Source organism: Marinobacter sp. Arc7-DN-1 (genome assembly GCF_003441595.1).
Taxonomy (GTDB): Bacteria; Pseudomonadota; Gammaproteobacteria; order Pseudomonadales; family Oleiphilaceae; genus Marinobacter; species Marinobacter metalliresistant.
The window spans coordinates 2,988,852-3,045,433 of sequence record NZ_CP031848.1; the positions used below are offsets into that span (position 1 = coordinate 2,988,852).

General features: G+C 59.1%; 56 protein-coding genes and 3 pseudogenes (2 of these 59 cut by a window edge). 28 read left to right on the forward strand and 31 right to left on the reverse strand.

Annotated features, from left to right (window positions below):
* The 4 genes in view from D0851_RS14020 to D0851_RS14035 are tightly spaced (at most 15 nt apart) and all read left to right on the forward strand, a layout consistent with a single transcriptional unit that may run on beyond the window.
* Positions 1–445, forward strand: the 3' portion of a protein-coding gene (locus D0851_RS14020) for an efflux RND transporter permease subunit (RefSeq protein WP_117619198.1). It extends 2,723 nt beyond the left edge of the window; only the last 445 of its 3,168 coding nucleotides appear in the window; the start codon falls outside the window, past its left edge; it ends in the stop codon at positions 443–445.
* 15 nt (positions 446–460) lie between these two features.
* A complete protein-coding gene (locus D0851_RS14025) occupies positions 461–1,144 on the forward strand; it encodes an ABC transporter ATP-binding protein (protein WP_117619199.1) in 684 nt (227 codons plus the stop codon).
* A 7-nt stretch (positions 1,145–1,151) separates the two neighbouring features.
* Positions 1,152–3,422 (forward strand): FtsX-like permease family protein, encoded by a 2,271-nt coding sequence (locus D0851_RS14030; RefSeq protein ID WP_117619200.1) that lies wholly within the window; start codon positions 1,152–1,154, stop codon positions 3,420–3,422.
* The gene (locus D0851_RS14035) at positions 3,419–4,498 is read left to right on the forward strand and encodes a lipocalin-like domain-containing protein (protein ID WP_117619201.1); all 1,080 of its coding nucleotides are present in this window, start codon (positions 3,419–3,421) and stop codon (positions 4,496–4,498) included. Before D0851_RS14030 ends, D0851_RS14035 begins: the two co-directional genes overlap by 4 nt.
* A 99-nt stretch (positions 4,499–4,597) precedes the next feature.
* Here the strand turns inward: D0851_RS14035 and D0851_RS14040 are convergent, their stop codons facing one another.
* From D0851_RS14040 to D0851_RS14110, 15 genes and pseudogenes are all read right to left on the reverse strand, one after another.
* A complete protein-coding gene (locus tag D0851_RS14040; protein ID WP_117619202.1) occupies positions 4,598–5,806 on the reverse strand; it encodes an ammonium transporter in 1,209 nt (402 codons plus the stop codon).
* A 234-nt stretch (positions 5,807–6,040) separates the two neighbouring features.
* Entirely contained in the window at positions 6,041–6,958 is a 918-nt protein-coding gene (locus tag D0851_RS14045; protein ID WP_117619203.1) for a flagellar motor protein MotB, read from the reverse strand.
* A gap of 2 nt (positions 6,959–6,960) precedes the next feature.
* Entirely contained in the window at positions 6,961–7,731 is a 771-nt protein-coding gene (pomA, locus tag D0851_RS14050) for a flagellar motor protein PomA (protein WP_117619204.1), read from the reverse strand.
* Positions 7,732–7,801: 70 nt separating this feature from the next.
* Positions 7,802–8,221, reverse strand: coding sequence for a YkvA family protein (locus D0851_RS14055; protein WP_117619205.1), 420 nt, complete (start codon positions 8,219–8,221; stop codon positions 7,802–7,804).
* 73 nt (positions 8,222–8,294) lie between these two features.
* Entirely contained in the window at positions 8,295–9,956 is a 1,662-nt protein-coding gene (locus tag D0851_RS14060; protein WP_117619206.1) for a phytoene desaturase family protein, read from the reverse strand.
* Positions 9,947–10,444: a DUF6231 family protein gene (locus tag D0851_RS14065; protein WP_227539308.1), complete on the reverse strand. Its 498-nt coding sequence runs from the start codon at positions 10,442–10,444 to the stop codon at positions 9,947–9,949. The genes D0851_RS14060 and D0851_RS14065 overlap by 10 nt, the downstream gene beginning before the upstream one ends.
* Before the next feature lie 138 nt (positions 10,445–10,582).
* Positions 10,583–10,651 (reverse strand): annotated as a pseudogene (locus tag D0851_RS20855) (hypothetical protein); the annotation flags it as partial.
* Positions 10,652–10,805: 154 nt separating this feature from the next.
* The gene (locus D0851_RS14075) at positions 10,806–11,522 is read right to left on the reverse strand and encodes an ABC transporter ATP-binding protein (RefSeq protein WP_117619207.1); all 717 of its coding nucleotides are present in this window, start codon (positions 11,520–11,522) and stop codon (positions 10,806–10,808) included.
* Complete coding sequence (locus D0851_RS14080) at positions 11,519–12,262, reverse strand: ABC transporter ATP-binding protein (RefSeq protein WP_117619208.1); 744 nt, start codon at positions 12,260–12,262, stop codon at positions 11,519–11,521. The genes D0851_RS14075 and D0851_RS14080 overlap by 4 nt, the downstream gene beginning before the upstream one ends.
* Before the next feature lie 13 nt (positions 12,263–12,275).
* The gene (locus D0851_RS14085; RefSeq protein ID WP_117619209.1) at positions 12,276–13,253 is read right to left on the reverse strand and encodes a branched-chain amino acid ABC transporter permease; all 978 of its coding nucleotides are present in this window, start codon (positions 13,251–13,253) and stop codon (positions 12,276–12,278) included.
* Positions 13,243–14,115, reverse strand: a complete 873-nt coding sequence (locus D0851_RS14090; RefSeq protein WP_117619210.1) for a branched-chain amino acid ABC transporter permease — start codon at positions 14,113–14,115, stop codon at positions 13,243–13,245. Before D0851_RS14090 ends, D0851_RS14085 begins: the two co-directional genes overlap by 11 nt.
* An 87-nt stretch (positions 14,116–14,202) precedes the next feature.
* Positions 14,203–15,462 (reverse strand): amino acid ABC transporter substrate-binding protein, encoded by a 1,260-nt coding sequence (locus D0851_RS14095; RefSeq protein WP_117619211.1) that lies wholly within the window; start codon positions 15,460–15,462, stop codon positions 14,203–14,205.
* A 282-nt stretch (positions 15,463–15,744) separates the two neighbouring features.
* On the reverse strand, positions 15,745–16,494 hold the full coding sequence (locus D0851_RS14100; RefSeq protein WP_117619212.1) for an SDR family oxidoreductase: 750 nt from the start codon (positions 16,492–16,494) through the stop codon (positions 15,745–15,747).
* Positions 16,495–16,525: 31 nt separating this feature from the next.
* Entirely contained in the window at positions 16,526–17,647 is a 1,122-nt protein-coding gene (locus D0851_RS14105; protein WP_117619213.1) for an alkene reductase, read from the reverse strand.
* A gap of 84 nt (positions 17,648–17,731) precedes the next feature.
* Complete coding sequence (locus D0851_RS14110; RefSeq protein WP_117619214.1) at positions 17,732–18,319, reverse strand: TetR/AcrR family transcriptional regulator; 588 nt, start codon at positions 18,317–18,319, stop codon at positions 17,732–17,734.
* Positions 18,320–18,410: 91 nt separating this feature from the next.
* On the opposite strand from D0851_RS14110, the gene D0851_RS14115 reads away from it, so the two are divergent.
* A complete protein-coding gene (locus tag D0851_RS14115) occupies positions 18,411–19,523 on the forward strand; it encodes an S-(hydroxymethyl)glutathione dehydrogenase/class III alcohol dehydrogenase (protein WP_117619215.1) in 1,113 nt (370 codons plus the stop codon).
* A gap of 40 nt (positions 19,524–19,563) precedes the next feature.
* Here the strand turns inward: D0851_RS14115 and D0851_RS14120 are convergent, their stop codons facing one another.
* Both D0851_RS14120 and D0851_RS14125 read right to left on the reverse strand, forming a co-directional pair.
* Positions 19,564–20,610, reverse strand: coding sequence for a peptidoglycan -binding protein (locus D0851_RS14120; protein ID WP_117619216.1), 1,047 nt, complete (start codon positions 20,608–20,610; stop codon positions 19,564–19,566).
* On the reverse strand, positions 20,607–21,335 hold the full coding sequence (locus tag D0851_RS14125) for a MotA/TolQ/ExbB proton channel family protein (RefSeq protein ID WP_117619217.1): 729 nt from the start codon (positions 21,333–21,335) through the stop codon (positions 20,607–20,609). The genes D0851_RS14120 and D0851_RS14125 overlap by 4 nt, the downstream gene beginning before the upstream one ends.
* A 94-nt stretch (positions 21,336–21,429) precedes the next feature.
* Here D0851_RS14125 and D0851_RS14130 point away from each other — a divergent pair, with 94 nt between their 5' ends.
* Complete coding sequence (locus tag D0851_RS14130) at positions 21,430–21,882, forward strand: acyl-CoA thioesterase (protein ID WP_117619218.1); 453 nt, start codon at positions 21,430–21,432, stop codon at positions 21,880–21,882.
* Between the two features lie 77 nt (positions 21,883–21,959).
* Here the strand turns inward: D0851_RS14130 and D0851_RS14135 are convergent, their stop codons facing one another.
* Positions 21,960–22,643 carry a type 1 glutamine amidotransferase domain-containing protein gene (locus D0851_RS14135; protein ID WP_117619219.1) on the reverse strand — a complete coding sequence of 228 codons (684 nt, stop codon included), beginning with the start codon at positions 22,641–22,643 and terminating at the stop codon, positions 21,960–21,962.
* Positions 22,644–22,837: 194 nt separating this feature from the next.
* On the opposite strand from D0851_RS14135, the gene D0851_RS14140 reads away from it, so the two are divergent.
* On the forward strand, positions 22,838–23,590 hold the full coding sequence (locus D0851_RS14140; protein ID WP_117619220.1) for a substrate-binding periplasmic protein: 753 nt from the start codon (positions 22,838–22,840) through the stop codon (positions 23,588–23,590).
* 361 nt (positions 23,591–23,951) lie between these two features.
* On the forward strand, positions 23,952–24,377 hold the full coding sequence (locus D0851_RS14150) for a hotdog fold thioesterase (protein WP_117619222.1): 426 nt from the start codon (positions 23,952–23,954) through the stop codon (positions 24,375–24,377).
* Between the two features lie 19 nt (positions 24,378–24,396).
* Here D0851_RS14150 and D0851_RS14155 read toward each other — a convergent pair whose 3' ends face one another.
* Positions 24,397–25,731 (reverse strand): HD-GYP domain-containing protein, encoded by a 1,335-nt coding sequence (locus D0851_RS14155; RefSeq protein ID WP_117619223.1) that lies wholly within the window; start codon positions 25,729–25,731, stop codon positions 24,397–24,399.
* 162 nt (positions 25,732–25,893) lie between these two features.
* Between D0851_RS14155 and D0851_RS14160 the strand changes: the two genes are divergently transcribed.
* Entirely contained in the window at positions 25,894–26,571 is a 678-nt protein-coding gene (locus D0851_RS14160) for a hypothetical protein (RefSeq protein ID WP_117619224.1), read from the forward strand.
* A gap of 4 nt (positions 26,572–26,575) precedes the next feature.
* Here D0851_RS14160 and D0851_RS14165 read toward each other — a convergent pair whose 3' ends face one another.
* Positions 26,576–27,307, reverse strand: a complete 732-nt coding sequence (locus tag D0851_RS14165) for a sulfite exporter TauE/SafE family protein (protein ID WP_117619225.1) — start codon at positions 27,305–27,307, stop codon at positions 26,576–26,578.
* A 95-nt stretch (positions 27,308–27,402) separates the two neighbouring features.
* On the opposite strand from D0851_RS14165, the gene D0851_RS21100 reads away from it, so the two are divergent.
* Positions 27,403–27,474, forward strand: a complete 72-nt coding sequence (locus tag D0851_RS21100) for an SEC-C metal-binding domain-containing protein (protein WP_117620416.1) — start codon at positions 27,403–27,405, stop codon at positions 27,472–27,474.
* Positions 27,475–27,481: 7 nt separating this feature from the next.
* On the opposite strand, the gene D0851_RS14175 is transcribed toward D0851_RS21100, so the two are convergent.
* Positions 27,482–27,862, reverse strand: coding sequence for a rhodanese-like domain-containing protein (locus tag D0851_RS14175; RefSeq protein ID WP_117619226.1), 381 nt, complete (start codon positions 27,860–27,862; stop codon positions 27,482–27,484).
* Between the two features lie 191 nt (positions 27,863–28,053).
* On the opposite strand from D0851_RS14175, the gene D0851_RS14180 reads away from it, so the two are divergent.
* Together D0851_RS14180 and D0851_RS14185 are read left to right on the forward strand one after the other, a co-directional pair.
* Positions 28,054–28,263 (forward strand): DUF3565 domain-containing protein, encoded by a 210-nt coding sequence (locus tag D0851_RS14180; protein WP_117619227.1) that lies wholly within the window; start codon positions 28,054–28,056, stop codon positions 28,261–28,263.
* A gap of 49 nt (positions 28,264–28,312) precedes the next feature.
* Positions 28,313–29,326, forward strand: coding sequence for a DUF2235 domain-containing protein (locus D0851_RS14185; protein ID WP_117619228.1), 1,014 nt, complete (start codon positions 28,313–28,315; stop codon positions 29,324–29,326).
* A 73-nt stretch (positions 29,327–29,399) separates the two neighbouring features.
* Here the strand turns inward: D0851_RS14185 and D0851_RS14190 are convergent, their stop codons facing one another.
* Positions 29,400–30,752 (reverse strand): CHAD domain-containing protein, encoded by a 1,353-nt coding sequence (locus D0851_RS14190; protein WP_117619229.1) that lies wholly within the window; start codon positions 30,750–30,752, stop codon positions 29,400–29,402.
* A 223-nt stretch (positions 30,753–30,975) separates the two neighbouring features.
* Here D0851_RS14190 and D0851_RS14195 point away from each other — a divergent pair, with 223 nt between their 5' ends.
* The 4 genes and pseudogenes from D0851_RS14195 to D0851_RS20865 form a co-directional block, all read left to right on the forward strand.
* Entirely contained in the window at positions 30,976–32,652 is a 1,677-nt protein-coding gene (locus D0851_RS14195; RefSeq protein ID WP_117619230.1) for a methyl-accepting chemotaxis protein, read from the forward strand.
* Between the two features lie 123 nt (positions 32,653–32,775).
* The gene (locus D0851_RS14200) at positions 32,776–33,846 is read left to right on the forward strand and encodes a TRAP transporter substrate-binding protein (protein ID WP_205422208.1); all 1,071 of its coding nucleotides are present in this window, start codon (positions 32,776–32,778) and stop codon (positions 33,844–33,846) included.
* A gap of 87 nt (positions 33,847–33,933) precedes the next feature.
* Positions 33,934–34,239, forward strand: a pseudogene (locus tag D0851_RS20860) (antibiotic biosynthesis monooxygenase family protein); the annotation flags it as partial.
* 39 nt (positions 34,240–34,278) lie between these two features.
* Positions 34,279–34,614, forward strand: a pseudogene (locus D0851_RS20865) (thiol-disulfide oxidoreductase DCC family protein); the annotation flags it as partial.
* Between the two features lie 93 nt (positions 34,615–34,707).
* Here D0851_RS20865 and D0851_RS14210 read toward each other — a convergent pair.
* The 6 genes from D0851_RS14210 to D0851_RS14235 form a co-directional block, all read right to left on the reverse strand.
* Positions 34,708–35,151 carry a universal stress protein gene (locus tag D0851_RS14210; protein WP_117619232.1) on the reverse strand — a complete coding sequence of 148 codons (444 nt, stop codon included), beginning with the start codon at positions 35,149–35,151 and terminating at the stop codon, positions 34,708–34,710.
* A 35-nt stretch (positions 35,152–35,186) separates the two neighbouring features.
* A complete protein-coding gene (locus tag D0851_RS14215) occupies positions 35,187–36,470 on the reverse strand; it encodes a TRAP transporter large permease (RefSeq protein WP_117619233.1) in 1,284 nt (427 codons plus the stop codon).
* 40 nt (positions 36,471–36,510) lie between these two features.
* Positions 36,511–37,104 (reverse strand): TRAP transporter small permease, encoded by a 594-nt coding sequence (locus tag D0851_RS14220; protein WP_117619234.1) that lies wholly within the window; start codon positions 37,102–37,104, stop codon positions 36,511–36,513.
* A gap of 109 nt (positions 37,105–37,213) precedes the next feature.
* Complete coding sequence (gene dctP / locus D0851_RS14225) at positions 37,214–38,242, reverse strand: TRAP transporter substrate-binding protein DctP (protein WP_117619235.1); 1,029 nt, start codon at positions 38,240–38,242, stop codon at positions 37,214–37,216.
* A gap of 141 nt (positions 38,243–38,383) precedes the next feature.
* Positions 38,384–38,923: a YqiA/YcfP family alpha/beta fold hydrolase gene (locus tag D0851_RS14230; protein ID WP_117619236.1), complete on the reverse strand. Its 540-nt coding sequence runs from the start codon at positions 38,921–38,923 to the stop codon at positions 38,384–38,386.
* Positions 38,924–39,089: 166 nt separating this feature from the next.
* Positions 39,090–39,866 carry a crotonase/enoyl-CoA hydratase family protein gene (locus D0851_RS14235; protein ID WP_117619237.1) on the reverse strand — a complete coding sequence of 259 codons (777 nt, stop codon included), beginning with the start codon at positions 39,864–39,866 and terminating at the stop codon, positions 39,090–39,092.
* 64 nt (positions 39,867–39,930) lie between these two features.
* On the opposite strand from D0851_RS14235, the gene D0851_RS14240 reads away from it, so the two are divergent.
* Both D0851_RS14240 and D0851_RS14245 read left to right on the forward strand, forming a co-directional pair.
* Positions 39,931–40,686, forward strand: a complete 756-nt coding sequence (locus tag D0851_RS14240; RefSeq protein WP_117619238.1) for a putative 4-mercaptohistidine N1-methyltransferase — start codon at positions 39,931–39,933, stop codon at positions 40,684–40,686.
* A 65-nt stretch (positions 40,687–40,751) separates the two neighbouring features.
* Entirely contained in the window at positions 40,752–41,492 is a 741-nt protein-coding gene (locus D0851_RS14245; RefSeq protein WP_117619239.1) for a ParA family protein, read from the forward strand.
* 2 nt (positions 41,493–41,494) lie between these two features.
* Here D0851_RS14245 and D0851_RS14250 read toward each other — a convergent pair whose 3' ends face one another.
* Positions 41,495–42,271, reverse strand: coding sequence for an FCD domain-containing protein (locus tag D0851_RS14250; RefSeq protein WP_117619240.1), 777 nt, complete (start codon positions 42,269–42,271; stop codon positions 41,495–41,497).
* 227 nt (positions 42,272–42,498) lie between these two features.
* On the opposite strand from D0851_RS14250, the gene D0851_RS14255 reads away from it, so the two are divergent.
* From D0851_RS14255 to D0851_RS14270, 4 genes are read left to right on the forward strand one after another with little or no spacing between them, the layout of a single operon-like run.
* Positions 42,499–43,338, forward strand: a complete 840-nt coding sequence (locus D0851_RS14255) for a (Fe-S)-binding protein (RefSeq protein ID WP_117619241.1) — start codon at positions 42,499–42,501, stop codon at positions 43,336–43,338.
* On the forward strand, positions 43,335–44,786 hold the full coding sequence (locus D0851_RS14260) for a LutB/LldF family L-lactate oxidation iron-sulfur protein (protein WP_117619242.1): 1,452 nt from the start codon (positions 43,335–43,337) through the stop codon (positions 44,784–44,786). Before D0851_RS14255 ends, D0851_RS14260 begins: the two co-directional genes overlap by 4 nt.
* Positions 44,783–45,454, forward strand: a complete 672-nt coding sequence (locus D0851_RS14265; protein WP_117619243.1) for a LutC/YkgG family protein — start codon at positions 44,783–44,785, stop codon at positions 45,452–45,454. The genes D0851_RS14260 and D0851_RS14265 overlap by 4 nt, the downstream gene beginning before the upstream one ends.
* Positions 45,451–48,267 carry an FAD-binding and (Fe-S)-binding domain-containing protein gene (locus D0851_RS14270; protein WP_117619244.1) on the forward strand — a complete coding sequence of 939 codons (2,817 nt, stop codon included), beginning with the start codon at positions 45,451–45,453 and terminating at the stop codon, positions 48,265–48,267. The genes D0851_RS14265 and D0851_RS14270 overlap by 4 nt, the downstream gene beginning before the upstream one ends.
* A gap of 3 nt (positions 48,268–48,270) precedes the next feature.
* Here the strand turns inward: D0851_RS14270 and nfsA are convergent, their stop codons facing one another.
* Positions 48,271–49,008 (reverse strand): oxygen-insensitive NADPH nitroreductase, encoded by a 738-nt coding sequence (nfsA, locus tag D0851_RS14275; RefSeq protein ID WP_117619245.1) that lies wholly within the window; start codon positions 49,006–49,008, stop codon positions 48,271–48,273.
* A 102-nt stretch (positions 49,009–49,110) separates the two neighbouring features.
* Positions 49,111–49,905, reverse strand: a complete 795-nt coding sequence (locus D0851_RS14280) for an enoyl-CoA hydratase-related protein (protein WP_117619246.1) — start codon at positions 49,903–49,905, stop codon at positions 49,111–49,113.
* 251 nt (positions 49,906–50,156) lie between these two features.
* Between D0851_RS14280 and D0851_RS14285 the strand changes: the two genes are divergently transcribed.
* The 6 genes from D0851_RS14285 to D0851_RS14310 all read left to right on the forward strand — a co-directional run.
* The gene (locus tag D0851_RS14285) at positions 50,157–50,972 is read left to right on the forward strand and encodes an ABC transporter ATP-binding protein (protein ID WP_117619247.1); all 816 of its coding nucleotides are present in this window, start codon (positions 50,157–50,159) and stop codon (positions 50,970–50,972) included.
* Positions 50,972–51,850: a branched-chain amino acid ABC transporter permease gene (locus tag D0851_RS14290; protein WP_117619248.1), complete on the forward strand. Its 879-nt coding sequence runs from the start codon at positions 50,972–50,974 to the stop codon at positions 51,848–51,850. Before D0851_RS14285 ends, D0851_RS14290 begins: the two co-directional genes overlap by 1 nt.
* Position 51,851: 1 nt before the next feature.
* A complete protein-coding gene (locus D0851_RS14295; RefSeq protein ID WP_117619249.1) occupies positions 51,852–52,895 on the forward strand; it encodes a branched-chain amino acid ABC transporter permease in 1,044 nt (347 codons plus the stop codon).
* An 83-nt stretch (positions 52,896–52,978) separates the two neighbouring features.
* Complete coding sequence (locus D0851_RS14300) at positions 52,979–54,187, forward strand: ABC transporter substrate-binding protein (RefSeq protein WP_117619250.1); 1,209 nt, start codon at positions 52,979–52,981, stop codon at positions 54,185–54,187.
* Between the two features lie 8 nt (positions 54,188–54,195).
* A complete protein-coding gene (locus tag D0851_RS14305) occupies positions 54,196–55,005 on the forward strand; it encodes an ABC transporter ATP-binding protein (protein ID WP_117619251.1) in 810 nt (269 codons plus the stop codon).
* Positions 55,002–56,582 carry the 5' portion of an AMP-dependent synthetase/ligase gene (locus D0851_RS14310; protein WP_117619252.1) on the forward strand. The gene runs 222 nt beyond the window's last position, so only the first 1,581 of its 1,803 coding nucleotides appear in the window; it begins with the start codon at positions 55,002–55,004; its stop codon lies beyond the right edge, outside the window. Before D0851_RS14305 ends, D0851_RS14310 begins: the two co-directional genes overlap by 4 nt.

Consider the following 56,582-nt stretch of genomic DNA (forward strand, 5'->3'; position numbering starts at 1 on the left):
CATTATTCCGTTTGCCCTGGTGGGGGCGTTGCTCGGCCACTGGCTGATGGGACTGCAACTGACCATATTGTCGCTGTTTGGTTTGTTCGGCCTGTCCGGTATTGTGGTCAATAACGCCATTATCCTCGTAGCTTTCTACAACCAGCAGCGGAAAAAAGGGCTCGGCATTACCGATGCGCTCAACGAAGCGGTGGTTCAGCGGGTGCGAGCTGTGATGCTGACATCTCTGACGACCATCGGCGGACTTTTGCCCTTGCTGTTCGAGACGTCCCTGCAGGCACAGTTTCTGATTCCCATGGCCACGTCTATCGCTTTTGGGCTGGGGTTATCAACATTGCTGGTGTTGCTGGTGGTTCCGGCGCTGCTGTCATGGCTGGAGCAGTTCCGGGAATGGCGGGCGAGTCGCCACGGTACGGCTGCCGAACCCCTGGGCGCTCCGGAATAATCTGAATGGGTAGCTATGGTGGATTCTTTACTTACAGCCCGCGGCCTGAACAAGCAGTTCCGCAGTGCCAATCAACCGGTTGCCGTGCTCAGTAATCTCGCACTGCATCTGGAACGGGGTGAATCTCTGGCGCTGACAGGCCGCTCCGGTTCCGGCAAGACTACCTTGCTCAATATCCTTTGCGGCCTCGAAAAGCCGGACGCCGGCCGGTTGCAGGTGCTGGGTGAAGTCTTCGACAGCCGGGCCCCTGAAGCCGGCAGCCAGGCGGAAGCCCGCTGGGCAAGCCTTCGTCGGCAGCGGATCGGTGTGGTATTCCAGGACGCGAACCTGATGCCCGCCCTGTCTTTGCTGGACAATGTTCGCCTGCGCGCCCGGCTGGCCGGGCAGAGTGAGGCTGACTGCCAGGACTGGCTCGAACGCCTGGATATTGGCGAACTCGCCGAACGCTATCCGGATCAGGTGTCTGGCGGCCAGCGCCAGCGCGCCGCCCTGGCCATGGTGTTTGCCATGAAGCCGGCCCTGATCCTTGCCGATGAACCTACGGGCAGCCTCGACCGCCACACGGCTGAAGATGTTACCCGGCAGCTCTTTGATCTTCAGGCCCGCCACGGCTGTGGCCTGATCCTTGCCACCCACGATACCGAATTAGCCACCCGTTGCAGCCACCGCCTGGACCTTGGGCACCAGCCCGGAACCTGAACCCGCCATGACCCTTTTGGCCGCCTTATTCAGCCACTACCGCCGCCACCCCATGCAGCTGCTGGCGCTGGCCGCCCTGATTGTGCTGGCCACCATGCTCTGGACCGGTGTTCATCACCTGACCAGCCAGGCCCGGGCCAGTCTGGACCGGAGTGAGTTGGCGGTGGCCGAGCGCCGGCAGGTGACACGGGCGGATGGTAAGCCGGTTTCGGTGCAGGATTTTGTTGAACTCAGGCGGGCGGGTCTGTGCGTCATGCCCTGGCTTGAGGTGGCAACGCCGGAAACCGGGCGGGTTGTGGGTCTGGACCCGCTGGCGGCCGGGTGCTTTGAGAGCTCCCCCGGGGAAGACCGGCCCTGGCGCGGTGAACTGGATGGCGCACCGTTTGTGGATATCCGTGAAGCCGCCGGGTTGGCGAAACAGCATTGGAGCGAGTTGTCGTTACTGGTGTCCGGGGCCGACAGCGATGCAGGTTTGCCATCCGGTTACCGGGTTGAACCTTTCACGGTAGGGCCGGATTCCGGAGAACTGGGAGAGAGCTTCCTCCTGAATATGGATGCGTTAGGCGTACTTGTGTTGCTGATCACCGCGCTGTTGCTACGCAGCGTCTATCTCCTCGGACTAGCCCAACGACGCGAGAGCTTCGCCCTGCTTCATCGTTTCGGGGTCCCCGGAGGCCGCATCAACCGCCTGCTAATGCTCGAGATAATGCTGCTGGCGCTGGTATGTATTGTGCCCGGGGTCTGGCTCGGCCGGTGGCTGGCGACCGGCCTTGGCACCGGATTCGGTCAGGCGCTGGAAGGGCTTTTCGATAGGCCGCTGTACGCCGGGCAGAAGGGTGGCTGGCTGGTGCCGGTGGTCACCATGCTGGTGGTCGTTCTGGTGGCGTGCCTGGCGGATTTTCTCCGGCCATTGGCCCGTGGGCTGTCCATGGGCAGCCGCTGGCAAGGCGGTTTCCTGATGCTGTGTTTGCTCGCGGGTATTGGCCTGTCTGTCTGGGCGCCCGCCCTTGTCTGGCTGTTCGTGGCGGTGGCCGTGGTATTCGTGGCCTCCGGCATTCTGGCCCCATTGCTGATTGCCCGGCTGGCGGACTGGCGTGCCAGCCGGGAGGCTGACCCGCTATCGCGCTGGCGCCACCGGGAACTGTCGGTACTGGCCCGGCGCCTGGCCTTACCTCTGGTGGCTCTGCAATTCGCCATGGCCATGGTGTTGGCGGTGCAGGCCCTGGTCACGACCTTTGAAAGCACCTTTGATCGCTGGCTGGCCCAGCGCCTGGAGGCGGACTTCTACATCGAGGTACCGGAAGGAGTGGATGCGGGCCTGGCTGTGGACTGGCTGGCGGAACAGCCGAAACTCGTATCGTCCGGGGTGTGGCATCGTGTGGTTCGGGGCCAGGCCACGGTTATGGAGCCTGGCGGTGAACCGGGCCCGGTCGTGGATGTGTTCGCGCTGGGACCGATTGGCCCCCTGGTTACCGGGTGGCAACTCTTTGAATCCACCGGCGCGCCCTGGCAAAAGCTGGCAGCGGGACAGGGGCTGATGGTGAATGAACAGCTGGCCCGCCGGCGGGGACTGGCGGTTGGCGATCTCCTGTCGCTCAAACTCGGCAATCAGGTTGGCGATTTCCCGATTCTGGCGGTTTACCCGGATTATGGCCGGCCTGCCGGCGAGGTTCTGATTAATGTGTCCATGCTTCCCACGGATTTCGAAGCGGGTTTCCAGAGTTTGTCGGTATCGCCGGGAAACCTGCCGATCGATACGATTGCCAGTGGCCTGAAGCAGGTCTGGGCTGTGGAGCAACTGACTGTCAGGGACAACCGGGCGATCGAAGCCCTGGCCTCCGCGATTTTCGACCAGACCTTCCTGCTGACCCGGGCGATGACGATACTGACCCTGATACTGGCCACCATTGCGCTGATGATGATGGGCTGGGTGTTTTTTTCCACCCGGGCCTGGTACTTCCGGCTGCTGGTGGTCTGGGGACTTTCGCCCCGTCAGGCCGCGGTTCAGCTGACCCGGCTGTCGCTTTCCCTGACCAGTGCGATCGCGTTGCTGGCACTGCCTCTGGGTATCTGGCTGACCTGGGTTCTGGTGCATCGCATCAACCCGCTGGCCTTTGGCTGGTCCCTGCCCATGGCAGTGTATCCGCGGTTCTGGTTGGAGCTTGGCGTGCTGAGCCTGCTGGTGGGCCTCGGCATTGCCTTGCTGATGCGCCGGCAGCTCACGAGCCCAGTCCTGGCACCGGAGAGTGCCAGTGCCCTGTCGGGGGGTGAGCGATGACAAAGAGCGCTTGGCTGGTGTTCATGCTTTTCCTGAGCGGCTGTTCGGATCGACCGGAAACAACCGGCTTTGCTGGGCTGGTCGGGGACCGGGATTCGCAAACGCAAGTGCCGTATCTGCAACCCGGTCCCGGTAACCGGCTTAGCTTCCCGGCCGACTTCGGAGCCCACCCCCAGTACCGGGTTGAATGGTGGTATCTGACCGCCAATCTGGAAACCGCCGGGGGCGACCCTCTGGGTCTGCAATGGACCCAGTTCCGTCAGGCCATCAAGCCCAGGCCGGTGGATGCCGAACCGCCTCCCGCCAGCGAATGGCCTCTGGAGGCCGCCTGGATGGCCCATGGCGCGGTCAGTTTCAAGGGCCGACACCATTTTGCGGAGAAACTGGCCCGCGGCGATGTTGGCCATGCCGGCGCGACTGCGGAGCCACTGGCGGTGTGGCTGGATGACTGGCAACTCAGCGGCCCGTCCGGTGACGGCCCCTGGCGGTTGCAGGTGTCAGCGGATGGCTGGTCCTACGATCTGTTTCTGAGCATCAACCGTGGCCCCGTCGCCCATGGCAATCAGGGCTTCAGCGCCAAATCCGCCAGTGGCGAGGGTTCCATGTACTTCAGCCTGGTGGACCTGCAGATTGAAGGCACGGTTACCCTGGCCGGTGAGACACTGGAAGTCTCGGGCCAGGGCTGGTTTGACCGGGAATGGAGCAGCCAGTTTCTCAAGGCCGGGCAGCAGGGCTGGGACTGGTTCGCCCTGCACCTGGATTCGGGCGACAGGCTGATGGCCTTTCAACTGAGGGAGGACGACGGTGCCTTCCGGTCCGGCACCTGGATTCCGGCAGGGGAAGGGCCCGTGGCGCTCACGCCGGACCAGATCCGTATGGCACCCATTGCCGGCCAGGGCGGATATCCGCGCCGGTGGCGCCTGGAGGTTCCCGGCTACGGGGTTCACCTGGAAGTGTCCGCGCCGGCCGGAGACTACCGTAACGACGGGCTCTATCGATACTGGGAGAGCCCGGTCACGGTCTCGGGCAGTCACTCCGGTGTGGGCTACATGGAACTGACGGGGTATGGCAAATAGCGCTCGCCCGGTTTTTCAAACACGTGCATCTTGCGAAAGGTAGCGATCTGATCAAAGCCGGCATGAAAACCTGCCGCAAAAGACGGGCCACCGACAAGACTATTCGATAGCCGTTGCGCCAATGCGGTGAATGCTCAGGTCCGCACCGTTGAACTCTTCTTCTTCGGTCAGCCGCAGGCCGGAGATCGCATTAATAACACTATAGACGACCAGACCGCCGACAAAGCCGACAATGACACCGGCCACCGAGCCGATGATCTGGGACGTCAGGCTGATGCCGCCGAGGCCACCCAGGGCCTCCTGGCCGAAGATGCCGCAGGCGATGGCGCCCCAGACACCGCAGACGCCGTGCAGGGGCCAGACGCCCAGCACATCGTCCAGGCGTTCAATCCTGGCCTGGGCCCATTCAAACAGGTACACAAAGATGGCACCGGCCACGCCCCCGGTGATCAGTGCCCCGACCGGGTGCATCAGGTCTGAACCGGCACACACGGCCACCAGTCCGGCCAGCGGTCCGTTGTGAATAAAGCCCGGGTCTCTCCGGCCCAGCAGCATTGACACCAGGATGCCGCCAACCATGGCCATCAGGCTGTTGATCGCCACCAGGCCACTGATGCCATCGAGGGTCTGGGCGGACATGACGTTGAAGCCAAACCAGCCAATCGTGAGGATCCAGGCGCCGAGGGCCAGGAACGGAATGTTGGAAGGGGCAAACGCCACGACCTTGCCGTGGCGATACCGGCCTTTACGGGCGCCGAGTATCAGTACCGCCGCCAGCGCAATCCAGCCGCCGACCGCATGCACCACAACGGAGCCGGCAAAGTCGTGGAAGGGTGCACCAAACTGGTTCTCAAGCCAGCTCTGGAAACCGTAGTTGCCATTCCAGACCAGCCCTTCGAAGAAGGGGTAGACGAACGCCACGATCAGGCCCGAAGCGATCAGCATGGGGTAGAACTTTGCCCGCTCGGCAATGCCGCCGGATACGATGGCGGGAATGGCCGCGGCAAAGGTCATCAGGAAGAAAAACTTCACCAGATCATAGCCGTTGGCGGCGGTGAGCTCGGCGGCACCACTCATGAAATGAGTGCCGTAGGCGATGTAATAGCCGATGAAGAAGTAGGCCACGGCGGAGATGCCGAAGTCGGTCATGATCTTGACCAGCGCGTTTACCTGGTTCTTGTGGCGGACGGTACCGACTTCCAGAAAGGCAAAGCCGGCGTGCATGGCCAGCACCATAACGGCACCGATCAGGATGAACAGTGTGTTGGCGCTTTCAGTCAGGGTGTTTACTGCACTCGTGATGTCCACGGGTTTTCGCTCCTGATGTTGGGTATCGGGCCTCTTCCGGGCCGTTGTGCATGGAAAGGGCATGGAATTGTGCATTGATGAGGTGCAGGATAAGCAAGAGCTGTTCCAAAACAATGCATTTCGAGAGTGGGACGGGGGTTGCGGCAATATTGAAAGCGGCTGGCGGGGTATGGTTGGCGCTTACCGCACTATAGTTGTGCGTTTTCAGGGTGAATGCACCAATCTGGCGTGTTTTTACCAGCTAATTTCGCCGGAAGAGGGGGTGCCGGACTCGATCCCAATGATCGTTTCCTGATCCACGGATTCGGACTCAATAAGCTCCCGCAGGCGAATTTCCTGTTCCTGCATGGGCTCGGAAAGATCAATGATGATCTCCACCCGGCGGTTTTTTGCGCGGTTCCCGGGGGAAGTGTTCGACACTCTCGGCTCGGTATCCGCCAGCCCGGTTACCGCAAGCCTGGTGGGCTGCACGTAATCCCGGGCCAGCAATACATTGGCGACAGCCGCCGCCCGGGCCGCGGACAGGTCCCAGTTGCTGTAGAAGCGTTCTGTGCGGATGGGCACGTTGTCGGTATGGCCTTCAATGGTCAGGTTGCCGGGAATCGTGGCCAGAACTTTCGCCATTTCCAGCAGGAGGCCCTCGAACTCCCAGGTCAGCTGTGCGGAGCCTGATGGAAACGAGCCTTTTTCCTCGACGCGGATCACGATGCGCCGCTGGTCCTGGCTGACGTTGATGCGTCCGTCGGCGATGGCCGGCTCCAGCACCTGTGCAAGATCGCCCATGGTTTCCTTTATCTGGTCCTGGATCGCGGCCTCCACGGCCAGGTCTGCGGGGCTTTTCAGGGTCTGCAGCTCCGGCTGTTCATCCGTGGTGGTTTGCTTTACTTCATTTACTACCGTGGGCTCCGGAGGGGCGGGCGAGAAGGTGTCAAAAACGGGGCTGGTGCCCTTGGGTATTTCCAGCACCGGTACCTCGCGCTGGACCCCGAAGGCCTTGGAAAGTTCGCCGGCAATCTGCTTGAACTTCTGGGCGTCGATTTCCGAGAACGAAAGCAGCAGAACAAAGAAACACATCAGCAGGGACATCAGGTCTGCAAAGGTGACTACCCAGGCGGGGATGCCCGGTTTTTCCTCTTCCGGCAGCTCATCCATGCCTATGTGCCCTCGGCTTCGACCAGTTTCTCACGCTCCTTCGGTGGCAGGTAGCTTGACAGCATCTGTTCGATAATCCGCGGATTGGTGCCTTCCTGAATGGCCACAAGAGCGTCTGTGTAAAGCGACTGCATCCGGGCTTCTTCTGTCATTCGCAGAGACAGCTTGTCTGCGATGGGCGTAGCGATCATGGTGGCGATCATGGCGCCATAGAGTGTGGTCAGAAGCGCAACGGCCATGGCGGGGCCGATGGATTTCGGGTCTTCCATGTTGGAAAGCATCTGAACCAGACCGATGAGGGTGCCGATCATGCCCATGGCCGGAGCGACGTCCGCCATGGCGGTAAAAACCTTGGCGCCGGAGCGGTTGTGCTCCAGTGTCATCAGGCGTTCCTTGCTCAGCAGCTGCTTGATGGTATTGCCGTCCTGGCCGTCAACCAGCATCTGGATGCCCTGCCCCAGAAACGGGCTACTTACTTCCCGGCCCTCAAGGCCGAGTACGCCCTCTTTTCTGGCGACATTGGCGATATCCACCAGTTCTTCAATGCTGGCCTGGGTTTCCGGTAACTTGAACTTGAATGCCCTGGCAGCGGCCTTGAAGGCGCCGAAAAACTGGGCAATGCTGAACTTGGCAAGTACCACCAGCAACGTGCCGCCAACAACGATCAAGAGTGACGCAGGATTGATAAAAACCAAAGGCGATACGCCGAGAATCACTGCGGAGGCGATAAGTATTATGGCGCCAGCAAGACCAATAAGAGTGGCGAAATCCACGGGAACTCCAGATTTGATTGACGTGCCGACAGAACTGGGGGGGTGAGGTTACCTTCAGTTCAGAGTTTAATCAATTCGTCTGAGGGACACTTTTCACCTCTTCCTGCTGCTCTTTCCAGGCCGCGTAACGGTGCAGGTCGGATTCCACCAGCTTCAGACACAGGGCGACCACGCCGGCATCGTCGAGAAAACCGAAACCCAGAATCAGATCCGGGATAACATCCAGCGGGTTCATGACATACAGCAGCGCTCCCGCCACCGCTGCGATTGTCTTCCAGGGAACGCTGCGGTAATTGCCGTACCAGTAGTCCCGGATCATCGAGAACATCAGCTGGATATCCGCACTGAAACGCTTCAGTTTGCCGCTGCCTTTCACTTTTTCCTCAATGGCGCGTTGCCGGTCCAGCAGTTTTTCAAGGTCTTCCCGATGGACCTTGCTGGCTTCCGCGTTTAACTGTTTCTCTGCGTTTTTCTGGCTGAACAGGGCCATGAACAGGTTCCCTTTATTACCTGAGATGTTGGGCAGCCATGATCGCGCAACCCCGGAGGCATTGCCAATGGCATTAACCCACGAAGATTCGCTTCGCCAGTCCGGTACCGCGCCAGCCCTGAATGGCCAGGGTGGTGACCAGGCCACCGATCATGGCGCCCACCACCCCGCAGGTGAGGATGTCCTGGCCGGTAAGGTAAAGGCCGGGAATGTCGGTTTTGGGTTTCAGCCAGTCCTGTTCAAACCGTTCCGGGTTGTGATCCAGGCCATACAGTTCGCCCCGGCCATAACGGCAGAACCAGGCGGTGGAAAGCGGGGTGGAGGTTTCCACGTAATCCACCTTGCCCCGCAACTGCGGCAGCTTTTCGTACATCACCTCCAGTAACTGGTCGGTGATCTTCTGCTTCAGGGCTTCATAGTCCTCGCCACGCTTGCCCCAGGGGGTGTCCTGCCAGGGCTCGAAAATCTCCCAGGTGGTGGGGGCGACTATCTCGATGGTGGAGGTGCCCGGCCAGCGGTTCTGGTAATCCGGATCCTTGGCGGCCGGGAAGGAGATGTACACCACCGGGAAATCCGCGTGCTCGGGGTCGTCAAGGAACTGCTGCACGTTGCCATCGTGATCGGCACCCGGGTATATCCAGAAATTGGTGCGGGGCAGCCCGAGCTGATCCGGCGTGCCTTTCAGACCAATGTACAGGCCAATGTGAGGCATGGACGGGGTGATGTGCTGGCGTTTGCCCTGATAGCCGGTTCTTTCGGCTACAGCGGCCGGCAGCAGCTTCTCGAAGGTATTGATGACACCGGCATTACTGATCACCAGGGGCGCGCGGATCTCTTCGCCATCGGCCATGCGTACACCCGTCGCCTTGCCTTTTTCGACCAGGATCTCGGTAACATCGGCGTAGGTGAATGCCTCTCCGCCGGACTCCTGAATCACCGGAATAATGGTTTTGGCGATTTCCGAGGCGCCGCCGACAGGGTAAAAACCGCCATACAGGTAGTGTTTGGCAATCAGCGCATGGACCATAAAGCTGGACTGTTTCGGCGTAACCCCGCAATCGCCCCACTGGCCGGTGATGGCGCCAATCAGTTCCTGGTTGTCAGTCAGCTCGCTCAGTACGTCCCAGGTGGTCTTGTTAAAGCACTCCGGCAGTGCCACATCCAGGCCCTTGCGAACAATGGGGCCGAGAATGCCGGGGGTCAGTTTGGAGAGGGTGTACCACTGCATGCCGTCGGCTACCTTGTCCAGCAGCTTCAGGTACTGGTCGATGGCGCTCTGTTCATCGGGGAAAGCGCTGAGCAGCGAGTGCCGCAAGCCTTCCTTGCCGGCGCGCAGGTTGACCACCTTGTCGCCCAGAAAGAACCGGTCGTAGTTCTCGTCCATGGGGGCCCATTCCAGCTTGCCGTTGGTGATGTAGTCGAACAGCCGGCGGCCGAGGGTATGGGGTAAGCCCATGTCACCAATATAGTGCACACCCACATCCCACTCGTAACCGTTGCGGGCATAGCTGTGGGTATAGCCACCGGCGGTGTAATGCTGTTCCAGCACCAGAACCTTCTTGCCGGCCTTCGCCAGACACGCTGCCGTGGTCAGGCCGCCAATGCCGGAGCCGATCACGATGGCATCGTAGGGACCTTTCAGACGGTTGGCCCGGTACCGGGTGCCGATTCGGATGGTGCTGGGTTTGAGTTTTCCTGAAGACGGGCTGTTCACCACCTCGTTTTTTACCACCATGCTTTGCCCCACATTTCCGGATTGGCCCAGTTCTCTGGATTGTTCCAGGTCCGTTTATGGTTGTAAGTATCCAGGTTGTAGGTGTACAGCGTGAGTACGCCGTTCTCACTTTCCAGCTCGGCATGGCGCCGGAAGCCCAGGCCGATGAAATCGGTAAAGGCCCAGTCCGGCGCTTCGCCCACCAGCACGGCTATCTGATGGGTGCTGTAGTTCCTGAGCTGGCCCAGCAGCAGCGCCCCTTCGCCGTGGGGCAGATGTTCCAGGGTGTCGCTGATCAGTGCGAGATCCGCAACACGGTCCATTGGCAGGCTGGCGTTGGGGTCACTGGTGTCCAGGGTGTGCAGGTGAATGTCTTCCCGATGCTGTTGCCAGAACCGGGATACCTCTGTGGCCAGAGCTCCGCAGCTTAGCAGTGTGCCCGGCGCAGTGGTGTCGATAATGCGGGCCAGGGTGTCCCGCGCTGTGCTGGTATTTCCGGAATTTGTCATAGCTGCCACGCCTGTCACAACAGAGGCCAGTCTGCTGCATCCACTGTGTAATCCCGCGGGCTGTTCCGCTTGTCCGCCCCAGTGATCCACGAAGGTGCCCGTGGGATCGTGCTGTTGCGTCGGCTTATCGGGGTTGAACTGCCTCAGACCTCTGGGGCCGGCTCCTACGCCGACGAGGTATTGCCGGCTACCGTAGTTGCTCCCCACATCATAGTCGATCAGCTGCTCTTCACGCCATGCCGCGCCGTAACGCCAGTCCTTGAAGCGATGAGCATGGAAAGTGCCGGAGGTGTTGAAAACCAGATCGTAAAGGTATTGGAGAAGGCGGTAGAGGGTCGAAAACAGGTTGCCGTGGCTTGTCTCAGTTGCCGCCCATATAGATCGACATCAAATGATTGTCATCCTTGATGTCCTCCTTTGTACCTGCAAATTTACGCTTCCCACCCGCAAAGATATAAACACTGTCGGCGACGGGTAAGGCTTCACGAATATTCTGTTCCACCATGATGACGCCGACCCCTCGCTCTTTCAGGCTGACAACCCGCTCCATGGTTTCGTGGACCAGCGCCGGCGAGAGTCCGGCCGATGGCTCGTCAAGCATCACAAACGCCGGGTCTGTTACCAGAGCCCGGGCGATGGCCACCATCATCTGTTCTCCCCCCGACAGTGAGCCCGCCGGGGTATTCCTGCGGCGCTGCAGGTTCGGGTAATCCGCAATCAATGATTCAATGCGGTCTTCAATGACACGCTTGTTGTCCAGCGCATAGCCACCCATTCTGAGATTTTCCATGACGGTAAATCGCGGAAATACCCCCCCGCCCTGGGGCATCATCACAATGCCTTTGCGCACCATGTTGTGTACCGGTAATCCGGTGAGCTCGGTATTGCCGAGAGTTATCCGCCCGGACCATGCAGGTAGGAGGCCGGCAATAGCCTTTATAACAGTGGACTTCCCGCTGCCATTGGGTCCGAAAATGCAGGTTATCTGCCCCGGCCGGGCAGAAACGGTAATGTCATGCACGATTTCCTGTTTGCCGTAACCGGTAATCAGATTGTCGACTCTCAACTCGTTGCTCATGTGCGCCCCAGGTAGGCTTTCTGGACATTGGTGTCGCTGGCAATGGTTTCAAAATCGCCTTCCGCGACGATTTTGCCCTGATCCATCACCACTAGCCGGTCGCAGATTTCTTTCACCATTTCCATGTCATGTTCAATGACCAAAAAAGTGATGCCGGTTTTTCGTAATCGCTGTATGGCGCCCAGAATGATCTGGCGTATGTTCGGGTGCACGCCTGCAGTGACCTCATCGAGCAAAATCACTTTCGGGTCGCGCATGCAGACCCGGCCGAACTCCACCAGTTTCTGCTGACCGCCGGAAAGCTCTGAGGCCAGGTTGTTGACCACGTGGCTGATCTCCAGCATTTCCAGAGTATCTTCCATCCTGTCACGGGCATTTTGCCAGTCTCCTTCGACGGCGGCTGCCAGTAAGTTGTCCCTGACCGTCATATTGATAAACAGGGAAGGAATCTGAAAGGTCCGGCTTATGCCGGTACGGGCGATTTTCCAGGTGGGCCAGCCAGTAACGTCGATTCCCAGCAGACGTATCTTCCCGGTATCTGGCTTCTGGCCTCCTGCCGCGAGACTGAACAGCGTCGACTTACCGCTGCCATTAGGGCCAATCACCCCAACCACTTCACCAGCACCGGCTGACAGTGAGACGTCGTCGACTGCGGTAATCCCACCAAAGTGCTTGGCAACCGACTCTATGGCCAGCGGTGGGTGCCCTGGTGACTCGGCTTTACGGGAAGCAGGTGACATCAGAGGCCTTCTCCTAAAGTTTGCTGAGAATGCTGGAAATAAGTTCCTTGCCGCGCTGGCGACCCACGACAAGGCTAATCAACCCGTTGGGCAGGAACAGAACCACCAGCGCGATAATAACGCCGAGTATGGGGAGGTATATGACGGTGTCCCCGAACGTCGACCAGATGTAACGATTGGTGATCCAGAGTAATACCGCGCCCAGGGCAGGGCCCCAGACGGTTCCAAGCCCGCCGAGAAGTACCATAACGACCATCTGGTCGGTAATCTCCGGTCCCATGACGGAGTGGGGGTCGATATAGGTTGTCCAGTATGCGTAGATGCTTCCGAAAAGTGCGGTGATGGCTGCCGAGAGCGCAAAGGACTGGACTTTGACCAGGTTTGTTCGGATGCCCAGCGATTCGGCGGCCGGTTCGTCATCCCGCAAGGCCTTGATCCTGAACCCGAAGCGTGAATGTTCGATTAACAGCCAGGTGCCGACGAAGCTGGCCGTCGCTGCGATCAGCATGGTGTAGTAGAAGAAAAATTCATTAAGGTAGGCAGGCAGGGAGAGCCCGGCTGTGCCACCGGTAACGTCCAGAACCGTGACCAGTTGCAGCAGCATTTCGGCGAACGCCCAGGTTGCAATGGCAAAATAGGCGCCCCTGAGCCGCATGGTCGGCCCGCCAATGGCCACAGCGACGGCGATTGCCAGAATAATCGCCGGCAGCAGGGTGACAAAGAACGAGGCGCCAACATCAGACTGCATCAGGATGGCGGTGGTGTAGGCACCGATTCCGAAGAAGGCCGAGTGTCCGAAACTGATATACCCGGCGTAACCACCCACAATGTTCCAGGCACAGGCCAGGCCCGCCCACATCAGTGCGCCGGTGGCAATTCTGAGCGTGTAAGAGTCGATAAAGGCGGGCAATACCGCCAGGGCGACCACAATGGCGCCGATCAGAACCGCCCGGACGATGAATTTTGGGGTCAGAACAGGTTTAGATGCCACGTCCCAGAACTCCTTTCGGTGCAACCAGAAGGGCGAGGTACAGGGTTCCGAAAACAATCAGTAAGGAATATCGGGCGCCAATATAGGTGGCGACATAGGCCTCAAGCAGACCAAGAGCGAGGCCGGCGACCAGAACGCCACCAACCGATCCGAGCCCGGCGAGCACTGCGACAAAAAATGCAAAGAGCGTATAGCGGATGCCTACGGTCGGGTTGACGGAATAGATGGTTGCGATCAGTACCCCGGCGGAGGCAGTCAAACCGGTGTATATGCCGTACACCCAGGCGGAAACCCGCTTCACATCTACGCCCATCAGTCCGGCATGGTCACGGTTTTGAGCCAGGGCCCTTACGGCCATGCCAAAACGACTCCGGTAGAGCAGAATAAACAGTCCCAGGCTGAACAGCAGCGCCATGAGAAAGGCGGACAATCGCATCAGGGGAATGGTGACTGGACCCAGGCTCAGGAACTGACCCGACAATACGGATTCGACGCTGCGGCTGTTGTAGGACCAAAGCCAAAGGGCGCCCCCACGCATGAACAGGAATATGCCGAAAGTAAAGGCCAGTGCCATCAGGTCTGGTCGGGCATACCGGCTGGTTCTGACACGGTATATCAAAGGGCCCAGCCCACGGCCGATCAGCAGGAAAAGTGCAAAAACCAGGAAAATACTGATAAAGGGGTCAATGCCGGCCAGGGTTACCAGCCAGTAGGCGGTGTAACCCCCAAGCATCGCCCAGCCCCCGACAGCGAAGTCGATTACATGGAGCACGCCGAAGGTGAGCTGGAATCCGATCGTCAGGCAAATCAGGATCCCGCCGATCAGGATGCCATTTACAAGTGTTTGCAGGAAAAGGTCCAAGTCGGTACTCCTTATCCACGCGTTGTTACCGTCGCCGGCAGCTTTTCCGTCAGGAGAGCTATCGGCGATTATACATCCGGCTCGACGTCAGGAAGTGCCGGGGATTGGGTAGACAAGCTCTCCCTTGGCCGCCTTTTCCGGAGCCACCGGCACGACATCGCCATTCTTGATCTGGATGACAACCGGTACGGGCCTGGTATTGTTGTGGTAGTGACTGCCTTCCTTGGCAAATCCCACCGGGCCGTAGAAGGTTTCAATGTCGGTATCTTCAATCGCCTTGGCGAGCTCCGCACGGGTTCCCTGATCCCAGGGCGGCGCTTTCCCGAGCCGGCGTGCAGCGTCCTGGAGCACAAGGCCACTGGCTGAACAGGCCGCTTCGGTGTAATCAGGCCGCGTGCCCCACCTTGAAAAGGACAGGTCTGAGTAGTCACTTGCGGTTCCAAACAGTTCGTCCTTGTACGGTAATCCGGCGGTCCACACGGAAACACCGAGAATGCCGTTTGACCCGCTTCCAGTTTCGTTGATAAACGCTGCGGAGGTTACACCGTAGTGCATGATGAGGGCCTTTGGCTTATAATTCAGTGCCTTGGCTGTATTTACGAAATTAATAAAGACGCTTTCATGCCCACCGACAGCCACGATATCCGGGTTGCTCGATTTGAGCTTGGATACAATAGCCGACAGATCGGATTCGGCAGGAAACAGCTCATAACTCAGAAGATCCAGCCCAGACTCCTCGACACCCTTGCGGAAACCCTCCGCTGTTTCCTTGGAAAATGGTTCATCAACTCCGATAACCGCAGCGGTTTTTGCCCGATCACCGAGTGTGTCGGCCAGCACCACCATAGACTTGTCTGTCGTGAGATCCACGGCCGGAATCATCCCGAAATTGAACGCCGGTTTTGCCAGCCAGACATTCGGTGATTCGGCGGATCCAGAAATCATCGGCACCCTGTATTTTTGACTGATGGGTTGCACTGCGAGGGTGACGCCAGAGGTATAGGGGCCGAACAGGACATCGACCTTGTCCTGGATGATCAGTCTTTCTGCGGCATCTGCACCAGAGGCCGGTCTCGACTGGGCATCACCATAAAACATCTCCACGGGATACCGTTTTCCCGCAATCTCGATGCCTCCAAGCTTGTTGATTTCCTCGGCCCACAGATCGTAACCCCGGCGGGTCAGGTTACCACCAAAACGATTTGCGCCGGATAATGAGGTGACGACACCACAACGAATCCTGTGTTCTTGCGCGTTAACGTTTAACGCCGGAAAACCAAGGGTCATTGCGCCGGTGCCGAGTAAGGAATTTCTGAGAAACTTCCTGCGGGAAAATTTATGACTCATGAGCCTGCTCCCCCAATGGGTGAATTCAGTGCCTTGCTGTACCTCTGAACATGCCGTGCCAACGCCTGAAAATCAGCCGGTGCGGTGATTCCAGATACATGGTAATGGGTAGTCCAGATTCCTGAGGATTTCAAACGGGATAATCAAATACGGCTGAATGGCTTTGAGTTTCGGGGCACAAGGATATGGGATGGGAGGAAGGGAAATCTCTGAAGATGGGTCGCCAACGCCGCTAGATGGGGCACTGCGGCGTTGCGACGGATTTGAAGGACCGGGTTGGTGTTACAGCTCCTGGGCCGTGGGCCGCAGGATGATTTCGTTGATATCGACGTCCGCGGGCTGTTCGATGGCATAAACAATGGCCCGGGCCACGGCGTCGGAATCAATCGCCACCTTGTAGAGCTCATCCGCCGCCTGTTTGGCGTCCGGATCGGTGATGGTGCTGGTGAGCTCGGTCGCCACCGCCCCCGGCGAGATGTTGGTGCTGCGGATCTCGTCACCCGCTTCCATGCGCAGCCCTTCAGACAGAGCCCGGACGGCGTATTTGGTGGCGCAGTAGACAGCGGCCCCCGGAAACAGTTTGTGGCCGGCGACGGACGACAGGTTGATGACGTGTCCGCTGTGTTGTTCCCTCATGGTTGGCAACACCGCCGCGATTCCATACATCACGCCCTTGATGTTGACGTCCACCATCTGTTCCCATTCGTCTACCTTCAGGGCGTCCAGCGGCGCCAGAGGCATCAGGCCGGCGTTATTGACCAGCACATCGATCCGGCCGAAGGCCTCTTTAGCCGCCGCGGCCAGGGATTCCACCTGGGCGCGGTCGGTCACGTCGGTGACCTGCCAGATTGCCTCGGCGCCCCTGGATTCCAGGTCCTCCGCCAGGGCTTTCAGGCGATCTTCACGGCGGGCGGCGAGTACCAGCCTGGCACCCCTGTCGGCCAGGCGGCGGGCAGTGGCTTCACCGAGACCACTGCTGGCACCGGTGATAATCACGACTTTGCTGTTGATCGGGTCGTTGGTATTGCTCATGGCGTGTCTCCTTTGGGAGTGAAAGCTTTATTCAGGCGCTCTTTTCGAGTTCCTGTAGCGTTGGGTAATCGGTGTATCCGTGCTCGTCGCCGCCGTAAAAGGTGCTGTCGTCCCACTCGTTCAGCGGCGCATTCTGGCGGAAGCGCTCCGGCAGATCCGGGTTGGCGATAAACGGGCGACCGAAGCTGACCAGATCGCAGCGACCTTCGTTGATGCGCTTCCGGGCCTCATCAGCGGTGTAGGCACCGTTGGCGATATAGGTGCCTTTAAAGCCGGCACGGATGGCATCGATCACCTCTTCCGGGCGTCCGTTGGCATGATTGCCCTGGAAGGAGTCCTCCACCACTTCGATATAGGCAATGCCCAGGTCGTTCAGGTGCCGGGCGAAGGCGCCGAAGGTCTCAACCGGGTTGTCGTCGTTCATGGCGTTGAAGCTGCCGGTGGGACTGACGCGAACCCCGACTTTGTCCTTGCCCCAGACGTCGATAACGGCTTCGATCACCATCAGCGGCAGGCGCAGGCGGTTTTCCACCGAGCCACCATACTCGTCGGTGCGCTGGTTGCTGCCGCTCCTGATGAACTGGTCCAGCAGATAGCCGTTGGCGGCATGGACTTCAACACCATCAAAGCCGGCTTGCTTTGCGTTCAGTGCGCCCTGGCGGTATTGCTCGACGATATCGGCCATTTCCCCGGTTTCCAGGGCCCGTGGCTCCGGAATATCCACCATGCCAGAGTCGGCGCTGATGAAGGTCTTGGCGCCTTCGGGCCTGATGGCGGAAGGCGCAACGGGCTGCTCACCATTCGGCTGCAGATCCGGATGGGAAATCCGGCCCACGTGCCACAGCTGCATGTGGATCCGGCCACCGGCCATGTGCACCGCACCGGTTATCTTCTTCCAGCCTTCAACCTGCTCGGGCGAATGAATGCCGGGGGTAAAGGCATAGCCCTTGCCCTGTGGTGATACCTGGGTGGCTTCACTGATGATCAGGCCGGCGCTGGCCCGTTGCTGGTAGTAGCGGGCGTTCATGTCGTTGGGAACGTCCCCGGGCTGGCTTGAGCGGGAGCGTGTCAGTGGCGACATCAGAACCCGGTTGGGCAGGGCCAGTTGGCCCAGGTGGCACGGTTGAAACAGTGGATCGTTCTGGTTGCTCATCGGGCATCCTCCTTCAGATGAAATACTCTTAAGATTAAATGCTATTAATTAGACCAGTCTACTAGTCAGTGATCGAAAAAAAGTTCAGTCGATGTTCAGGCACTGCTTGAAAAAGACCCGCACGAACCGCTCCATGGGTTCCGTGGACTTGAGAACCTTAGAGCGCAGGATGGCGCCCTCCCAACCGGATAGCAGAAAGCTGGCGGCGTCGGCCGGGTCTATGCCGGCGCTGATGTCCCCGGCCCGTTGGGCCTCACGAAGGCACTGTTCGAACCGTTTTTCCCAACTGGCAAAGACCGTGTCCAGCCGTTGCCGGAAGGCTTCGTTCTGCCCTGCCAGCTCCTGGCCCAGATTGCCGATCAGGCAGCCCCGGGTGTACTCGCAACTGGTCATGGTCTCAAAGCCGGTATCGAAGTAGGCGCGCAAGCGGTCCACGCAGGTGCGGCTGGTGTCGTTGAGAATCCGATCCAGTTTGGCGTCGTATTCCTCCGCGAAGGTATCAATGACCGCCAGGCCGAAATCGTGCTTGCTGCTAAAGTAGTGGTAGAACGACCCCTTGGGCACGCCGGCGGCCGTCAGCACGGCATTAATGCCGGTTGCGCCAAAACCTTTCTCGCCGATCAGGTCGGCGCCGGTGTGAATAATGTGAGTGCGGGTGTCGTTCGTTGTCATGTTTGCTATATTAGACCGGTCGTCTAGAGTCCGTCAAATAACCGGGATCCGCAATAGCCGAGATTCCCGATCGATCCAGAGGAGCCTGCCAGTGATTAAATCCCGTGCCGCGGTGGCGTTTGAAGCCAACAAACCGCTGGAAATCGTTGAAGTTGATGTTGCCCCGCCGCAGGAGGGCGAGGTCCTGGTGCGTATCGTTGCCACCGGTGTTTGTCACACTGATGCCTACACCCTCTCAGGGGCTGATCCCGAGGGACTGTTCCCGACGATCCTCGGCCATGAAGGCGGTGGTATTGTCGAGGCCGTAGGCCCTGGCGTGAAGAACCTGGAAGTCGGCGACCATGTGATTCCCCTGTACACCGCCGAATGCGGAGAGTGTAAGTTCTGTACCTCCGGCAAGACCAACCTGTGTGGTGCCGTGCGGGCGACCCAGGGCAAGGGCGTGATGCCGGACGGCACCTCCCGCTTCTCCTACAAGGGCCAGCCGCTGTACCATTACATGGGGTGCTCCACGTTCTCCGAGTACACTGTGCTGCCGGAAATCTCCCTGGCGAAGATTCCCAGGGAAGCACCCCTGGACAAGGTCTGCCTGCTGGGCTGTGGCGTGACCACCGGTATCGGCGCGGTTCTGAACACCGCCAAAGTTGAAGAAGGCGCGACTGTGGCCATCTTCGGTCTCGGCGGCATCGGCCTGGCCGCCATCATCGGTGCCAAGATGGCGAAAGCCGGCCGGATCATTGGTGTGGACATCAACCCGGGCAAGTTCGACATCGCCAGACAGCTGGGTGCCACCGATGTGGTCAATCCCAACGATTACGGCAAGCCGATTCAGGAAGTGATCGTCGAGATGACCGACGGCGGCGCGGACTACACCTTCGAGTGTGTGGGTAACGTGAAACTGATGCGCGCGGCACTCGAGGCCTGTCACAAGGGCTGGGGCGAATCCACCATCATCGGCGTTGCCGGCGCCGGCGAGGAAATCAGCACCCGCCCGTTCCAGTTGGTGACCGGCCGGGTCTGGCGTGGTTCAGCCTTCGGTGGTGTAAAGGGCCGTACCGAGCTTCCGGGCTATGTGGAAAAGGCCGAGAAGGGCGAGATTCCGCTGGCTGTGTTTATTACTCATGAAATGCCTTTGGAGGATATCAACAAGGCGTTTGATCTGATGCATGAGGGTAAGAGCATCCGGACGGTTATTCATTTTTGATGGGCCGCTGATCGGGGCTGGCGGCGCGGGCCGCGCCCGGTCAGCGATCCGTCAGCTTGAGCTCAATCCGCCGGTTCTTCTGTAGCGCTTCTGGCGAGGTGCCTTCTGCCACCGGGAAGAATTCGCCGAAGCCAGCGGCCACCATGCGTCGCTCGGGCACCCCCTGTGCTGCCAGATAGCGGACCACGGCCACGGCGCGGGCGGTGGAAAGCTCCCAGTTGGAGGGGAATTTGGGGGTGTTGATGGGCACAACGTCGGTATGGCCATCAATTCGCAGAATCCAGTCGACATCCTCCGGAATCTTGTCGGCGACAGCGAGCAACACTTTTGCCAGCTTGTCCAGTTCGCGCATGCCATCCTCACCAAGTTCTGCCGAACCCGAGGCAAACAACAACTCCGAGGGCAGCAGGAAACGGTCGCCCACCACCCGGATGTTCTCGTTGCTGGCGAGGATGTCCCGTAGTCGGGCAAAGAATTCCGACTGGTACTGTTCGAGCTGGTTTACGCGCTCGGCCAGCAAGGTATTCAGCCGCCGGCTGACCTGTTCCAGTTTCTGCTCTTTTTCCGCCGTCATCTGCTCCTGCAACTTCAGCGCGGAGGCGATCTGCCTCAGTTGCTCCCGCAGCGACGCAATCTGATTGGACAGCCGCAGGATCATCGCCTGCTGGCTGGCGGACATCTCCTCTTTCTCATCAATGGATTGCTCCATGCTTGCCAGCCGCTCGGCCCGGGCTTCGGCCATGGCGGTCTGCTGCATCAGTTGCTCGCGGGTGGACTCGAGCTGGTTCACCAGTTTGTCGTTTCGGGTCAGGCTGGCGCTGTAATCGTCCTGAAAGCTGGCCATCTGGTCTTCCAGGGCATCGGTCTTGTTCTGCTCCAGGCCCAGAAGCTCCGACAATTCGTTCAACTGGGCATTGAGGCGGGCCAACTGGGTGTCGCGGTCAGACAGGGTCTGGGAAAGATAAAGCTGGCTCACCACATAGACCAGCAGCATGAAGATCACGAGCATCAGCAGCGCCGAGAGGGCATCGACGTAACCCGGCCAGACGTTGGTGGTGCTTCGGCTGCGGCGTCTGGATCCGATCATGACAGGTCTTTCCTGTCATCCACCCGGTCCACCAGGTTGGTCACGCCGGTCAGCCACTCCTCAAGCCCGTCATAGAACCGGTTCTGGGCATGGCCGGCCTGGATGTCGAGGAAGCCGAGAATCAGCGATCCGCCCAGACCCAGCAGGGATGAACTGAAGGCCGTGCCCATGCCTTCAAGAGGTGTCAAAAGGCCCTCCTGAAGCTCGGCAAACACCTTGCCGAAGTCCTCCTGGCTCATGTCCAGGCCGGTGATCACCTGACCGACCGAATTGATGGTGCCAAGCAGCCCCCAGAAGGTGCCAAGCAGACCGAGGAATACCAGCAGGCTGATGAAATATCGGGTAATTTCCCGCTGTTCGTCCATACGCGAATGAATGCCATCGAGCACCGTGCGCAGGGACATGGTAGACAGGGTAAAACGATCGCGCTTGGCGTCCTCCCCCAGCTGCCGGGCCAGTGGCTTCAGCAGCCGCGGTTCCTGGACTACCGAGAGCCCGGCGTGGCCGGTGCGGAACTGGGCGATCCACTTCAGCTCCGGGAATAACACAAACACCTGTCGGTAGGTCAGGGCAATGCCGACAATCAGTACGCCCAGAATCAGGAGGTTGAAGACCCAGTTGGCCATAAAGGCGGAGATCAGGGGTTTGTGGATCAGGGCGCCGACAACCACGACCACGCCGAGGAAAATCGTCATCCAGAAAAGGGTGTGTTTGGGATTGCTCATGGAGAGGGCCAGCCTTTTGAGATATTCCTCAACACGTTAGCACAGATATGAGATGCTGTTGGGATCGGTAACTGAACTTTAATCGGGGAGCTTCATGGCTGGTGATCTGCCTTTCCACTTTCGCTTCCGCGTCCGCTACGGCGAATGTGATGCCCAGGGTGTGGTGTTTAATGCCCGTTATGCGGATTTTGTTGATATTTCGGTCAACGAATACATCCGCATGCTGTTCGGGGATTACCAGAATCTGCTGGACCAGGATCTGGACATCCAGGTGGTGAGTCTCACGGTGAACTGGAAAGCTCCGGCAAAATTCGATGAGGTTCTTGAGGCCCGGATTCGCACTGGGCGAATCGGCAACACGTCCTTCACGTTGCATCTGGAGTTTTTACGGTACGGAGATGAGGCCTTTATAGCCGACGCCGACATCACCTATGTAGTGATTCAGCCTTCGGTTATGGGGAAGGTGACAATACCGGACCACATACGGCAGTTGCTGGAGGCGGGTGCGCCCGGCGGATTGATCAGCCACGCCGGAGAGAGGGACTGAAAATGGGGTCAGATGAAAATGGGGTCAGATGAAAATTTCATCTGACCCCATTTTCATCTGACCCCGATTTCAACCGGTCAGCTTTCCTGCAGGGCCTGCACGACGGCCTTCGCCGCCCCTTCGGAAGACGCCGGGTTCTGACCGGTAATCAGCTTGCCATCCACCACAATATGCGGTGCCCAGTCGTCACCCCGGGTGTAGGTGGCGGTGTTTTCCTTCAGCATGTCTTCCAGCAGGAAAGGCACAATGCCGCTCAGGCCCACCGCCTCTTCCTCACTGTTGCTGAAGCCGGTCACTTCCCGGCCGCCAACAATGTTCTGGCCGGGCTTGATTTCCACGTTCTTGAACACGGCCGGCGCGTGGCATACGGCACCGATGACCTTGCCCTGCTCGTACGCAGTCTTGATCAGGGCGACGGATTTGTCGTCGTTGACCAGGTCCCACAGCGGGCCGTGGCCGCCCGGGTAGAAGATGGCGTCGTACTCGTTCATGTCCACGTCGCTCAGCTTCCTGGTGCTGGCCAGGGACTCCTTGGCGTGGGGATCTTCCTGGAAGCGCCGGGTGGTTTCGGTCAGGGCTTCTTCCGTCTCGCTGTTGGGATCCACCGGTGGCTGGCCGCCTTTCGGCGAGGCAATGGTGATATCCGCGCCGGCATCCCGGAAAACGTAGTAGGGTGCGGTGAACTCCTCGAGCCAGAAGCCGGTCTTGTGGCCGGTATCGCCCATCTGGTCATGTGAGGTGAGAACCATCAGAATCTTCATGGTGTCTGTCCTTAACGTTAACGAATGAATGGCACTTCTTGACTGGTCTGTGAAACAACCTTGTGCCGTCGGTGGCTGAATTCAACCACCGTTACGTAAATCCGGCCCCCGCAGATCTTGAACCGTCTATACTCTGGACATATATGGCCAGATCCTGAAAAAACGCAAAAAGCACACAGGCAAGGACGACAGGAATGCGAGTATTCATAGCCGCCTTCGTGATGGCGCTGGCGCTTCCCGCCACGGCCCAGCAGGGCACGGAAACCGTGGAAGCCCTGACAGTAACCGTGGGCGCCAGCCATGCACCTCCGTACAGGATTATCGAAAATGGTGAGAGAACTGGCCTCTACGTAGAAATATTCGAGGAAATCGCAGACCGCCTGGGCTGGAAAGTGCATTACCGGGAGGCGCCTTTCCGCCGGGTTTTGAGGATGGTTCAGCAGGGGGCGGTGGATGTAATGCTCGGCCCTCTGGAGACCGAGGAGCGGGCGGAGCTGATGGAGTTGGTGACCCCGGCTTTTCCACCTGAACGCCGCCTCTTCTTTTACCTGCATAAGGAGCACAGGATCGAACGCTACTCGGATCTCTATGGCCGGGCCATTGGTGTTCTTGAGGGTGCTTCCTATTTCCGGCGGTTCGACACGGATGAAAATTTGCTGAAAGAGCCTGCGCCGCGCTACGAAAACCTGATGCGGATGATGCAGAAAGGCCGGGTGGATGTGGTGATTGCTCCGGAACTTGCAGGACTCTATGTGATTGACAAACTGGACATTAAAGCCGATATCTCCCCATTTTTCGTGCCTGGTGAGCGGTCCTACATCGCGGTGGCGAAAAACTCGCCAGTGCTCCAATACGCTGATGATATCAGGGCGGCACTCAAACTGATCGAAATGGAAGGTATACACGAGGACCTGGTGTTGAAATACCTGGGCAGAGCCCCCCGATGATTCCCGGCAGACATTACCAAGGCGAAGGGCGTCCCCCGGGCCATGGTTGGCCGAAACGGTGACCTTTTCATGATACGGCCGGTGCCGGGTATCGGTATCCGGCGCCAGATGGCAGAAACCGGTTGTCCGAGCTGGGAAAAGGGGTACTTGTCAGAGTTGAGTAAACCGATATGGGTTATCGGCGGAAGCACCCCGATCAATAACAGTTTCGGGCGGAATTTCGACCACTACGCCGAAGAAAACCTTCGCACATACTCGTCTTGAGCACAGGTTAAAGAGATCTTGGTAGTTCGCATCCTATCTGTATAAACTGAATGCCCTGTTTCTAACCCTGTTCCTGATAAATGAGAGCTGCATCTGTATGGCAATCTGGACCCAGACCCCGAACCTCGAACACCTCGCCGAAGCCAGCGAAAGCACGGCTGTCAGCTACATGGGTATTGAGTACCTTGAAATCGGCGATGATTACATAAAAGGCCGCATGCCCGTTGATGAACGTACCGTTCAACCGTTTGGCATTCTCCACGGTGGCTCCTCGGTATTGCTGGCAGAAACCCTCGGCAGCATGGCCGCCAACTGTTGCCTGAAAGACCCGGAGACTGTCGCTGTGGGGCTGGGTATCAACGCGAACCACATCCGCCCGGTTACCAAAGGCTGGGTGTACGGCACTGCAAAGCCCATTCATATCGGCGGTACGACCCAGGTGTGGGAAATCCGGCTTGAGAACGAAGGAGGGAAAACCACCTGCATTTCCCGGCTGACCATGGCGGTAACCAGGCGCCCGTAGCCTGGCTCAGCCGCTCAGATCAAGCCTGGTTCGAGTCCTCCTGTGATTTGACTACGATCAGGCCTTCGTCCACGAAGTCCTGTAGAACGATATCGTAGGTACCATCCGGGACTTCACGGGCAATGCGGTAGATGTCGCCGGCGGCATCTTCGGGCGAGGCTTTCAGATCGAGGGTGCGGAAAGGCATAAGCGGGCTTTTGTCGATGTCTCTTACCAATAGCACTCTGGGCTTGAGTTTGTGGCTGGGGTAGCTCTCGACAACGATACCCACCTCCCCATTCACCATTTCAACAATCGAGCCCGGCGGATACACCCCAATCATCTGGATAAAGGCGTCGGCCAACTCCTCATCAAACTGGGTGCCACGGTGCTTGTGAATGATTTCCAGTGCCTGCATGGAGGCTCGCCCCTTGTCGTACACCCGGTTACTGGTAATGGCGTCGTAGGTGTCCACCAGCCCGATCATCTTGGCAAAGTAGGGGATCTGTTGTGCCTGCAGGCCCCGGGGGTAACCGGAACCGTCCATGCGCTCATGGTGGCTGAATGCCACATCCACGGCAGTATTCAGGGAGTTGCTGGTACCCATCAGAATGGTGCGCCCGTGAGTCGTGTGCAGGCGCATCACGTCAAACTCCTGGGGGGTGAGAGCCCCCGGCTTGTTGAGGATCTCATCGGAAATCCGTGTCTTGCCCACATCGTGCAGCAAACCGCACAGTGCCAGATTACGGATCTCGCCTTCCAGCAAGCCGAGGTGCTTGCCAAACGCAGCCGCCAGAATGGACACGTTGATGCAATGCTCGGCGGTATACTCGTCCTGATGTTTGATTTTGGTGAGCAGTAGAAGCGCGTTTTCATTGCGAAGCACGCTCTCAACACAGCTGTTGACCACGGTGCGGGCATTGTTCAGGTCCAGCGTGCGGCCTACCCTGAGGCCAGACATGATCGACTTGGCCGTCTTCTGGGCCTCCTCAAAGCGGATAACCGCCGTTTTCATCTCCCGCCCGGCTTCGACCTTGTTAATGTACGTGACACGTTTGCGTGGTGGCACTGCTTTGGCCGTGTTGCTGGAGACCTCCGGAGCCGTATTTCGCCTGAATAGGCGCATCAGGCCTGATGGCTTCAGGCCGCTTTTTTCAGGCCTTGGCAAGGGGGCGCCGCTGACTCGTCCTTCAATAACGACAAAATCACACTGGGCGCGCAGCGCATCGATCTCGGACTGATCACGAATCACAAACCCCTGAAGCAGGAAGTCAGTGTCCTCCCAGGGCCGGTCCAGACGGATGACATGCATGCCGATGGCGAGTTCCGACACATCGATCTGGCTCTCAACAATTTCCTGATGCGGTGTACTCATAAACCGATCCTGACTCCCTGAGACCCTATTTTGAGGCAAAAGCACCCTGACAGCATGGACTCGATTGCAAAATTTGGTCAAATAATGTTCATTCAAGATGTTAGCGACCGGTTTTTGTAGGTTGATCTCCCTTTGGCGGGGATGCGCTGAGGACCTTCTGCCATGGCAGACCATCGTTCATTCCATCTCTGGTGGCTGGCACTTGCCGCCGGGCTTGTGCCGTTGCTTACTATCCACACCACCTTTGTGGTCTCGGTGCTGGAAGGGTACGTCGAGCTGTGCATGCCCTACTGGGACAGCTGCACCAGCATCAGCCGAACCGGCCGCCATGGCACCTCTTATTTCATCTTCAAGGGCACCATGTTGCCCGCGGCTTTGCTGGGGATTCTGTTCTGGTGGCTGAATAGCCGCTGGCTGCGCCAGCTGGGCGTTCATTCGGCCGGCGTTGCCTGGGTTCCCTGGTTGGGGCTGGTGGCCAGCCTATCCCTGGGCGCTTATACGCTGGCGCTGGGCCATGCCGGGGATGGTTTTAATCTGATCCGCCGGATTGGTGTGGTTTTGTACTTTTCGCTCACGTTTATCTGCGAGCTGCTCGTCAGTGCCGGATTGCGAGGCCATCCGCTCTGGAAACACACCGGCATGAGACTGCTGAACCTGTGCCAGCTGATTCTGGGTGTCGGCATTCTCTCGGTGGTCCTCAACGGCGTCGCGCCCGAGTTCTACAGCCGTAAGGATGATGCCTTTGAATGGATTCTCGCATTGCTGATCAACGCCCACGCTCTCTGGTTGGCGTTGCTGTGGCGAAAGAACCGATTCCGGGTTCGGCTCTGGGCAGGGTAGGTACCTACAGGGAAAGCAGGCCGCGAATAAGGGCCGCGGTTCCTGCGACGGCGGCAATCGCCAGGATCACCGGGCGAAGCCCCTCGAAGGGCATGTGGTTCAACAGCTTGCCGGATAACCAGAAGCCCACCACAACGCCCGGGAAGGTCACCGCAAACAGAGCCAGCTCGCGAGTGCCCAGATAGCCGGAGGTAAGCAGTGCAGACAGGCTGAATACGCTTGCAACGAGAAAGAAAGCGGACATATTTGCACGCACCAGTGGGCCTTTTTCGTTCTGATAGATAAGCGCAATGGGCGGGCCACCGACGGCCGTGATCGTGCCCATATAGGTTGAGGCGGCACCGGCCATCACACTATTGCGTGCGTTCAGGGCCGGTTTGAGCCCGCCAAGGCTGAGTGACACTGCGGCGAGAATCAGGATGCCGAAGATCAGCTCGAATCCCTTGGTGGAAATCACCAGCAAGGTCAGTGCCGCCAGAACCGCGCCGGCAACCCCACCCCCGATGGCGAAGCGCAGCTCCCGAACCTGCAGGGCACCACGGTTACGGACCAGCATGAAGATGGTCAGCAGGGAGGCATTCAGTATCAGCGGGCCGGGCACGAGCAGCGGGCTGATCAGGAACAGCAGCGGCGCCGCCAGGGTGCCAATGCCATAGCCGGCCACGCCCTGCAGGCAGGCGCCGGCGAAAACCGCCAGGTTGGCCAGAAGAATCTGTAACAGCGAGACATCTGACAAAAGAAATCACCAGATATTTTGGAGGTTAGGGCCGGAATCGGGTTGATACTGATACACCGCCGGTAAAGCAGCATAGCCGAAAATCCTGGCGCCCGATGACACAACAGCCTGAACACAAAGTCTGCCCCTGCGGTAGCGGGAAGAAGTACGAGGCCTGCTGCCTGTAGCCGACTGTCATTCGAAGGACGGAAGCTCCGGCTTGGCCACCGGTTTCCCCGCCTCCTGCCAGGCATCAAAACCACCGGCAATGGACTGCACGTGCAGGTAGCCCATTTCCTTCAGGGCCCTCGCGCTCAGTGCCGCCCGACCGGATGTCTTGCAATAACACACGATGTTGAGATCCCGGCTTTCAAACGCAGGATCATTGGTGAACTTGAACTCCAGCAACCCCCGGGAGATGTTCACCGCTCCGGGAATATGCCCGGAGCGGTATTCATCGGCATCGCGGACATCCAACAGCAGGTCCGCGTTTTTGATGGCATCGTCTGCCTGCTCAAGCGGAACTTCCTGAATTTCTTTCTTTGCAGCTGCTACCAGGTCGTGGGCTGTTTTCATGGGGGGCTCCTGCGGGTGAGTGTGGAATAACTATATACCTCAGGATAAGGGATTGGGCGGGCTGGCGTCACCTATGAACAGATCCGCTGGTAAGGCGAGGCAGGTTGGCTTGAGGAACCGATCTGTCCTAAAGTAGGTTTCTATCTTGAAGATGGCCGCTGGCCTGGTCATTTGCTTTCCATAGAGAAGTTATGAAACAACCCATCACCGCCTACCACAAAGACGAAGAAAATCACTGGGTCGCCCAGCTGGCGTGTGGCCACAATCAACATGTGCGCCATACACCGCCCTGGGTGAACCGCCCGTGGGTGACAACGGCAGAAGGCCGGGAGTCCATGCAGGGGTTTGAACTGGACTGCCGGAAATGTGATGAAGACGCGCCGCCGGATGACCGGCCCTGAGCTATAATATGATCAGAATCTGATCATATTGCTGGCAAAGGAGTCTGCCATGGTTAAGCGCCTTGTTGTCTGTGCCGATGGCACATGGAACCGCCCGGAAGAAGATCTTCAGAAAGACGTTCCCACCAATGTGCTGAGAATGGCCAGAGCCATTCGCCCCCTGGCGGCCGATGGCCAGCCCCAGCATGTGTTTTATGACTGGGGCATTGGTTCGTACCATAACGCGGTGATTGGCGGCATTACCGGGCAGGGCATTCACAAGAACATCATGGATGCCTACCGCTACATCGTTCAGAACTTCACGCCCGGCACCGACCTCTATCTGTTCGGTTTCAGCCGCGGAGCCTACACCGTGCGCTCCCTCTGCGGCCTGATCAACAACTGCGGCATTCTCAAACGGCCCGATGCCCGGCTGATCCAGCAGGCGTTTGATCATTACAAGAAAACCGGCGATGCCTGGAAGCCGGCCGGCGCCAAATCCGTCGAGTTCCGGAATGCCCACAGCCATGAGTCCCGGGAGATCCGCTTTGTGGGCGCCTGGGATACGGTGGGTGCCCTGGGTGTGCCCTTCTCACTGATGGGGCTGTTTGATCGCAAGGACGAGTTTTACGACACCAAGCTGGGAAGTAATGTGCGTATTGCCCGCCATGCACTGGCCATTGATGAGCGCCGGGAGGATTTCGAACCTACGCTCTGGGAGCCCCGGGACAAGCTGGATCTGAAACAGGTGTGGTTTGCCGGTTCCCACAGTGATATCGGCGGTGGTTACCCGGCAGACGATCAGGGGCTGCTGGCTTCCGACAGCGCCCTGGAATGGATGGTGCAGCAGGCCAGGAGCGCCGGCCTGGATATTGAGGAGCACCTGCCCGCCGGTATCAATCCCAGCGCCAGGGCCAGGCTGCACAACTCACGGCGCCATATTTTCCGGTTTTCAACGCCTCTGGTTCGCAACCTGAAACCGGACAATGTCGAGACCGCCATTCACCCGTCCGTGGCCGAGCGCTGGCGGTTGGATCCGGATTACCGGCCGCCAAATCTGAAGCAGATAGGGTTTGCCGGCTAGGCTGCCTTGTTATTACCTATGGCGCAGGCGCAGGCGCGTGAGCAGAGTTTCGCGGCTGAGAAACCTGGTGCTGTCATAACGGGGCTGCATCGAGTCCGCCAAGGGCCAGAATCTGTTTTCGGGCGTCCGCCTTACGATCTTCCAGGGTTTGCATGATGCCCGTGAGCGCCGCAGGGAAAACCGCCGGTGCCGCCTTCCGGAAATGTTCCAGCATCTCAATCTGCACATGCAGGTCCTGGAAGCGGCCATAGAGCTGCTGCCGGGCTTTCAGGGTTTTCAGGTTGCTTTTCCAGGTTTTTGCATCCAGCTCCATCAGGTATCGGATGCGTTTGAGCTGCTTGCGCAAACGGTGGATATCCTCATCCGGCGAGGTGTGCATCAGCTCAACGGTATGCCTGTTGAAATCTTTGGTACGACGCTCCACAGCCTTTCGGATGTCTTTGGGGCTGAGTGTTCCGGCCAGTTTGTGAAACTTCCGGGAATCGATCAGGTTTTGCCAGTGGTCCATGCTGTCGTGGTAGCGTTTGCTGCCCAGGCGCTTCACCAGTTTGCTGTGTTTGCTGGCGGCTTCGCTCTCAAACCAGACCTGTAAGGCCACCTGCATTTCGCGGTTGTCGCCGCATAGCTCCGGCAGATCCTGCAGAAAGACATGCAGATCCCTTAGTGGCCCGGTGGCCTTGGCGTGGCGCTTCAGGGTTTTCACGCCCTTCGCCAGTGTCTTGTCGCCATTCACTTCCAGCACCGATTCGGCGATGGCCCGGCTGCGGCGAATGGCAATGCGGTACTGGTGCAGGAACTCGTCATCCAGGCCCAGAATGACACCCTGTTCCAGTTGCCTCAGGCGTTTTAACTGATGGTGGAGTGCGGCGGGGATGTCTCTGGCCGGGTCGTCACCATCGGTATTGGCTTTCTTTTTCTGCTTTCGTGAGAAGTGGGCGTAGCTGAAGTCCGGCGGCGTCAGCAGGGCCACAAGTTTGCCCTTACCCCGGTCAAGCTGGTGCCAGTGTTTGATCGGCAGCCGGATGTGAATAAAGCTGGCGGTCGGTAACTGCTCCGGCGGTCGCTTCAGCAGCCACTGGGCCAGTTCGAGTAAGGCGGGATTATGGCCTATGAGCATAACCCGGGATTGGTCATCCCGGTGTTGCAGCCAGCAGAGCAGGCGCCGGTAGTCGAAGGTGTAGAGTTCACTGAGGGCGTGGCGTCGTCCTGGCGGGACATTGTCGGGCAACACACCGTCCAGGGTGGCCTGGGCCCGCGCGGCATCGCTGCTGACTATGCCGCCGCCGAAGGCGCCTGCAGATTGCAGCGCTTTTGCCAGTGGCGCGAGCTGGCTTTCCCCCCGGGCATTGAGCGGACGATCCCGGTCGCCCAGCCCTTCATCGGCCCAGCTGGATTTGGCATGGCGTACAAGAAACAGGTGCTTCATGGGCCTACCTTCGAAGTGGTTCTTTAGTCTAGGAATTCCTCAAGATAATCAGGTTACTGCCGATAGCTTAATTACCTGAAAATAATTTGCGAATAACAGTTTAGTCATGGAAATGGGGGCCGCGCCATGAGTTCCTGAAACCTGTCTTAACAAACCGGAACAGATCTGGCTGAAGGGTCTGTGGATAATTCGCCACAAGAACAATTCCCTGGGAGCGGGCACGATGAAATTTCTGAGTCACCTGACAATACGAACGCGTTTGCTGGCAGCTGTACTGGTGCCGGTACTGATTACGGCCGCCACCCTGGCCTGGATTACCGCAAGCCAGATTCAGGTAAACGCGGAAGAGGAAATCAAACGCCTTGAGGCCAGCCTTCTGCAAGCCCGGAAGGCCGGCCTTCAGAGCCTGATCGATGCCGCCAAAGCGGTGGTTCTGGAGGCCAAGAACGATCCGTCCCTGAGCGAAGAGCAAGCAAAAGAGGCGGCTGCAGCGCGCCTGCGCTCAATCCGTTTCGATGAAACCAACTATGTGTTCGCCTACACCCGCGATGTCTACAACCTGGCTTATGCACCGGATCCGTCCAAAGAGGGGCCAACCAACAACGCGACGCTGAAACGCCTGGTGGGTGACCTCTTCGATGCCGCCGAGAGCGATGGCTTTTACGGTTATGAATGGATGAACCCCGCCTCCGGTAACGAAGAGCCCAAGCTGTCCTATTCCACCGTCATCCCGGACTGGGACTGGATGATCGGTGCCGGCGTGTACATCACCGATATCGAACGGGAGCTGGCAGCCGCGCGGCAGGAGATGGAAAGGGGTATGTCGGCGACCCTCGGATTCATCCTGCTGGTCACCGCGATTGTTGTCGTGATCGCGCTGGTGATCGGGATCTTTGTTGGCCGGAGCGTAACCACGCCGCTGAAACGTGTCAGTAACATGATGCAGGAAATCGCCGACGGTGAAGGTGATCTTCGCCAGCGCCTGCCGGATGAGGGCAAAGATGAACTGGCCGAGCTGGGCCGACGGTTCAATGCCTTTGTGGTCAAGATCCAGAACACCATGCGGGAAGTGGGGGCTACGACCGATCAGGTGGCCTCGGCCGCGGAAGAGCTGAGCCGTGTCGCGAATGAAACCCGGGCATCGGTGCAGGAGCAGGGCTCGGAGACAGATCAGATCGCTTCCGCCATTAATGAAATGGCGGCCACGATTCAGCAGATCTCCGGCAATGCCAACGAGGTCGAGAGTGCTGCGTCAGATGCGGACCGTATGGCCCGGGAAGGCGGTGAAACCATCAGTAGTGCCCAGGGTGCGGTAAACCAGCTGTCGGAAGAGATTCAGGATACCGCGAAGATTATTGATGCGCTGGCTGAAAAATCTGACGATATCCAGCAGGTTCTGGACGTTATTCACGCGGTGACCGAGCAGACCAACCTGCTGGCCCTGAACGCCGCTATCGAGGCAGCCCGAGCCGGTGAGCATGGCCGTGGGTTCTCTGTGGTCGCCGACGAAGTACGCCAGCTTGCCAGGCGTAGTGCCGAATCCGCCGATCAGATTCGCGAGATGATTGATGGTTTCGTTACGGAATCCAAGGCATCCGTTGAACGCATGAACACATCACGGAAACACTCGACCGAAACGGTCGAGCGGATCAATCACGCAACCGACGCCCTGAAAACGATCGAGACCTCTGTCGGCCAGATCCACGATCAGGTTACCCAGATTGCCACGGCGGCTGAGCAGCAGAGCCAGGTCGCGGAAGAGATCAACCAGAACGTGGTCCGGATTGTGGATGCCGCACAGCGCAGCGATACCGGTGTGACCCAGACCAACGAAGCCAGCCACGAACTGGCGCGCCTGGGCGAGAGCCTTCGTGAGCTGGTAGGGCAGTTCAAGGTCTGATATCTGTTCCCGGTATTTCGCTGACTGGCGGCTTCGCTGATTGGCGGAACACCGTGAGCAAGCTATGATGGAGGCGTAACAGAGATACCTGTTTTCATGCCAACAATAACGGAAGCCAACACAATGACAATCCGGAAAACACTGCTTGCGGCCGTCGCTGCTGCAGCCACCGTCTTCAGCATGTCCTCGGTTGCCGAGGAAAACTTCACTTTGCGCCTTGCGCAAACCTGGGGCCCCAATTCTCCGATTCTGGGGGAGACCGTTCAGAATATGGCGGATATGGCAGAGGCCATGTCGGCTGGCCGACTGGAAATCCGCATTGATCCGTCCAACAAGCACAAGGCGCCGTTCGGAATTTTTGATCTGGTGCGTAACGGCCAGTACGACATGGGGCATACCGCGTCCTATTACTACAAGGGCACGATCCCCAATGCCATGTACTTCACCACCATCCCGTTCGGGCTGATTGCACCTGAAATGTACGCTTGGTTCTATTATGGTGGCGGCATGGAACTCATGCAGAAAGTCTATGAGCCCTATGGACTGTTGTCGTTCCCGGGCGGCAACACCGGTAACCAGATGGGGGGCTGGTTCCGCAAGGAGATCAACTCCCTGGAGGACCTGAAGGGTATCAAGATGCGCACTCCGGGCTTTGCCGGCGAGGTGATGTCTGAGCTCGGCGTTGCGGTGACCAATATTCCCCCGGGCGAGCTCTACAGCGCCCTGGAGCGCGGTACCATTGATGCGGTGGAGTGGGTTGGCCCGGCTCTGGATTTCCAGATGGGCTTCCACCAGATCGCCAAGTACTACTACTCCGGCTGGCAGGAGCCGGGTGCGGAAGTTCAGTTCCTGATTAACCAGAAAACCTGGAACAAGCTGCCGAAAGATCTTCAGGAGATCCTGAGAGTCGCCATGCGCACTGCGGCTTACGACATGTATATCCAGAGCACCCATGAAAGCGGTGTGGCCTGGGATCGCATGAAGGAAAACTACCCTGATGTCACCCACAAGGTGTTCCCACCGGAAGTCATCGAGGCCCTGCGCCGTACAACGAACCGGCTGCTGGCGGAGGCCGCCGAGAAGGATGAGCTGGCCAGGGAAATCATTGAGTCACAGCGCGGCTATCTCAAGCAGGTGCGCCAGTGGACCAATATTTCAGACAAGGCATACCTGAACAGCGTCGCTGAAGACTGAGTCTGACAGGCTGCTGGGGGCCTCCCGGCCTTGGTTTTCGGTGGAGAATCTCCTGAGTCAGGAAAAGCCACGAAGCCGGGAGGTCCTATGAAGTTCATTTTCGAAGTGCATGTCCGGGAAGGTCACACCGCTGAGGAATACGCGGACGCCTGGGTCCGGGCCAGTAAAATCATCCAGCAGGCACCGGGTGCCCGGGGCACTGAGCTGCACCGCAAGATCGGCGCCCCCAATACCCTGATTGCGATTGCATCCTGGGAAAGCAAAAAACAGCGGGACGTCATGGAGAAGCAACATGATCCGGACGTGGCAGCCATCATTCGCAGCGCAGCGCCGTTTGTGGAGATCAGGCCCATTGGTGAGTTCGAGGACCCGGAATGGGTTGTGATGCCCCCCGTGACAGAATCAGGCAACACCATCCGCGTTTTCTATGACGGCGCCTGCCCCGGTTGCCGGCGAGACCGGCGCCGGTATGAACGCCTGGCGGGCCGTGCCGCGGATCAGGTGGAATGGGTCGACATTACCGGGCGGGATGAGGAACTGAAGGCCAAAGGCATCGATCCGAAAACGGCGCTTCAGGAACTGCATGTGGAGGACCAGTACGGTGGTATCCACAGTGAGCTGGACGCCTATGTTCTGTTAATGTCCCGGGCGCCAATACTCAAACCCCTGGCCTGGCTGATCAGTCTGCCGTTGGTTCGACCGCTACTGCGCCGGCTCTATCATCGCATGGTCACAAGGCGTCTTGAGCGCACCGGCCGGATGCCCTGATACCGGCCTACGGATTTTCCGGGCAGTGCTCCATAATCAGGGCTGCCCGCCAGGAAACGCCGGTTCGCCTTCCTGATGCCCCTGTTTGATCTCTCAGACGATCAGAACCGGGCACTTGGCATGGGATGCAACACGGTGCGACACACTGCCCAGGAACATACCATCCTTGTCACTGTTGGTACCCTGGGCGCCCACGACAATCAGGTCGGCTTCCTTATCGTGGGCGAATCGGGTGATCACCTTTGAAGGGCGACCCGCCTTCACAAACCCACGAACTTTGGTGGCACCCTGCTCCCTGGCCAATTCCTTGGCGTCATTGACCACATCCCTGGCGAAGTCTGACAGCGCCTTGTCCGGAATGTCCATGCCCGCAGGCCGCCCACGTGAGAGCGAGGCCTCGAACAGGCTGTGGTGCTTGTACACGCAGAGGATGTAGATTTCGGCCTCGGGAATGAGCTTCTGAAGATCTATGGCCTTGTTGAGCGCTTTCAAAGACGTTTTCGACCCGTCCACCGCTACCAGAATCCGTTTGAACATGAGTGTGTCTCCCTGTGGGTTTCCTGTAGCCCGGCCTAGCGATAAGCCAGGTCACGAAGGAACAGAGCGATTTGCGGAAAGGTGATGATCAGCGCAGCGGCCGCGAAGAGTATGACAATGAACGGTGGCGTACCCCGGATCACCTCCCAGTAGGGACGCTTGAAAATCGCGATGGCGGTGAAGATGTCAACACCGAACGGCGGCGTGGCCGAGCCAATGGCCACTTGCAGGGTAATTAGTACCCCAACAAGCACAGGGTCCAGGCCGGTGGACTGGATGGCCGGCGCGAAGATGGGGGTCAATACCAGGATTACCACAATCGGGTCAACAAACATACAGGCAATAAAGAACGAGATGCTGATGGCGATCAGCACACCAACCGGTCCGGCGTTATTGACGCCGACGGCTTCAAGGATGGCTTGCGGGATCTGGGCGAACGAGATGATCCAGGAGAAAGCGGTGCCTGCGGCTACCAGAATAAAGACCACCGCCGTAATCAGGCCGGTGGATTTGGCAATCTTCCAGATATCTGCGCTCTTCAGTGAGCGGAAGATGATGAATTCCAGAATCAGCGCATAGAGCACACATACAGCAGCCGCCTCAGTGGGGCTGAAGATGCCACCGTAGATACCACCAACGATAATGACCGGAAAACCCAGTGGCCAGAGCGCGTCCCGTGTGGCCACTGCCCGCTCTTTCCAGCCGGCCTTGTCTTCCGTCGGCAGCTTGTTCGCATGGGCATAAATCAGGCAGTAGATGGAAAACATGGCGAGAATAAGCAGGCCCGGGCCGATACCCGCGATGAACAGCTCGGCGATGGACGTTTCCGCGACCACACCATAGATAATCATGCCGATGCTCGGCGGGATCAGGAAGGCAATGTCACTGGAGTTGATAATCAGTGCCAGTGTGAAGGAGTCGGAGTAGCCCGCTTTCAACAGCTTGGGACGCAGTGGGGAGCCGACAGCGACCACGGTGGCCTGGGTTGAGCCGGACACCGCGCCAAACAAGGTGCACGAGGTCGCGGTGCTGATGGCCAGACCGCCCTTGATGTGGCCGATAAAGGACATGACCATGTGAATCAGACGGTCTGCCGACTGGCCCCGGGTCATGATATCCGCAGCGAGAATAAACATGGGAACCGCAATGAGCGAAGCGGGCCGGATACCACCCATCATCTGCTGGATCAGGGTTTCCATCTGGCTGAGGCCGCCGAAACTCATTATGAAACCGATGATCGCGGCGACGAGCAGGGGGATCATCATCGGGAAGCCGAGGAGCAGCAGCACGAGCATGATAAGCATCAGAGTGGTCGCCATGAGCGAGTCCTTCCTTACGGGTTACTGGCGGATTGGGGATTCACACTTCCGACTCGGTGTCTGCGTAGCCATCTCTTACACTGGTCGACAGGAAAACATCCGGGCTGCGGAAATTCTTGATGGCCGTTAACAGATACTGGATACCGGTGATGGTGAACCCGATGGGTGCCCACACGTAAATTATCCACACATCGAAACCCAGTGCTGGTAAGATCCGGCCACGCCCTGCGAGTGTCACGATGTATTCATAGGAGTAGTAAGCCAGAAAGAACATTACCGCGGAGGTGAACAGGGCAATGATGATCATCAGCACCTTGCGCCCCATCACCGGAAGCGCGTCGAATATGGCCGACATGCGGATGTGTCGACCGTGCCGGGCGGCATAACCGATCCCGGCAAAGGTAATCAGAATGATCAGTATGCGGTTGACTTCACCGGTGAAGAACATGCTTTGCTGCAGGAGGAACCGTGATATCACGTTGGCGCAGGTGTTCAGCGCCATCAAGAGCACCCCTGCCGCGAGCATGACGGCTTCCAGCTTGCTGATGAAAACATCAATAGTGCCCAGAAACCCGGGCAGGCCGGACTCGTAGGTGCCGGTGTCGTCTTCAAGATCCGGGGAATTCTCGGACATGGGGTCTGCTCCAGAACATGTCGCTCCCGGCCGGTAGGACCTCCCCGGCGGGGCGGGGTTTAATCCGCTTCCCGCTGGCGAGGGCCGGCGGGAATGGTTCGTTGCAGGTTCAGTCGTTCTGAACTTCTTTAAGGTCTTCCTTGAACTGGTTCAGCAGTTCTTTACCGCTCTCACCGGTCATCTCGATGAACTTCTTTTCAACCTGCGGCGCACGGGCCTTGAAGGCTTCAATCTGTTCTTCGTTCAGGCGGGTGACCGTGACATTATCGCTGGCCTTCCTGATCTTGGCCAGGGCTTCGTCCGCGAGGCCGTCGATGTGCACGATAATTTCTTCAAAGGCGTAATCCGCCGCGTCCTGAACCAGTTTCTTGTCCGCATCAGACAAGCGGTTGTAGAAATCCTGGTTGGCCATCATGGCGGTGGTGAACCAGCCGTGGCTCGTGAAGACCAGATTCGGGGACACTTCATACAGGCCGCCGGACTCGATCCAGAAGATCGGATTTTCCTGGCCCTGGATCATGTTGGTCTGCAGGGCGCCGTATACTTCACCCCAGGGCAGCGGGGTCGGGGTTGCACCGAAGGCGGAATAGGTCTCGGAAAGAAGCGGGTTGGTCATAACCCGGATCTTCTTGTTGTTGAAGTCAGCAGGCTTGGTGACCGGCTCATCGACGGTCACAACCATTTCCCCTTCCGGGTACATCTTCAGGAGCTCGAGACCTTTGTCCGCGTAAAGTTTCGGGAAGTCTTCGTTGATGGCTTCGCTTTCCCGGAAGAACTTGATGACCGTGTCCATGTCGGTCGGCATCAGGTAGGGGATGAAGAAGATCTGGGCCTCGGGAATGAGGGACCCGGTGAAACCGGGGGACTGGTTTACGAAGTTCAGGATGCCCGCCTGGGTCTGCTCCATGATGTCGTCGGACTCGCCCAGTTCACCGAAACGGTAAATCTGCAGGGTGTGATCGGAATTGTCCTCAATGTATTCCTTGAACTTGTAAGCGAATACATCCTGCACGTCGCCTTCATACTCTTCATGGGCATACCGCCAGTTGGCGGCATTCACAGAGTTTGCCGCGGTCATGGCCGCGAATGCGAACGCTGAAATTCCGGCCAGTTTCTTGAACGTACTCATGCTGCTCATCGGGTTTTCTCCGTTCGTTTTTTTGCTGAAATTTATTGTTACATTAATAAAGACTGGCAAAACAACGTGGTTTTCGCAAGAAAACGGCCAAAACAATAATTTCAGGGGCACAGGGTTTAGCGGTTTCGCAAGTTTATGAAATCACGGTTTATTTGTATCTGAAAGGCAGGTTTCGAGGAATTGGCGGAACTCAATGAGCACACGCCCGATGCTGTTTTCCAGCCGGTGGCCATCGGGCAGAACCAGAATGGGCATCCCTTGCTTCCGGGCCAGATCAAGCACGGGCGCAACCGGCACGACGTTGTCGTCCCAGCCATGAATGACCTGGCTATGGCGGGCCCGGATCGTCGGGCTGGACTGGGGGTACTTCGCCATGGCCAGCGCCGGTGCGAGAAGGAAGCAGCCCAGGACCGGAGTTTCCGAACTGGTCTGCGCACATACCCAGCCGCCCATGCTGGAGCCGGCCAGAATGGAGTTGTCCGGATTTGCGCCGCACCCAGCCATGGCTTCGCGCATTTGCGCCAGCCGGAGAGCCGGGTCTTTCGTGCCGCGGTGGTCGATGGCATGGGCCTGAACGTTTCGGAAGGTTTCGGCCTCGGCTTTCATGGCCTGGATCTTGGTGCTGCCTGGCCCGCTTTCCAGGCCGTGGGAGAGGAAGACGTGAGTTGTGATGTCGGTCATGGTTAATACGGCTCCAGTGCTGATTGACGCGATGGAATCGGTGCTCCGGGTGCTCAGGAGCCGCCCAGCAACTGCAGCCTCAGGAAGTCTTTGACGCTGGCTTTCTCGCCGGCATTCCAAAGACCATCCATGCAATCCGGGGCGACCGACTGGCTTGCCGGCATGCTCAGAACTGGCCGTGGCGGCCAGCACCCTCTTTGAATTTCCGGGCGCCGGCAATGGCTTCTTCAAACACCACTGGATAGCCCGATGCACCTTCCGCGATCAGCGCCTCCCGGATTGCCAGGTCCCACTGGTGCATGGCGGACGCCCGGTCGGCACGGAGGCATCGCTGGGGAAAGCCGGCAATGGTTTTTGCCAGTTCCTGCGCCGTTGCCAGGGCTGAGCCGTCCGGGACCACCTGGTTGGCCAGGCCTATGCTCAGAGCTTCCTCCGAATTGACGGGGCGGCCGGTCAGAATCATGTCCATGGCCCTGCCATGGCCCACGATCCGGGGTAGCCGGATGGTTCCGCCATCAATCAGGGGAACGCCCCAGCGGCGGCAGAACACACCAAAGACAGCGGATGCCTCGACGATCCGCATGTCGCACATCAGGGCCAGCTCCAGGCCGCCGGCGACGGCATAGCCGGAGACAGCGGCAATCACCGGCTTGGACAAATGCATCCGGGTCGGGCCCATCGGTCCGTGGCCGGTACCGTGGGGGTCGATTTTGTTACGTCTGTTCTCGTCGCCCATCGCCTCGAGATCCGCCCCGGAGCAAAAGTTGCCCCCGGCACCGGCGAGTACGGCGACGTTCAAGGCGTCGTTTTCCTCGAATTCGGTGAACGCCCGGCGCAGCGCTTCGGCGGTGGGGCCGTCCACCGCATTGCGTTTTTCCGGTCGATTGAGGGTGATGGTAAAAGCGCCATTGTGATGGTTCGTGAGTACGGATTGTTCATTCATCGTCCGATCCTGTTATTGTTGAACTGGCGGGATTGAGTGGATAGCAAGCCGAAGGAGAACCTCCGTGCAGCAAAGCGCGTTCTATGAAAACGATACCACCCTCGCCCAGTACCTGGAATTTCATTTCGGCGAACGGTGGCATGGCGAGGCCAATTTTCCCAAGGCTCTGGCCGATGCGGCCATGGATGCGATGGACGGCCGGCCGCTGAAACGCGCACTGGATATCGGCTGTGCCTGTGGCAGAACCGGCTTTGAGCTGGCCCGTTATTTTCAGCACGTGGACGGCATCGATTTCTCCAGCGCCTTCGTGGGCAAGTGTCAGGAGCTGGCCCGGGAAAAAGTGGTGCGCTATGCCCGTCCGGAAGAGGGCGAACTGGTGAGTCATCAGGAGCGGACTCTGGCCTCCCTGGGGCTGGAAGAGGCAGCCGGCCGGGTGGCATTCCACCAGGGCGACGCCTGCAATCTGGAGCCACGGTTTACCGGTTACGATCTGGTGCTGGCGGGCAACCTGATTGACCGCCTGTATCAGCCGTCGCTTTTTCTGACCACCATCCACGAGCGGATCAACGAACTCGGCCTGCTGGTGATTGCCTCACCCTACACCTGGCTGGAGGAATACACTCCGAGGGCTCAGTGGGTTGGCGGGTTCAAAAAGAACGGTGAGGACTTCTTCACGTTCGATGGTCTGGCCGAGATGCTGGCGCCCCATTTCCGGCTGCTGGTTGAGCCCCGCAGCCTGCCGTTCGTTATCCGGGAAACCCGGAACAAATTCCAGCACAGCTTCTCCGAGCTGACGGTCTGGGAAAAAGTGAGCCAGTGAGCGGAGTGAGGGCAGGGGACTTCCCCGGTTTTTTTATGCCTGAAAAAAAGTAAGGACATGGCAGGATGAGGACCATTGCGTTTTACAGTCTCAAGGGCGGTGTGGGTAAAACTGCAGCTGCGGTGAACATCGCCTATCTGGCCAGCCAGGCCGGCTACGCCACCCTGCTCTGGGATCTGGATCCCCAGGGGGCGTCCAGCTGGTATCTGGCGGGTGCTGACGAGGTGAAGGGGCACAAACTTTCACACCTGCTGAAGGGCAAAACCCCCATCGCCGAGTTTATCCACGAAAGCGAATACGCCAATCTGGATTTCATTCCATCCCATACCAGTTTCCGTAACCTCGATGTGAAGCTGGGTCAGGAAGACGGCAGCAACCTGATCAAGCAGTGGCTGGCGCCGCTCTCGGAGGAGACCAGCCTGGTGATTCTCGACTGCCCGCCTTCACTGTCGAGGCTTTCCGAGCAGGTGCTCAAAGCTGCCGACGAAGTGTTTGTGCCGGTAATTCCTACCTGGCTTTCCCTCAACAGCTGGAAGCAGTTGCAGGAGTTCTCGAAGGACAAGAAACTGAAGCCCTCCAAACTGCACCCGTTCTATTCCATGGCGGATCGGCGCAAGGGCCTGCATCGGGAGCTGATTGACGCCCAGGATGAAATTCTGCCCAAGGGCCTGAAAACCATCATCCCGAACGCCAGTGTGGTTGAGAAAATGGGCGAGGAAGGCACACCGGTGGAGTTGCTGGCGCCCGGTTCGGTGGCGGCAGACGCCTATCGCAGGCTGTGGAAAGAGATCCGCCGCCTGCTCTGAATTCAGGTGCGCGAGAGCTTTTCCCGGCGCAGGGAGCGCTCCAGCCGCCGATGATTCTCGGTTCTTTCCGAAAGCACTTTCTGCACATACTGGATGTGGGTGCCGGCCAGTTCCCGGGCATCCTCGGCCCGTCCGTCCATGATCGCCTCGAACAGCATCCGGTGCTGCTCCACAAGGCCCTGCCGGGTTTCCGCTTCTCGCTGATACATGCCACCGATGTTGGTCACCACGTTGCTTTTGAGCATGTTGAACAGGTTGCGGATGGTGTGCAGCAGAATCACATTGTGGCTGGCTTCGGCAATGGCCAGGTGAAACTGGGCATCGGCCGCTCCCTCGGCCTCAAGGTCCCGGTCGGTATCTTTTCCATAGCAGGCCTGCAGCGCCTCATAAGCGCTCCTCAGATGGTTCCTGTCCACCTCGGTGGCCCGGAGTGCTGCATAGTAGGCGCAATCGGCCTCAAGCGTGTGCCGGAACTCGAGCAGGTCGCGTTGTGCTTCGGGCCGGTTCTCAAGCAGGGGAATCAACGGGTCGCTGAAGCTGCCGCCCAGGGCCTCGGTTACGAAATTGCCACCGCCCTGGCGGCTCAGCAGCAGGCCCTTTGCTGTCATTCTCTGGATTGCCTCCCGCAGGGAGGGGCGCGACACCCCGAACTGCTCTGCCAGGACCCGTTCCGGAGGCAGCCGTTCACCCGGCTGCAGGGTGCCTTCCAGGATCATGGTTTCCAGTTGCTCAACGATGGTGTCTGCGAGTCTGCGGGGTGCGATGTGTCCGATGTCCATTGATGCTCGTCTCGTGCTTCGGTGACTGAGTATTGGTCATACCAATACCAAAAAATCCCCTCCGCGGCTACGAGTCAGTCTGAATTCCTAACCAGTGCGACTAATGTCTGGGTTAAATCCTTTGACATCCGTATCAATTATCCCATACCTTGGATGAGTATCTTTGTCAATTGGTATTACCAATTTTCCAATGCGCAGTCCTGAGCTTTTCGTAGAGGCGCCGCCTGATGAGTGAACTGTTTTACGATGCAGCCCCCAACGCCACCCGGGTTGCACCAGCGCGAGAACCGGAACGCCATTACCCGGAAAAACCGGAGGCGGTCACGCTGTTTGGCACCTGCGTGGTCGATCTGTTCTTTCCGGAGGCGGGGCTGGACGCTATTCGCCTGCTGGAGCGGGAAGGCATCCGGGTGGATTTTCCGCAGGAGCAGAGCTGCTGCGGCCAGCCCGCCTGGACCTCCGGGTATCGGGATGAAGCCAAAGCCGTGGCCCTTGCCCAGTTGGATGTCCTGGATCGGGCCGGCCTGCCCGTGGTAGTGCCCTCGGGTTCCTGCGCGGGCATGTTCCGGCACCATTACCGGGCGCTTTTTGCCGATGAGCCCGACACCCTCCGGCGGGTGGAAGCCCTGGCCGAGCGGACCTTTGAGCTGACGGAATTCCTGTTGAAGGTCTGCAAGGTGGAGTTGGTGGATAACGGAGCGCCGAAAAAGATTGCCCTGCATACCTCCTGCTCGGCCCGCCGGGAGATGAACACCCACCTGCACGCCCGTGAGCTCCTGACACAGCTGGACAGGGTGGAGCGGGTCGATCACGACCACGAGAGCGAATGCTGCGGATTTGGCGGCACCTTCTCGGTGCGAATGCCGGAAGTCTCCGGTGCCATGGTGAAAGACAAGACCCGCTCGCTGGTGGATTCCGGCGCGGTTGAAATGGTTACCGCTGATGGCGGCTGCCTGATGAACATCAACGGCTCCCTGGAGAAGCAGCAGGAAGCCTTCCGGGGCCGGCACCTGGCCAGTTTCCTCTGGGAACGGGTCAATGGTGCCAGCGAAGGGGAGGTCGCATGAGCCAGCGCATTCCGGTGACCGAACTGTCTTCCAGCTTCCGGGGCCGTGCCGAGGAAGCACTTGCGGACGGGCAGCTGCGCAGCAATTTCCGCACCGCGATGGATTCGCTGATGCACAAGCGGGCCAGTGCGTTTCCGGATGCCGACGAACGGGAAGGCCTGCGGGAGCTTGGCAACCGCATCAAGGCCGGTGCGCTGTCCCGTTTACCGGACCTGCTGGAGCGGCTCGAGCAGAAACTGACCGAGAACGGCGTCAAGGTACACTGGGCGGAGACCCTCGAGGAAGCCAATACCCTGGTGCATGGCATCATCGAAGCCCGCAACGGCCGCCAGGTGGTGAAAGGCAAGTCCATGGTCAGCGAAGAGATGGAGATGAACGACTACCTGGCGGAGCGGGGCATCGAATGCCTGGAATCCGACATGGGGGAGTACATTGTCCAGCTCGATGGCGAGAAGCCCTCCCACATCATCATGCCGGCGATCCATAAGAACGCCCGGCAGGTATCAACGCTGTTCCATGACAAGCTGGGCGAGCCGGAAACCGAAGACGTCAATCAGCTGATCCAGGTCGGTCGCCGGACCCTGCGCCAGAAATTCATGGAAGCGGATGTGGGGGTATCCGGCGTGAACTTTGCCATCGCCGAAACCGGCACCCTGTTGCTGGTGGAGAACGAAGGCAACGGACGCATGAGCACCACGGTGCCGCCGGTTCACATCGCAGTAACCGGTATCGAAAAGGTGGTCGCCAACCTCCGGGACGTGGTGCCCCTGGTGTCGCTGCTGACCCGCTCCGCCCTCGGCCAACCTATCACCACCTACGTGAACCTGATTTCCGGCCCCCGCAAGCCGGACGAACTGGACGGGCCCGAAGAGGTGCACCTGGTGCTGCTGGATAACGGCCGCAGCGGTGCCTTTGCCGATGCCCAGATGCGCCAGACCCTCAACTGTATCCGCTGTGGCGCCTGCATGAACCATTGCCCGGTATACACGCGAGTCGGTGGCCACACCTATGGCGAGGTCTATCCCGGGCCCATCGGCAAGATCATCACGCCGCACATGGCGGGCCTGGATAAAGTGCCCGACCATCCCAGCGCTTCGTCCCTGTGTGGGGCCTGCGGTGATGTATGCCCGGTCAAGATTCCGATCCCAGAGCTTCTGCAGCGTCTGCGCCAGGAAAATGTGAAGAACCCTGGGCAGCCGCAGCAGGTGAAGGGTGGCGGCGCCAAATTCTCCCGAACGGAACGGTGGCTCTGGCGCGGCTGGCAGATGCTCAATACCCGGCCGGCGCTGTATCGGAGCTTCCTCTGGGCCGCTACCCGCTTCCGGGCGCTGGCGCCGAAAAAGGCCGGCCCCTGGACCGAAAATCACAGTGCGCCGGTGCCCGCCCGCCGGTCCCTGCACGACCTGGCGGCGCAGCATCTCGATCACAACGGAGGCCGGCCATCATGAGCGCCCGCGCGAACATCCTTGGTAAATTGAGAAACAGCCTGGCCGGTACCACACCCCGCCCGGACGAGTTTGATGAGCGCCTGGTGACTGAACCCTGGCGTTATGCGCCGCAAGACCGAATCGCCCGGTTGCGCAGCCTGATGGAAGCGGTTCACACTGAAGTACACCCGTGCAGCTCTGACAACTGGCCGGAGCTCGTGGCCGGGCTGTTGGCCAGGCGGAACCTCACCAACCTGTTGTGCGCACCCGGCAAAGAGCATGGTCGGGCGCTGCAGACGCATTTTGACGCTACCGGGCAGCCGGTCCGCCTGCTGGCCTACGATCAGCCGGTGGAAGCCTGGAAAGAAGAGCTGTTCTGGAACGTGGATGCCAGCCTGACCGGCACCCTCGGCGCCATCGCCGCAACGGGCACACTGGTGCTGTGGCCGGATCGCCAGGAACCCCGGCTGATGAGCCTGGTGCCGCCGGTGCACATTGCCCTGCTGAAGGCCAGTGAGATTCATGACAATCTGTATGACATGATGGTGGCTCAGGACTGGGCGGCGGGGCTGCCCACCAATGTCTTGCTGGTGTCCGGCCCGTCCAAGACCGCCGATATCGAACAGGTTCTGGCTTATGGCGCCCACGGCCCCCGTGAGCTCATCGTGCTGATTCTGGAGGATGTATGAGCTTTTCTTCAGCGGTGCTGGCGGAGATCCGCCAGCGGATTCCGGACAACCGGGTTTTTGATGATCCGGTTTCCACCCTCGCCTTTGGAACCGACGCCAGTTTTTACCGGCTGATTCCCAAGGTTGTGGTACGCGTTCAGGACGAGGGAGAAGTGATCGATCTTCTGGCCCTGGCCCGCAAACATCACGTACCAGTGACCTTCCGGGCCGCCGGTACCAGCCTCTCTGGCCAGGCGATCAGCGATTCCATCCTGATCGTGCTGGGTGACCAGTGGAGCGGCCACGACATCCGCGATGACGGCCGTCAGATTCGTCTGCAACCCGGGGTCATCGGTGCCCAGGCCAACGCCTGGCTGGCGCCCAGGGGCTATAAGATCGGCCCGGACCCGGCCTCCATCAACGCCTGCAAGATTGGCGGCATTGTTGCCAATAACGCCAGTGGCATGTGCTGCGGCACCGCCCAGAACAGCTACCACACCCTGGCCGGCATGCGCCTGGTGCTGGCGGATGGGGCCGTGCTGGATACGGAAGATGCGGCGAGTGTCGCGGCCTTCCGCGACAGCCACGGTGAATTGCTGGCTGCCCTGAACAAGCTGGCTATCAACACCCGGGAGAATCCGGAGCTGGCAGACCGCATTCGCCACAAGTACCGTCTGAAAAACACCACCGGGCTTTCCCTGAACGCGCTGGTGGATTTTACCGACCCCGTCGATATCCTGACGCACCTGATGGTGGGTTCCGAGGGCACGCTCGGTTTCGTCAGCGCAGTCACCTACAACACCGTACCGGAGTACCCGGACAAGGCCACCGCTTTGCTGGTGTTCCGGGATGCCCAGAGCTGCTGCCGTGCGGCGTCGGTTCTGAGATCCCAGCCGGTGGCAGCGGTGGAGCTGCTGGACCGCCGCAGCCTCCGGTCGGTGCAGGACAAGCCGGGCCTGCCCAACTGGATACATGGTCTCTCCGAGGGCGCCTGTGCATTGCTTGTGGAAAGCCGGGCTCCCGGTCCCGGTGTGCTGGACGAGCAACTGGCCCGCATTCGTGAGGCACTGGCGGGCTTCCCTCTGGAGCAGCAGGTTGATTTCACCCGGGATGCCGGGGTTTCCGGCCAGCTCTGGGCCATTCGCAAGGGCACCTTCCCGGCGGTGGGCGCGGTTCGGCCTAACGGCACCACGGTTATTATCGAAGACGTGGCGTTTCCCATCGATCAGCTTGCCGAAGGTGTCACCCGGCTTCAGCAGCTGTTCGTGAAGCACGGCTATAACGATGCCATCATTTTCGGCCACGCACTTGAGGGCAACCTGCACTTTGTCTTCTCGCAGGGTTTTGGTGACCCCGCCGAGGTGGCCCGTTACGAAGCGTTTATGGCAGACGTGGCTCAGCTGGTGGCGGTGGAATTTGGCGGTTCGCTGAAGGCCGAGCACGGCACTGGCCGCAATATGGCGCCGTTCGTGGAGCTGGAATGGGGCCACGATGCCTGGCAACTGATGTGGCAGATCAAGCGCCTGCTGGATCCCGAGAATCTGCTGAACCCCGATGTTGTGCTCTCGGAAGATCCGCAGATTCACCTGAAAAACCTCAAGCCGCTGCCAGAGGCGGATCCGCTGGTGGATAAATGCATCGAGTGTGGATTCTGTGAGCCGGTGTGTCCCTCCGAAGGGCTCACCCTGTCTCCGCGCCAGCGCATCGTGATCTGGCGGGATATCCAGGCACGCCGGCGTGCCGGTGAGGATACCCGGGAACTGGAAAAGGCCTGGCAGTATCACGGCCTGGATACCTGCGCCGCAACAGGTCTTTGTGCCCAGCGTTGCCCGGTGGGCATCAATACCGGAGATCTGGTTCGTAAGCTGCGCAGTGAAAAGGCCTCTGGACAGGCCGTGGCCAACCAACTGGCCAGGCATTTTTCGGCTGCCCTGAAGGCGACCCGGTTTGTGCTGGCCGGAGCTTCTGGCGTGGAGCGGCTCCTGGGCGCACCGCTGCTGACCCGTATCAGCGCCGGGGTTCGCAAGATTTCCGGCGGCCGGGTGGCCCAGTGGGATCCGAGCATGCCCCAGCCGGTGCGGTTTGTATCATCGGCCCCGAAAGCCGGAGATGATGGCCGCCCCCGGGTGGTCTATATGGCCGCCTGTGTGTCCCGAACCATGGGCCCGGCCCGGGGTGACAAGGCTCAGGAACCGTTGATTGCGGTTACCCGACGGCTGTTGGAGAAAGCCGGGTATCAGGTGGTGTATCCGGATGCCGTCGACAACCTGTGTTGTGGTCAGCCGTTTGCCTCCAAAGGCTACCCGGAGCAGGCTGCGACCAAGAAAAACGAACTGCTTGCGGCGCTGTTGAGGGCGAGCCGAAACGGGGTGGATCCCATCTACTGCGACACCAGCCCCTGTACATTGCAGATCCGGGAGGCGGCTGCCGAGGCGGGACTGGCGTTGTTTGACCCGGTGAAGTTCATCCGAGAGCACTTGCTCGAGCGCCTTGATTTTGAGCCGGAACAGACGCCGCTGGCAGTGCATGTAACCTGCAGTACCCAGCATCTGGGTGAGGCCGAGGGGCTGATCGACATTGCACGGCGTTGCAGCACCAGGGTGGTTGTGCCCGAGGGCATTCACTGCTGCGGCTTTGCCGGCGACAAGGGATTTAACGTGCCGGAGCTCAATGCCCACGCCCTGCGGACCCTGCCGGAGCAGACCGCCGACTGCGAGGAGGGGATATCCACCAGCCGTACCTGCGAGATTGGCCTCAGCCGGCACAGCGGGGTTGATTACCACGGGCTGGTATACCTGGTAGACCGGGTCACCAGACCACGGGCAACTCCTTAGCGGCTATTTCATTTCAAAGCCGCATTTGCGCAGGAATTCGCGCATGTGCGGCCGTAATTTTGAGGTGAACAGTGGCTTGAGCTGTTCGGACCATGTAGTGTCCTTGTTGCCTCCGGTACGCTCCTGATAGTAATCGTTCATGGTGCGGTCGAACCCTGCTACCAGTTCCTCGTCCCTGGCATCGGTGTAAACATCTTCCCTGAGAATTGCCTCCACTGGCAGCCGGGGTTTCACCTCGGGATTCTGATCCGGGTAGCCCAGGCACATGCCGAATACCGGATAGACATGTTCCGGAAGCCTGAGAGTCTCGCTGATTTCCGCAGGATTGTTACGTATGCCGCCGATGTAACACAGGCCGAGCCCCTCAGATTCCGCGGCTATGGCGACATTCTGTGCCATCAGGCTGGCGTCTATGGTGGCGACCAGCAACTGTTCGGTCATGCCCCGGATAACCTCAGCCCCGGCCCGGCCTGCCGCATCGGTTGAGCGCCTCATATCAGCGCAGAACACCAGAAAATCCGAGCAGTCGGCGATGTAGCTCTGGCCGCCAGCCAACTCGGCTATTTTCCGGCGGTTATCCGGGCTGATCACATGAATAACCGAATACGCTTGCACATGGTTGGAGGTGGCGGCGCACTGGCCGGCACGAATCAGCTCTTCCAGCAGCTCCCGGGAAATTTTCCGGTCGGTAAACTTGCGGATGGAACGGTGGGATTTCAAGAGTTCGATGGTTGGATTCATGACGACTCGCAGTTGGTTCAGACTCGGGGCCAAAGAAAAATCGAAGTGTGCAGGTTACGATCCTTCCAGTGTTGAACGCAAAAACAGCGTGATCCGGTCTGATCAGTAACCCCGGAATTGTGCGCGCCGCTTGGCAATAAACGCCGACACACCCTCCGCAAAATCCTCAGTCCGGGTCATGTCAAGGAACGCCGCCCGTTCGGCCTCCAGATGCGCCGCCAACTGGTTGCCGTTGGCCCGGTCGGTAAGCTGGCGGAAAGCGCCAAACGCCCGGGTCGGCCCGTTGGCGACTTTTTCGATGATCCCGGCCAGCAGGTTTTCATACTCTTGCTCAGGGGCGAACTCGGTGATCATGCCCCAGGCTTTCGCTTCCGCTGCGCTGAGGGTTCGCCCCAGCAGCATCAATTCCGCCGCCCGGCCTGCGCCGATCCTGTGCGCCAGGAACCAACTGCCGCCACAGTCGGGGACGGCGCCAATGCCGTTGTAAGCCACCAGGAATTTTGCATCCTCCCGGGCTACAACCAGATCCGCCATCAATGCCAGGCTGAGCCCCGCTCCGGCGGCTACGCCCTTCACCGCTGCGATTACCGGGGCATCCATGCTGCGTAACAGCAGGATGGCCGGATTGACGGCATCCAGGATGGCGCCGATTGCATCGCCGGCCTGCTCAGGTGTGCCGGCCATACTGGCTACGTCACCGCCTGCCATAAAGGCGCGTCCCGCCCCTGTCAGCACCACGCAGCGTAAGCCTGGCTGCGCTTTCAGCTCCCGGACACCGGCGAGCAAGGCTTCTGCCAGGGGTACATTGATCGCGTTCAGGGCTTCTGGCCGGTTGAAGGTCAGTGTTGCTACGCCGGTTTTGGCGTCGACTGCCGTGTTTACCAGACTGTCTGTCATCGATAAGTACCCGGTCTCTTTTTGCAGGTCTGAGGGCCTGAGCCCTGCGTATTCATTTCTGTTATTTCTCAGGTAACAGGATAGAGCGGTTTGCTTAATGTTGCCTGATTGGACTACTTTAAATCTGGACCGGGGTTAACCCCGGCGACAAGAAATAACAAAAATTACAATCATCTTCGGGCGTGGAATGGGTATGGGCAGAGCGTGTTCGCGTATCTGTGCACCCTGCGCCAGGGGTGCCGGGAGGTAACGTGAGCATCCTCGATATCAGAAACCTGTCTCTGTCGTTTGGTGGTGTCAAGGCCCTGCAGGATGTCAGTTTCCGTGTGCCCGAAAACACCATCACGACCATTATCGGCCCGAACGGTGCCGGTAAGACGTCCCTGTTCAACTGCATTTCCGGGTTCTACAAACCCCAGCAGGGTACGGTCAGTTACGAGGGCCAGGTGCTTTCAAGCGGTATTAAACCGCCTCAGAGAGCCTCACTGGGTCTGGCCCGGACCTTCCAGAATATTGCCCTGTTCCGGGGTATGACGGTACTCGACAACATCAAGCTTGGCGCCCACGTACACATGAAGAGCGGCCTGCTCAGCGCACTGGCCTATTTCGGCCCCGCCCGTCGGGAGGAAATGGCGGTCCGAAGGGATGTTGAAGAGCGGATTATCGATTTCCTGGAAATCGACCATATCCGCCGTCAGCCGGTGGCGAGTCTTTCCTATGGATTGCAAAAACGGGTGGAACTGGCCCGGGCCCTGGCCATGCAGCCGAAAGTGCTGATGCTGGATGAGCCGGTGGCTGGTATGAACCGGGAAGAAAAAGAGGACATGGCCCGCTTTATCCTGGATATCCGGGAAGAGTGGGGCATCACCGTGCTGATGGTGGAGCACGACATGGGCATGGTCATGGATATTTCCGACCACATTGCGGTGCTCAACTTTGGCCAGGTCATTACCGAGGGCTTACCGGCGGATGTTCAGAAAAACCCCGAGGTGATCAGGGCCTACCTGGGCAACAGTGACATCGACAGCCTGCGCAGGAAGCTCAATCCGGAAGGGGAGGCTGCCTGATGGATTGGCTGTTCTTCGGCGAAATCAGCCTGGCAGGCCTGGCCATGGGCGGGCTCTATGCCCTGATAGCCCTGGGCTTTGTGATCATCTACAAGGCGACCCGGGTGATTAATTTCGCCATCGGCGAAATTATGATGTTTGCAGCCTACCTGTTCCTGGCGTTTGCCGGTGGTATGGAGCTCTCGGCCTGGATCGCGCTGCCGATGGCGGTAATCGGCGGCAGCATCCTGGGCGGGGTGATTGAAAAAACCATGATTCGGCCAATGCTGGGTGAATCCCCGATCTCGGTGGTGATGGTGACTATCGGTATCGCCAGTATCCTGGTGGGCCTGGTGGAGTTCATCTGGACCGCTAATCCGCAGCTGCTGCCCAGCTTCCTGCCCCGGGAGCCGGTGTTTATCGGCCCGCTCTATCTCGCGCCTAAAATTGCCTACGGTTTCCTGATCGGTGCCACCCTGTTGATTATTTACCTGCTCTATTTCCGGTTCTCCCGGGGTGGTGTCGCGTTGAGGGCGACCGCCTCGGATCAGGCCGCGGCCTATTCCATGGGCATCAACGTGCGTCGCGTTTTCAACATGGCCTGGGTGTTCGGTTCTCTTGCCGCGTCACTGGCCGGTGTGCTGGTGGCAGCGACCGGCGGCCTCAGCCCCCAGTTCGGGATCATTGGGCTGAGTGTGCTGGTGGTGGTGATTGTTGGCGGCCTGGACAGCATTCTGGGTGCCCTGGTGGCCGGCGTGTTTATTGGCTGGCTGGAAACGGTGGCCGGCGCCTATCTGGGTGGTGAGTACCGGATGCCGGCGACGTTTCTGGTGCTGGCGGTGATTCTGGTGATCCGCCCCTATGGCCTTTTTGGCACCCACGAAATAGAGCGAGTGTAAGATGCGCATCGGTGACGCAAAACAGAGTTACGAGGCCGATGAGGCAATCTGGACCAGCCAGACCCAGAAACTGTGGTTCGGGCTGTTCCTGCTGATTCTGCTGCTGTTCCCGTTCATGGTTGATTCGTATCTGCTGTACCTTGGTTGCCTTGTCGGCATTGCCGTGATCAGCACCACCGGCCTGAACATCCTGACCGGTTTTACCGGCCTGATTTCCCTCGGGCAGGCCGGTTTCATGGGCGTGGGGGCCTACACCGTGGCCTGGCTGTCCCTCAATACCGGCCTGCCGTTCCCGGTAACCCTGGTGCTGGCAGGGCTTATGGCTGCCGCGGCGGGGATTCTGGTGGGCCTGCCCTCGCTTCGGGTCAAGGGACTTTACCTGGCGATCGCCACCCTGGCCGCCGGTGTGTTCCTGCATTTCATCTTTGCCGAGTGGGAATCGGTCACCGGCGGCATGGGCGGCCTGAGCCTGGAACCGGCTCACCTGTTCGGGTGGACCTTCCAGAGCGATTTCATGATGTACTTCATCATCGTGCCGCTGGCGGTTCTGATGGTGTTTGCCGCCCGCAATGTGTTCCGGACCCGGATTGGCCGGGCGTTTATCGCCATCCGGGATCGGGATATTTCCGCCGAGATTCTTGGTATTAACCTGCTTCGCTACAAGCTGATGTCATTCGCGCTAAGCTCCTTCTATGCCGGAGTGGCCGGCGGCCTTTTCGCGTATTTCTTCCGGGTGGTGACGCCGGAGAGCTTTCCGCTGTCGATGTCGATTTTCTATCTGGCTGCGGTCATCGTGGGCGGCATGGGCAATTTGCTCGGAGGCATACTCGGTGCGGCCTTTATGACTTTGGTCCCGGAAGCGCTGAAACTGCTGACCGCAGCCCTGACGCCCTTTTACCCCAACGCACCTGTGTTCATGTCGCCAATGCTGGAGATTATTTTTGGCGCCCTGATCGTGGGCTTCCTGATTTTTGAACCCCATGGCCTCGCGGAAATATGGCATCGCATCCGCCGTTTTTTCCGCTTGTGGCCGTTCCGGAATTAATCGTGTTTCAACGAGCCTTTCAACGGGCTTTTCACCGAGAAACCGTGCAACACCAACAACAAGAAGCAGCAAGGAGAAGAAACATGTTCAGAAACATCCTCAAAAAAGGTCGCCGGCTTGCCGGGCTTGGCAGTCTGGTTGCTGCAATAACGATAGCCGCCCCGGCCATGGCCCAGGACAAGGAACCCATCGTGTTCGGTGGCTCCATACCACTGTCCGGTGTGTTTGCCTTTGCCGGCATCCATATCCACGCCGGTCTGACCGACTACACGGCCTGGATTAACAGCCAGGGCGGCATCAATGGCCATCCGGTAAAGTATGTGATGGAAGACACCGCCTACGAGGTGGATCGTTCAGTGGCCGCTTTCAAGAAGATTTCCGGCAGCAGCTCGCCGGCCACCTATTACGGTGACAGCACCGGCTTTATGAAGACCATCGCCTCGGAGCTGAACAGCCAGGGCACCACACTGATGAGCGGTGCGTCCTTTGCTACTGCACTGACCGATAACGAGCAATACCCCTACCAGTTCATCCCTGGCCCCAGCTACAGCCAGATGTTCGGCATCATCCTGGAGTACATTGCAAACCAGGGTAAGGACGGCGACACGCCGACGGTGGCCTTCGTTTACAGCGATACCGAGTTTGGCAAGGACCCAATCAAAAACGGCAAGGCCCGGGCCGCCGAGTTGGGTATTGAAGTGGTTGAGGACATTGTTACCAAGCCCGGTAGCGTGGACGTATCGGCAGAAGTCCTGAAGCTGCGTCGCGTTCGCCCCGACTTCGTGGTGTTCCACGGCTACGTGCTGTCTCCGATCAATGAGTTCATGGTTCAGATGCGCCAGATGGGGCTGGACACCCAGTTCATGGGCACCTTCTGGTCCTCGGACAAGCTGATCATCGACAAGATGGGTGCGGATGCCGATGGCTACATGGGCGTGATGCCCTACAACTACTACGACAGTGAGGAAAGCGGGCCGATGCTGGATGCGCTGAGGGCGCAGGCCGAGAAGAGCGACCCGAAGGCCGGCTACCGCCCGACCGGCTATATGCAGGCCTGGTTCAACGCCATGGTGTGGACCGAAGTGGTCAAGCGTACCCTCGATGCTGGCAAGGAGCTGACGGCTGACAATATGGCCGCCTCCCTGGCGTCCATCGAGGACTGGGACACCGGTGGTATCATCGGCATTCCGGTCACGGTGAAGGATATGTCGTTCCCGGTTGGGCGTATCTGGCGTGTGAATGCCGGGAAAGGCCGTTACGAGCCGGTATCGGACTGGATTCACCTCGACTGAGGGGCTGTATGGAAGCCTTACTGGAAATCGATAACATCGAGGTGGTTTACAACAAGTCGGTACAGGTCCTTCGGGGCCTGTCACTGCGGGTGCCGGAGGGCGCCATTGTGGCGCTCCTTGGCTCCAACGGGGCCGGCAAATCCACCACATTGAAAAGCGTTTCCGGCCTGTTGACCCTGGAAGACGGTGAGGTAACCGCCGGGGAAGTCCGATTCCAGGGCAAGGATGTAAAAGGCACGCCACCGGAGAAGCTGGTGCGTAACGGGTTGTTCCATGTGATGGAAGGCCGCCGCGTGTTTGAGGATCTGACGGTGGAAGAGAACCTGGTTGCCGCCACCTACGCGCTCAGTGGCAACAAGCCCTCCCTGAGCGACAGCTACGAGCTGGTCTATAACTACTTTCCGCGCCTGAAGGAGCGCCGCAAACAGCTGGCGGGGTATCTGTCCGGCGGTGAGCAGCAGATGCTGGCCCTTGGCCGGGCACTGATTGCCCAGCCGAAGCTGATCATGCTGGATGAGCCGTCACTGGGCCTGGCGCCGTTGCTGGTGGAGGAAATTTTCACCATCGTGGCGCGGATCAACCGGGAGCAGGGCACCGCCATTCTGCTGGTGGAGCAGAATGCCGCCGTTTCTCTGGCGATTGCCTCTTACGGTTACATCATGGAGAACGGCAAGATCGTGATCGATGGCCCGGCGGATAAACTCACCGCCAACGAGGATGTCCGGGAGTTTTACCTCGGGGTCGGCGGCAGGGAAGGCGAGGTCCGCAGTTACCGTGACATCAAGCACTACAAACGCCGTAAACGGTGGCTTTCATGACAACACCTTCCATACCCGATCTTACCCTGACTCAAATGCTGCGGGCCCACGCCAAAGACCGGCCCGACGCGCTGGCCCTGCGCCAGAAAGAGTTTGGCATCTGGCAGGCCTGTTCCTGGCAGGATTACTACCAGCGTGCCCGGCATTTCGGGCTGGGGCTCCGTGCCCTCGGCCTTGAAGAGGGCGGCCATGTGGCTATTATCTCGGAAAACCGGGTGGAGTGGGTGATCGCCCAGATGGGCATCGGCATGGTTCGGGGGATCTGCGTTGGCGTTTATCCCACCAGCCCGTGGAACGAGGTGGCCTACGTTCTCGCGCACAGTGATGCGGAAATTGTGGTGTGTGAGGACCAGGAACAGACCGACAAGGTGCTTGAAGCCTGGCCCCAACTGCCAACGCTGAAGTACACCATCGCCATTGATAGGAAGGGCCTTCGTTACTATCCGGAGCCCCCGGCGGCGTTCGAGGATATCGAAGCCAGAGGCCGGGAGTTTGAAAAAGAGCACCCCGGGCTGGTGGATGAACTGCTGGATGGCCAGCAGATGGACGACACCGCCCTGATGGTCTACACCTCCGGCTCTACCGGTCGGCCCAAGGGAGCGATGATTACCTGGGGCAATCTCCATGCGGCAGCGCCCGGCCTCATTGAGCTGCTGCAGGCAGACGAGCACGGCTCCAGTCTTTCCTACCTCCCGCTATGCCATGTGGCGGAGCAGGCGGTTACCAACATTGCACCGGTTTACGTGGGCAGCACGGTCAGCTTTGGCGAGAGTCTGCGGACAATCCAGGAGGATTTGCGAGAAATTGCGCCGACCTTTTTCCTGGGGGTGCCCAGAATATGGGAGAAGCTGCATTCGTCCATTTACATCAAGATCCAGGAAACCGGCCGGTTCCGGCAGGCGCTGTTTAACCGGGCTGTCCGGGCTTGTTCGCCGATGGCGACCAAGTCCCGTGGCCAGTGGAGCCTGAGGGAAAAGTGCCTCTTCGGCCTCAGTTACTGGCTGGTGTTTCGTGCATTGCAGAATTTCATTGGCCTGCGCCGGTGCACCATCGCAATGACCGGAGCCGCCCCCATTTCCACCGGTATTCTTGAGTTCTTCCGGACCATTGGTATTCCCCTGGTGGAAGTCTATGGCCAGACGGAAAGCACCGGCGTTGCCACCGCCCAGCCCGTGGACGATGTGCATCTCGGAACCGTGGGTGTCGCTATTACCGGCGTAGAGGTCAAACTCGGCGAGCACAACGAGATCATTATGCGCGGCGGCAGCATGTTCAAGGGCTACTACAAGAACGACGAGACCACCGCCTCAACCCTGAAAGATGGCTGGCTACACACCGGTGATGTGGGCGAATGGCGGGACGGCCAGCTCAAAATTGTTGATCGCCTGAAAGACATTATCATCACCGCAGGGGGTAAGAACCTTTCCCCGACCGGGATCGAAAATACCATCAAAGCCAGCCCTTATATCAAGGAATGCATTGTGATTGGCGAGGCCCGGAAGTATGTCTCCGCCCTGATCCAGATTGATTTCGACACGGTTGCCAAGTGGGCCGAGCAGGAGCGGATTGCCTACACC

Coding starts and splice junctions, on each gene's coding strand:
- D0851_RS14030 (WP_117619200.1), top strand. CDS start 1,152: ATGACCCTTTTGGCCGCCTTATTCAGCCACTACCGCCGCCACCCCATG.
- D0851_RS14100 (WP_117619212.1), bottom strand. CDS start 16,494: ATGAGCAATACCAACGACCCGATCAACAGCAAAGTCGTGATTATCACC.
- D0851_RS14135 (WP_117619219.1), bottom strand. CDS start 22,643: ATGAAGATTCTGATGGTTCTCACCTCACATGACCAGATGGGCGATACC.
- D0851_RS14255 (WP_117619241.1), top strand. CDS start 42,499: ATGAGTGAACTGTTTTACGATGCAGCCCCCAACGCCACCCGGGTTGCA.
- D0851_RS14175 (WP_117619226.1), bottom strand. CDS start 27,862: ATGAAAACAGCCCACGACCTGGTAGCAGCTGCAAAGAAAGAAATTCAG.
- D0851_RS14105 (WP_117619213.1), bottom strand. CDS start 17,647: ATGAGCAACCAGAACGATCCACTGTTTCAACCGTGCCACCTGGGCCAA.
- D0851_RS14065 (WP_227539308.1), bottom strand. CDS start 10,444: ATGACAAATTCCGGAAATACCAGCACAGCGCGGGACACCCTGGCCCGC.
- D0851_RS14305 (WP_117619251.1), top strand. CDS start 54,196: ATGGAAGCCTTACTGGAAATCGATAACATCGAGGTGGTTTACAACAAG.
- D0851_RS14025 (WP_117619199.1), top strand. CDS start 461: ATGGTGGATTCTTTACTTACAGCCCGCGGCCTGAACAAGCAGTTCCGC.
- D0851_RS14195 (WP_117619230.1), top strand. CDS start 30,976: ATGAAATTTCTGAGTCACCTGACAATACGAACGCGTTTGCTGGCAGCT.
- D0851_RS14235 (WP_117619237.1), bottom strand. CDS start 39,866: ATGAATGAACAATCCGTACTCACGAACCATCACAATGGCGCTTTTACC.
- D0851_RS14075 (WP_117619207.1), bottom strand. CDS start 11,522: ATGAGCAACGAGTTGAGAGTCGACAATCTGATTACCGGTTACGGCAAA.
- D0851_RS14095 (WP_117619211.1), bottom strand. CDS start 15,462: ATGAGTCATAAATTTTCCCGCAGGAAGTTTCTCAGAAATTCCTTACTC.
- D0851_RS14210 (WP_117619232.1), bottom strand. CDS start 35,151: ATGTTCAAACGGATTCTGGTAGCGGTGGACGGGTCGAAAACGTCTTTG.
- nfsA (WP_117619245.1), bottom strand. CDS start 49,008: ATGAATCCAACCATCGAACTCTTGAAATCCCACCGTTCCATCCGCAAG.
- D0851_RS14125 (WP_117619217.1), bottom strand. CDS start 21,335: ATGAGCAATCCCAAACACACCCTTTTCTGGATGACGATTTTCCTCGGC.
- D0851_RS14110 (WP_117619214.1), bottom strand. CDS start 18,319: ATGACAACGAACGACACCCGCACTCACATTATTCACACCGGCGCCGAC.
- dctP (WP_117619235.1), bottom strand. CDS start 38,242: ATGAGCAGCATGAGTACGTTCAAGAAACTGGCCGGAATTTCAGCGTTC.
- D0851_RS14250 (WP_117619240.1), bottom strand. CDS start 42,271: ATGGACATCGGACACATCGCACCCCGCAGACTCGCAGACACCATCGTT.
- D0851_RS14080 (WP_117619208.1), bottom strand. CDS start 12,262: ATGTCACCTGCTTCCCGTAAAGCCGAGTCACCAGGGCACCCACCGCTG.
- D0851_RS14035 (WP_117619201.1), top strand. CDS start 3,419: ATGACAAAGAGCGCTTGGCTGGTGTTCATGCTTTTCCTGAGCGGCTGT.
- D0851_RS14140 (WP_117619220.1), top strand. CDS start 22,838: ATGCGAGTATTCATAGCCGCCTTCGTGATGGCGCTGGCGCTTCCCGCC.
- D0851_RS14265 (WP_117619243.1), top strand. CDS start 44,783: ATGAGCGCCCGCGCGAACATCCTTGGTAAATTGAGAAACAGCCTGGCC.
- D0851_RS14130 (WP_117619218.1), top strand. CDS start 21,430: ATGGCTGGTGATCTGCCTTTCCACTTTCGCTTCCGCGTCCGCTACGGC.
- D0851_RS14120 (WP_117619216.1), bottom strand. CDS start 20,610: ATGATCGGATCCAGACGCCGCAGCCGAAGCACCACCAACGTCTGGCCG.
- D0851_RS14245 (WP_117619239.1), top strand. CDS start 40,752: ATGAGGACCATTGCGTTTTACAGTCTCAAGGGCGGTGTGGGTAAAACT.
- D0851_RS14280 (WP_117619246.1), bottom strand. CDS start 49,905: ATGACAGACAGTCTGGTAAACACGGCAGTCGACGCCAAAACCGGCGTA.
- D0851_RS14055 (WP_117619205.1), bottom strand. CDS start 8,221: ATGGCCCTGTTCAGCCAGAAAAACGCAGAGAAACAGTTAAACGCGGAA.
- D0851_RS14180 (WP_117619227.1), top strand. CDS start 28,054: ATGAAACAACCCATCACCGCCTACCACAAAGACGAAGAAAATCACTGG.
- D0851_RS14155 (WP_117619223.1), bottom strand. CDS start 25,731: ATGAGTACACCGCATCAGGAAATTGTTGAGAGCCAGATCGATGTGTCG.
- D0851_RS14160 (WP_117619224.1), top strand. CDS start 25,894: ATGGCAGACCATCGTTCATTCCATCTCTGGTGGCTGGCACTTGCCGCC.
- D0851_RS14190 (WP_117619229.1), bottom strand. CDS start 30,752: ATGAAGCACCTGTTTCTTGTACGCCATGCCAAATCCAGCTGGGCCGAT.
- D0851_RS14290 (WP_117619248.1), top strand. CDS start 50,972: ATGGATTGGCTGTTCTTCGGCGAAATCAGCCTGGCAGGCCTGGCCATG.
- D0851_RS14045 (WP_117619203.1), bottom strand. CDS start 6,958: ATGGATGAGCTGCCGGAAGAGGAAAAACCGGGCATCCCCGCCTGGGTA.
- D0851_RS14150 (WP_117619222.1), top strand. CDS start 23,952: ATGGCAATCTGGACCCAGACCCCGAACCTCGAACACCTCGCCGAAGCC.
- D0851_RS14185 (WP_117619228.1), top strand. CDS start 28,313: ATGGTTAAGCGCCTTGTTGTCTGTGCCGATGGCACATGGAACCGCCCG.
- D0851_RS14200 (WP_205422208.1), top strand. CDS start 32,776: ATGACAATCCGGAAAACACTGCTTGCGGCCGTCGCTGCTGCAGCCACC.
- D0851_RS14260 (WP_117619242.1), top strand. CDS start 43,335: ATGAGCCAGCGCATTCCGGTGACCGAACTGTCTTCCAGCTTCCGGGGC.
- D0851_RS14060 (WP_117619206.1), bottom strand. CDS start 9,956: ATGGTGGTAAAAAACGAGGTGGTGAACAGCCCGTCTTCAGGAAAACTC.
- D0851_RS14215 (WP_117619233.1), bottom strand. CDS start 36,470: ATGGCGACCACTCTGATGCTTATCATGCTCGTGCTGCTGCTCCTCGGC.
- D0851_RS14295 (WP_117619249.1), top strand. CDS start 51,852: ATGCGCATCGGTGACGCAAAACAGAGTTACGAGGCCGATGAGGCAATC.
- D0851_RS14300 (WP_117619250.1), top strand. CDS start 52,979: ATGTTCAGAAACATCCTCAAAAAAGGTCGCCGGCTTGCCGGGCTTGGC.
- D0851_RS14220 (WP_117619234.1), bottom strand. CDS start 37,104: ATGTCCGAGAATTCCCCGGATCTTGAAGACGACACCGGCACCTACGAG.
- D0851_RS14270 (WP_117619244.1), top strand. CDS start 45,451: ATGAGCTTTTCTTCAGCGGTGCTGGCGGAGATCCGCCAGCGGATTCCG.
- D0851_RS14230 (WP_117619236.1), bottom strand. CDS start 38,923: ATGACCGACATCACAACTCACGTCTTCCTCTCCCACGGCCTGGAAAGC.